Below are 57,162 nucleotides of genomic sequence, written 5' to 3'. Positions count from 1 at the left end.
TTTCGCAACCTTAGATTTATGTAAAAAATACCCCGAGGTTAAAAATGTAATGTGTGGGCTCAATAGTGCTTATTGTGAACGGGGAACGGTCAGTGATGCTTTTTTTGAATTAACAAATAAGTATTACCACAAATTGCAATGGGTCGATGACTTTGCCCAAGTAGAGGACACGATCCTGAAATTTGCCCCAACCGTTCCTGTCGAAAAAACGGCCTATTATTCGGAACTATTTCAAAAAGAACTAGCTGGTTTGCTAGTGCCAACAGGCAGTGGGCATGGTTCCGTGGATCTGATCGTGCCTAACTGCCACAAAGCATCAGGATTGGCACGCTTGGTAGAGCGATGGGGGATCACTCCTGAGCAATGTGTCGCTTTTGGCGATGGCGGCAATGATTTGGAAATGTTAGCCTATTGCCAGAGAGGCTATGCGATGGACAATGCGCCAGAAAACGTCAAAGCCGTTGCCACCGCTGTCTGTCCCTCAAATGATGAGGATGGAGTATTAGTCACATTGGATCAGCTGTTCCCGATAGTCTAGGCGTTCTTTAAGATTCTTAAAAATAGGTAAGTATTCCGATCAATTTTCACAATTTCAGAAGAAAACGCTGGCAATTTATGAGAAGATAAAAGAAATAAAAGATAACAGCGACGATCCGCACGGAACAATAGAGAGAAAAGCGCATCAATTTTTTTGAAAATCGAGACGGAAATGGGGAAGATCATGAAGAACGTGAAAATTATTTTTTTTGATGTTGACGGCACACTGATCGACATGAGCAAAAAGCAAATCTCTAAAAGAATGTTAGCCACATTAAAAGCCTTGAAGAAGCAAGGGATCCTGTTGTGCATTGCGACTGGCAGAAGTCCCATCGCGTTGCCGCAATTTGAAGGCGTGACCTTCGATGCGTTTTTGACCTTTAACGGATCGTATTGTTTTAATCAAGCCGAGGGGATCCACCAAAACCCCATTCCTAAAAAAGATGTTCAGCAAATCATAGAAAATGCGACGGCCCTCAAGCGTCCAGTAGCAATCGCAACGAAGGATCGTACCGTTGCCAATGGCAAAGATGCTGATTTAGTTGAGTATTTTTCCTTTGCTCACCAAGAAGTGATCGTGGCAGAAGATTTTGAAGAGTTGATCCAACAGCAAGACATTTTCCAAGTGATGTTAGGTTCAGGGAAAGAAGACTACGCCAAAGTGATGGCAAATACTACAGAGGCGAAAATCACCGCCTGGTGGGATCGGGCAGTCGATATTATTCCAGCCAGCAGCGGGAAAGGAAGCGGCATTGCCAAAATGCTGGCTTACTATGGCTTGGATAAATCCGAAGCCATTGCCTTTGGGGATGGCAACAATGATATTGAGATGCTGGAGGCAGTCGGCTGGGGTCTAGCAATGGCCAATGCTTCGGATGAGTTAAAAGCGATCGCCGACGAAGTGATTGGTCACGTAGCCGAGGAAGGCATTTATCAATACTGCTTAGAAAACGGGTTGCTGGGTGAAGCCGTGCAGTGATGGGCAATGCGTCAGTTGCTGTTGCCCGCTAATAACATGCGCAGCCAGGATCGCTACTGCGTGTCAGTTTGATCAAATAAAAAAACTGTTTCCGAAATGCATTAGGGAAACAGTTTTTTATTGATATAAAGTTGTTTAGCAATTTGTACGGTTTACAGCGCCTCTACTGCTTCGATCGCCTGATAGACTTTTTCGGGTGTGATCGCAGGATCGATCAAAATAAAGGTTTCTTCTTCCTTGACAGCATAGGTCAGAACCGAGGCGAAGTAATCCCGATCAAGGCGTGTCACGTGGAGATCCTTCAGCTTCATCGGCAAGTGCAAAGCTTCGTAAAACGGCCGTAATTCTTCAATCACATCAAAATCATTGGTATAGGCAAGCTGGACCCAAATGCAGTAGGCGACTTTATTGCCGTGCAAGACACTATGGGTCTCATTCAAATAAGACAAGCCGTCATGCAGCGCATGCGCACCGGACGTGCGGCCAAACTCTACTGCAAAACCGCCAACTTCGCCTGCCAAAGCAATGATCGCGTCGGTGATGCGGGCAAAGGCGGGTGTCAGCTGCCCAGCTTCTAGGTCTTTGACAGCTTGGATCGCATCGGCAATCAGCAAGTTTTTGATCAAAAGAGCGCTTTGGAAACCTAGCCGTACTAAGGCAGTCTTGTCGTCTTCTGCCATGTTGCGGACGATGGCTTCCATTTCATAATATTTGGCTAAGGTATCAGCGATCCCTGCGATAAAGTAATCAACAGGTGTGGCTAGTAAAAAACGGGTGTCGACGATCGTCATGTAGGCACCTTTTTTGGCATAGTCGATTTTACAAATCGTATGATCGGGGTAATAGGCGACGATCACCGGGGTAAAGGGCGCACAGTTGGAAACCAATGTAGGGATCACGATCAGCTCTGCGCCAAGGGTTTGGGCGGTGATTTTTGCTGTATCAGCGACCTTGCCGCCGCCGATTGCCACCACGGCATCTGCTTGCTGGATCGCTTCAGCTAAGGTTTGCGCATTTTCATAACTCGATGATCCATCGTAGCGGTAGATCGGGTAGTCAAATGAATGAGGGTAATAGTTCGAAAACACATCGAATGACTGCTCCCCAGTAATTACTGCTACCTCTTGGAACTCTCGTAAATACTCCGGCAAATCAGTTAAGACCCCATCGCCCGTAATATAACGGTTTGGACCTGGACGGACTTCATTAGCTAACATCAAACAAACACTCCTTTATAATCGTCAGAATTTTCTAATCAGTGTAGCGCGAAAATGCCCTAACTGTCAATTTCCTTTTTGGGAAAAAACAGAAAACAGCCGATCTGCTGACGAGGCAGATCGGCTGTTAGTGATGAATTGTAAGGAACGTTCCCCAAAATGTTAAGCCCAGTTTTGGCGAATAAAGCCGGCTCGACCGGAGCCTTCGCTATAAGCATTGTAATGGGCTGCATTTTTTTTGTAAAAATCTTGATGATAATCTTCTGCAGGATAAAAAGGTTCTGCTGGTTCGATCTTCGTTACGATCGGACGGTCAAAGCGGCCGCTAGCTTGCAACTGCGCCTTTGATTTTTCCGCAATCGCTTTTTGTTCTTCACTATTGTAAAAAATCACTGGACGATAGGAATCACCACGGTCGGCAAACTGACCAAACGCATCCGTGGGGTCTGTCTGCTGCCAATAGATGGCAACTAATTCTTCATAAGAGATGACTTCAGGATCAAAGGTGATTTCAACTGCTTCGGTGTGACCGGTGGTACCTGTCGTTACTTGTTGGTAGGTTGGGTTAGGGACATGGCCGCCAGTAAAGCCCGAAACCACTTTGAGGATGCCTGGCTGTGAATCAAAAGGCTTCACCATGCACCAAAAACAACCACCAGCAAAAATTGCCGTATCATTCATAGGTATTCCTCCTTTGCTTCTATGGTATGCTTCTAGTAGAGAAAAACAAGAGATATGCTTAGATAACTTACTAACGAAGAAAGGAACCGCCCATGGAAAGCATGTTAATTTTACTACGGGGGAATTCTGGCAGCGGAAAAACCACTATTGCCAAAGCTGTTCAGCACGTTTTTGGGGAAGAGGCAGTGCTGATTTCACAAGATGTTTTTCGGCGAGAAATTTTTTGTGTCAAAGATACCCCTAATAATTTAGCCAGCGGTTTGATGAAAGAAGCTGTCCTATATGCGAAGGGGAAAGTGCCGATGATACTTGTTGAGGGGATTTATTCTCGTGAAAAATACCAAGACTTTCTCGACTTTCTAATGAAACTCTTTCCCCAAAAAAAGCTAGTTTATTATTTTGATCTTTCTTTCGAGGAAACGGTCAAAAGACATCAGACCCGAATGCAGCGAGACTATTTTTCCGAGGAAGCGATGCGCAAATGGTGGCTTGAGCGAGACTTGCTTTTCCCAAAAGGATCTTCAGAGGAAAGACTGATCAAAGAAGGCCTAACGATAGCAGAAACGGTCGATCAGATCATCGCAGATTATCAAGAAACAAGAAGGAGTGATTGAATATGGCGCGAATCATTGAACAAGGAACAGACCAAGAATTGGCTGCGTTAGAAACAGCATTAACAGCATACACAAAGCATCAAAAACCATTTACACAAACAGAGACCTATCAGAACTTTAGCAGTGTAATCAAAAAAGAGGGTGTGGTGATTGCTGGCGGTATTGCCTACGCCTCGATGTATCATATCGGCTATCTTGACACCCTGTGGGTCAAAGCATCCGAGCGGGGAAAAGGGTATGGCAAGCAGATTCTTACGGATCTTGAACAGCAGTTGAAAGCATTTGGCTGTGAAAATTGCCAGACGGCGACTTTTGATTTCCAAGCACCAGATTTTTATCAGCGAGTGGGCTATGAAGAAATCGGGAGAATCGCCCATACGCAAAATCAGCTAACAGAAATTTTTCTAGTAAAGAAATTACGTGATTGAATCCCGAAGAAACCGTTGAACAAGGACGAAACCAAGGAAAGAGAGGCACAACCAATGTTAGATAAATCAATTCCATATGCAGAAATCTGGATGAAGCGAGCACACAAAAGCACACCGATCCAGCCCATTCAATCCGATAACTATTCGCTACGCAGCTACCAAGCAGGAGACGAAAGGCACTGGGCACGGATCGAAACATCCGTCGGAGAGTTTGACAATGAGGAAGAGGCATTGGCGTATTTTGAAAAAGAATTTATGCCCGAGCAAGCACAGCTAGGACAGCGAATGTTTTTTGCCCTTGATCAAACAGGTACACCGGTCGGCACGGCTACCGCTTGGAAAAAAGCCAAGCAAGACGGTACACCGGTTCCGCTAGTCCATTGGGTAGCAGTAATGCCGCAAGCTCAACGTCAAGGGATCGCTCGCGGCTTGGTCACGCAAGTCGTTTCTGTCTTAGAGGCAGCCAACGAGCCGATGTATCTTCATACGCAAACGTGGAGCCACGCAGCAATCAAGCTCTACCAGCAGCTCGGTTTTGTGATCATTGCAACGGATATCAATGGGAATGAAAATCCAGAATATCCACTGGCTTGTCAAGTATTGGCAGAAGTGGCCAGAAAAGCCAGAAATGATTAAGAAGTACCGGCAGCAAAAAATCCGTTAACTTTTCGTAAAACTCTTGCGTAAAAGGCGGCGTGTGTCGAATTTAAGTCTGTAAAAATTCTCCTTTTTCAAGTATAATACCAAAGGAGTATGAGGAAGGATGGGCGAGATGGCACAGCTTTTTTTTAAATATGGCGCAATGAATAGTGGGAAAACGATCGAGATACTGAAAGTTGCTCACAACTATGAAGAACAAGACAAACCAGTCGTGATCATGACAAGTGGATTGGACACGAGAAGCGGCGTGGGAAATGTTTCGAGTCGCATCGGCTTAGAGCGAGACGCGATCCCGATTTTTGATGAAACGGATCTATTTCATTTGATCAAAGACCTCGGTTATAAACCTTATTGTATTTTGATCGACGAAGCACAGTTCCTAAAGAAGCATCACGTGCTGGCTTTCACCAAAATCGTGGATGAGTTAGGTATTCCTGTAATGGCCTTTGGCTTGAAAAATGATTTCCGCAATGAATTATTTGAAGGCTCAAAATACTTGCTGCTTTACGCAGATAAAATCGAAGAGATGAAAACCATCTGCTGGTTCTGTCATAAAAAAGCAACCATGAACTTGCACTATATCGACGGAAAACCCGTTTACGAGGGCGATCAAGTACAAATCGGCGGCAATGAAGCGTATTATCCAGTTTGCCGCAAGCATTACTTTCACCCGGGAATGAAAAAAGAAGGAGAATAATCAATGTACGATCAGTTACAAGCAATCGAAGACCGTTACGAAGAATTAGGCGAATTACTAAGTGATCCAGCCGTGATCTCTGACACCAAACGCTTCATGCAGCTTTCAAAAGAAGAAGCCAATACACGGGAAACGGTGGAAGTCTACCGCCGTTACAAAGAAGTCGTTGAAGGAATCAAGGACACTGAAGAAATGCTTGGGGAAAACCTAGATGCAGAAATGGCTGAGATGGCCAAAGAAGAACTCTCTGACTTGAAAAAAGAAAAAGACGTTTTAGAAGAACGCATCAAGATTTTGTTATTGCCAAAAGACCCGAATGATGACAAAAACATCATCATGGAGATCCGTGGTGCAGCTGGCGGCGACGAAGCAGCCTTATTTGCTGGCGATCTTTTCAATATGTATCAAAAATATGCGGAAAACCAAGGCTGGAAAGTCGAAGTCATGGATGCCAACGTCACTGGGATCGGCGGCTACAAAGAAGTCATCATGATGATCACTGGCGACAACGTCTTTTCAAAATTGAAATATGAGAGCGGCGCCCACCGAGTGCAGCGGGTACCATCTACCGAATCACAAGGCCGAATCCATACGTCTACGGCAACGGTCGTGGTTATGCCCGAAGCTGAAGAAGTCGAAATCGATATCGCAGACAAAGATATTCGGACCGATATTTACCATGCCTCTGGTGCTGGTGGTCAGCACGTCAACAAAACAGCTTCTGCTGTTCGTTTGACTCACTTGCCAACAGGGATCGCTGTTGCGATGCAAGATGAGCGTTCACAGCTGAAAAACCGTGAGAAAGCGATGAAAGTCTTGCGGGCACGGGTCTATGACCAAATGCAGCAAGAAGCGCAAAGCGAATACGATGCAAACCGTAAATCAGCAGTGGGTACCGGCGATCGTTCTGAACGAATCCGGACCTATAATTTCCCGCAAAACCGCGTAACAGATCACCGTATCGGGTTGACTATTCAAAAATTGGATCAAATTTTAGCTGGAAAACTCGATGAAATTGTTGATGCACTGATCGTTTACGATCAAACATCAAAATTAGATGAGATGCAAAATGGCTAAAACCTATCGAGAAGTCCTTTCACGGGCTTCTTCTTTTTTAGAAACGAAAGGACTGGACGGGTATGCGATCCAATACCTGTTTTTACAGCGAAAAAACTGGCAGCAACTCGATTGGCTGCTGCAGATGGACCAACCCATCCTAAGGGAAGATGAGGCACAGATCGCAGCAGATCTTGAACAGTTGCTACAGCATGAACCCCCGCAATATTTATTGGGGTATGAAGAATTTTATGGTCATCGCTTAAAAGTGACCCCTGCAACCTTGATCCCGCGTCCAGAAACCGAAGAGCTGGTGGAAAACTGTCTGGCAAAACTACCAGCAGATCAGCCGCTACGAGTCGTTGACATTGGCACGGGTACAGGAGCGATCGCCATTGCCTTAAAATTGGCACGTCCCCAGTGGTCGGTAAGTGCCGTGGATCTTTCAGCAGAGGCGTTAGCCGTTGCTAAAGAAAATGCGACAGCCTTAGGTGCAGAGATCCGCTTTTTCCAAGGAGATACCTTGGAGCCTGTGGCAGATCAGCAATGGGATCTGATCGTTTCCAACCCGCCGTATATCAGCGCTGAAGAGTGGCCGCTGATGGATATCAGTGTACGGGAAAAAGAGCCTAAAATGGCGCTTTTTGCTCAAGAACAAGGATTGGCGATCTATAAGCAATTAGCACAGCAAGCACCGAAGTGTTTGGCACCAAGTGGGCAAATGGCGCTGGAAATCGGCTTCCAGCAAGGACAAGCTGTTCAACAGCTTTTTGCAGCCGCTTTTCCCAACAAAGAAGTTACCGTAGTAAAAGATCTTGCGGGTCAAGATCGGATGGTGTTTGTCAGTCATCCACAAGATGTGGATAAATAAATTTTTTTTGCTACAGAAAAAGTGCAAAAACCTTATGAAATGAACGACTTCTAAATAAACAGAGTTATAAACAGGGTTATCCACACTTGACAAACGATTTATCCACAAAATGTGGAAAAGAAACAAGAAAATGTTGATAAGTGTGGAAACTTCTCAAAAAAGGATGTGGATAAATTGTGGAAACAAAAATTTTTGATCAATCACAGTTAAACGAAGCAGCAGCTATTTTAGCTGAGGGGGGATTAGTGGCGTTCCCGACGGAAACCGTCTATGGACTAGGGGCTAGCGCGCTTTTGCCCAATGCTGTTGCGCAAGTATATCAAGTCAAAGGACGACCTAGTGACAACCCTTTGATCGTTCATATTGCCGAGCCAGAGCAGTTGGAACCGTTTGTGGATAACAAGCATCCCTTCGCTGATAAATTGATGGAAACTTTCTGGCCTGGGCCCTTAACCTTGATCTTTTCGATCAAAAAAGACAGTTTACCTAGTATCGTTACTGGCGGCTTATCCACAGCGGCTTTTCGGATGCCCAACAACACCAAGACGTTAGCGTTGATCAAACAAGCCCAACAGCCATTGGTTGGTCCTAGCGCGAATACATCTGGTAAACCAAGCCCAACATCAGCTGCGCATGTTCAGCATGATCTGGCAGGCAAAATCGCTGGCATCTTGGATGATGGCGTGACACAGATCGGTGTCGAATCAACGGTCTTAGATTTGAGTGACCCAACGGCGCCGCCGATCATCTTACGCCCTGGTGCGATCTCTAAAGAACAGCTTGAAGCAGTTTTACAAACAAAAGTCCTCGTCGATCAGCATTTAGTAACAGAAAGTGAAGCACCCAAAGCGCCGGGCATGAAATACAAGCACTATGCACCGAATACCAACGTCATGATGGTCAATGACCAAGATTGGTCGGCAGCCATGGCTTGGGCAAAAGAACAGCAGCTTAAGGTAGGTGTTTTAACTGGACCGACGATCGCCGAGCAGGTCCGCTTCGAAGCTGCAGCCATCTATTTATTTTTTGATGACAGTGTGGAAGCTGCGACAAAAGGGCTGTTTGCGGGGTTACGGGCGTTAGATGAATCGATTGCTGAGCTAGATGTCTTATTCGCACCCACGTTTCCAGAAAGCGGTTTAGGGGCTGCTTATATGAATCGGTTGAAAAAAGCTGCAAATCAAAGTTTCTTTCAAGAAAATTAGCAAAAAACCAGAATTCATTATAGGTAGCTTATGAAGAAATGTGATACAATGCTACCATTAAGGTAAAGGGGTGTTGTAAGCATGGATTATCAAACGTTTGATCCCGAATTGTGGCAAGCGATCGAAAAAGAAACGAATCGTCAACAAAACAATTTGGAATTGATTGCGTCTGAAAATATCGTTTCAGAAGGTGTAATGGCTGCGCAAGGTAGTATTTTGACAAATAAATATGCTGAAGGTTATCCAGGTCGTCGTTACTATGGCGGTTGTGAATTTGTTGATGTGGTAGAAAACTTAGCAATTGAACGGGCGAAAAGTATTTTCGGTGCGGCATATGCCAATGTTCAACCGCATTCTGGTTCTCAAGCCAACACAGCAGCTTATTTAGCGTTGATCGAAACAGGCGATACAGTATTAGGGATGGATCTTTCCGCAGGCGGTCATTTGACCCATGGCTCACCAGTGAATTTCAGCGGCAAGACCTATAATTTTGTTAGTTATGGTGTTGATCCTGCAACAGAAGTCATTGACTACAATGTCGTTCGTATTTTGGCGCGCAAGCATCAACCGAAACTGATCGTTGCCGGTGCCAGTGCTTACTCACGTACGATCGATTTTGCGAAGTTCCGTGAAATCGCTGATGAAGTTGGCGCAAAATTGATGGTGGATATGGCGCATATCGCTGGTTTAGTAGCGGCTGGTCTTCATCCAAACCCAGTTCCTTATGCGGATATCACGACTTCTACGACCCATAAAACATTACGCGGCCCTCGAGGCGGCTTGATTTTAACAAATGATGAAGATTTAGCGAAAAAAATCAATAGTGCCGTTTTCCCTGGTATTCAAGGCGGCCCATTAGAGCACGTGATTGCAGCGAAAGCTGTTGCATTTAAAGAAGCACAAGATGCGTCGTTCAAAGAGTACTCTGAACAAGTCATTCGCAATGCGCAAGCAATGGCGAAAGTCTTCAACCAAGCACCACAAGCCCGCTTAGTCTCTGGTGCAACAGACAATCACCTATTATTGATCGATGTGCGTGGCTTTGATTTGAACGGAAAAGAAGCAGAAGCATTGCTGGATCAAGTCAATATCACCGTCAATAAAAACTCGATTCCTTTCGAATCATTAAGTCCTTTCAAAACGAGTGGGATTCGCGTGGGGACACCAGCGATCACTAGTCGTGGCTTTAAAGAAGAAGATTGTGTCGAAGTGGCGAAATTGATCGTCAAAGTTTTAGAAAAACCAAATGATGAAGCCGTCTTGGCAGAAGTAGCGGCGCAAGTCAAAGAATTGACGGACAACTATCCACTTTACAAAAACAAATAAAATGGGACTGTGACAGAAGTTAAGGTCAGACAAGATGTCTCACGCGTTTTTCCTGCGCTCCAGCTCTTTGATCACCAAAAGTGAAAAAGGGGCTAGAATGAACGCAGAGGCGTGTTACATGCCGTCTTGTCTCCTTCCTTCTAACACAATCCTTTTTTTGAGGAAAAGCAGTATTGCCTGTGGCAGATGGTTGTAACAAGAGCCGATTTGCTTTAAAATAAGAGAAAAACCAAAGGAGATTTTTTTAAATGGGTAAATTTCAAGTAATCGATCACCCGCTGATCCAACACAAATTAACAATGATCCGCGACAAGAACTGTGGAACAAAGGTTTTCCGTGAAGTTGTTAATGAAATCGCAATGTTGATGGCGTATGAAGTGTCTCGCGACATGCCGCTTGAAGATCTAGTGATTGAAACACCAATTGAAGAATCAACACAAAAAACACTATCTGGTAAAAAGGTAGCGATCATTCCGATCCTGCGCGCAGGTCTAGGCATGGTTGATGGTATCCTTGAATTGATCCCAGCCGCAAAAGTTGGTCATATCGGGATGTACCGTGATGAAGAAACGCTAGAACCACACGAATACTTCGTAAAATTACCTGAAGATATCGATGAACGTCAATTATTTATCGTTGACCCAATGTTAGCTACGGGCGGTTCAGCGATCATGGCGATCGACGCACTGAAAAAACGCGGCGCTTCAAACATGAAATTCGTCTGCTTAGTTGCTGCACCAGAAGGCGTGAAAGCATTGCAAGATGCCCATCCAGATGTTGATATCTACACTGCAAATCTTGATGAACGCCTAAATGAACACGGCTATATCGTTCCTGGTTTGGGCGATGCCGGTGACCGTCTATTCGGTACAAAATAAATCAATACAAATAAGACAAAGGCAACTGAAGTTTTGCCTCGTCAATGATGCCATGGAAGAAGATCGACAGCCAAAACGGTTCGATCGGTTATCCATGGCTTTTTTTTGCGCTTTTCAAAAAATCAGACAATGAAAAAAGGAGAAAATCAACTGATTTTCTCCTTGCATTAAACGGGTTATAGTTTGGTTAATTGTTTGTAATTGATGATCAATACACCATTACTTTGCGAAACTAATTTCTGGTTTTCTGGGGTTTCGTTCAGCTCGACCACCGCAGAGTTTTTCAACTGCTTTGTGATGGTACCAGTTTGTTTCTTCCCATGGAACGTGAACATGACAGGAGTAGCGACCTCAAACGTTGAACCTTCTTGTGACGGGACAATTGTTGTTTCGAATTTACCAAATGTTGCCATGTAAAAACCTCCTTGATACCTCTATTATATCACAATTTTCGGAAAATTTCAGTAAGTAGATTTTTTTCAGCAGACCTCTTTACAAAACAACCGTTTTTGCATATAATTTTCTTTGTGCCATACAACGCCAGCTTAGCTCAGTTGGTAGAGCAACGCACTCGTAACGCGTAGGTCACAGGTTCGAATCCTGCAGCTGGCATAAGAAATGAAAAACCATGAATCTTCTTTTAGAGGATTCATGGTTTTTCTTTTGCAGGCGATAAGTAATCTCAATTTTTCCTGATTTACCCAATAACTTTTCTTATTCGCCCATTAGCATTACATGGCATGACCTATTTCGCACACGATTTTGATCGAAGTCAACAAAATAGATATAGCCTACGGAGCCGATCTCTAGCTTGCCATTACTTAAAATAAAGCTTTCGCTTGCACCGAAAAAACTCGAGCGAATATGCGCATCGCCGTTTAAAATCGTTGCTGGATCTGTTGGGTAGTTTGGATCGTCCAGACTCATCAAAAATTCTAAATGCTTTGGTCCAGGATAACGGTAATCGGTATTTTCTGATAACTCACGAGGGATAATTTTATCGAGAATTCGGTTTAAATCAACTTGAAGAAATTCATCTCCGTTAAAGTCTGTATCATGCATGTATTCTTCAAAGATAACAGAACAAGTCGTATGGGGAGACTGTACGAGACAGATTCCATTTGAAATTCCGCTTTTTTCAACCATTGCTTTCACTTCTTCTGTGATGTTGTGGTAAGACACTCGATTCCCGTTAGAAGTTAACGTCAGTTGCTCTTTTAAAAATTTCACAGTGTTAATCCTCCTTTTTATGCTTCACCGCTTGTTTGATCATTTCTGTAAGGGTTTGAACTGGATCATCTGCTTGCACAATACCGCTTGTCCCTCCGGTACCATCAGCACCTGACGACAAAGCTTTTTCAACATCGGCAGCACTAGATATACCAGCAGCCTGCAAAATCAGGATTTCTGGATCAATTTCCCGAACAACACGATTTGTTTCCGTCATGTATTGAAGATCACTGGTTTGTCCTGTCCCAATTAGTTCGGTTGGCTCGCAAACCATCACATCGGGTTTTAGGGAAGCCGCGGCTCTCGCTTCACTCAATGAATTCGCACAGACAATTGTTAAGAGACCCAATTCATTTGAGCGCTGAATCGCTTTAGTCAGTTCTTGCAATGTCATGGGGTGTTCAGCATGGTTTAAAAAGGTAGCTTCAGCTCCGGCTTCTGCCACTGCTTCGGGTAAAACATAGCCCATTCCACGACCAATTTCGATTCCGTCTAAATGTTGGACAGTGACGAATAAATGTGTTGTTGCCTGTTTAATTAAAGAAACGTCTGCATGCTGAACAGTAAATAGAATGTCGATGTCATACAAAGATGACAACTCATCAGCAGCTTTTGCCAATGCCAATGCTTGTTTTCCATAAAGATAGGCTTTGGGATTGATGACAAAGAATGGCGTTCTTAAAGTTCTTTTTTTCATTAGCTTTCTCCTTCACGATAAGATTTGGTATGAAAGACTGTAAAATAGTGCTCGAGTGTCTTGGACATTCCATTGCTTGCTGAATGAAGTAAATCGAAATAGTCATTTGGTTGATTTTTGTGAATTTCATTCATAGCAGCAGTGACAAAGTCAGTAAAAATATTTATTTTCCGGATACCTTCTAAGGCACATTTTTCAAGGTTTTCATCGCCAGAAGAGGATCCGCCATGCAGAACAAGAGGAACATTGACAGCATGGTGTATTTCCTTTAAAACGTCAAAATTTATTTTGGGTATCCCTTGATAATGTCCGTGAGAGGTGCCAATAGAAACTGCCAACGAATCAACCCCGGTTAATTTGGCAAATGCAACAGCCTCAGAAGGTTCTGTGTAAATAGATTGACTATTTACGGCTGATTCCAGACTATTTTCCGACCCAACGTGCCCGATTTCGGCTTCAACAACGACACCATTTTTATGAGCGTAATCGGCGATCTCCTTTGACCGACGGACATTTTCTTCAAATGGCTCCTCAGAAGCATCGATCATTACGGAAGTAAAACCTAAATGAATGGCTCTTTTGATGACCTCTTCATCGGTACCATGATCTAAGTGCAAAGCGATAGGTACAGTGCTTTTCTTTGCCAAAAATTTTCCAATCATGGCAGCCTCTTCTAAAGTCAACATGTTCATATGGGACTGAGCGAAGGCCAATATCAAAGGCTTGTTTAAACGTTCAGCAGTCTCCGCGTATGTTTTTGCACTAGTTAAGTCGAAAAAATTTGCTGCGGGTAATGCATAATTGTGTTTTTCTGCATGTGCGAATAGTTCTTTTGTTGTGACCAACATAGGGCATTCTCCTTATTCTTTGATTTTCTTTTCGATTTCCGCGTACATTTCTTCTGTACCAATCCCTGTTAAGAGTGGCAGCCCCATAATTACGCGATCTTTGATTGAGTCTGGAACAACCGTTGTACTCACCACGATGTCATAGTCATCAATTTTATTCATCTCATCTGCCACTTTGGATTGATACAGTTTCACTTGATCAGTCATCCCTTTTTCTTTCAGCCATTCTTTTACCTTATTTGTTACAATTGTTGAAGTTGCAACACCTGTGCCGCACATAATCAATAGTTTTTTCATTATCATTTCCTCCTATTATTTTGATAGTTGTTTCTTGGGACGAATTTTATTTACATAAATCAATCCAAACAAAACAGAGACACCAATTATGGCTAAACCGCCCCAGCTTAATATTTTGGTTAAGCCGACATAAAGGAATGTGGTCCATAAACCTCCTTCAGCCATAGCAGTGATCATAGAGTTTCCTTGTAGATCAAAGTTTGCGGATCGAGCAGCAGTAGTGACAAGCGGTGCTGCCCACGAAGTAATATAGAGAATGCTTACCATATAAATCGTTCCAGCAATTACCGTTCGAATGATGTTTCCTCCAAAAACAGCAGCCATCAAGCAAATCAGAAAGGGAATGGTTGCTAAATCCCCAAAAGGCAAGGTCGTATTGCCAGGTAGAACTACGGCTAACAAAATAGTGATCGGAACTAGCAGCAATGAGGAAGAAAGGACAGCTGGATGACCAACCGATAATGCTGCATCCATACCGATGTAAAGCTCTCTTCCAGGAAACCGTTTTTTGACGAATTCATTTGCAGATTCAGAAATAGGTGTTAGTCCTTCCATCAGTAAAGCAACCATTTTAGGCATCAAAACCATCACAGCGCCTGTTTGGACGGCTAATTGGCCGACACCTGCTGTGTCATATCCGGCAAGTATTCCCATGATGAGACCAATCAAAAAGCCCATAACAGTAGAGTCACCAAAGACACCAAATTTTTTCTGAATGGTTTCTGGATCTGCTTTCCAATCTTTTAGTCCCGGAATACGATCAAAGAGCCAATTCATCGGTAGTGCAAAGATGAATCCGGGTGCGGCGGTACCATGAGGAAAAGTGATATTAGGAAATCCGTAGAACTTATTAATGATCGGACCTAAAATATCTCCCATTAAAAGAATCATCATCAAATAGATGACGGTGGCCGCGATCCCCATTGCAAAGTCTCCAGTGAGGGCATAAATCAGAGAAGAGATGAAGGCTGCGTGCCAAATATTCCAAATATCTACATTCAATACTTTAGTCAGCCCTAAAATGATGAGTAGAACATTTAGGACCACACCAATCGGAATCGCAAGACTTCCTAAAATCGTCCCGTAAGAAATTGCTGCTGCGGCAGGCCATCCGACATCAATCGTTGTCAAATTTAATCCTAGACGTTCAACCATATGCTGGGCGGCAGGACCCAAGCTGCTGCTTAGAAGGTCAATCACCAAATTCAATCCAACAAACCCGACACCAACAGTTAAGGCTGAAGTAAAGGCTTTGCCAGGCTTGGTTCCCAAAATTATTCCAAAAATAAAAATTAAAATAGGCAAAACAACGATTGAACCTAGATCAACGAACCACTGTAATGCATTTAACATAATTGTTCCTCCTTTTTATTGCAGTCCATTTTTTTCAATAATCGAAAGATACGCTTCTTTAGTCGTTACTGAGGATAGGGCTTCCAAAACCCCTGGTGTTTGAAACATAGAGATAAGATTTTGTAGCATACCCAATTGCTCATGTGGTTCCTTCAATGCAAGCATGAACAACAGAGATACATCGATTTTCTTTTCTTGCGAACCCATTTCAATAAATGAAAGGGGAGAGGCAAGTGACATAAAAGCGACTTGGGATCGTAAAACAAATTTGCTGTCCGTATGTGGGATCGCTACCCCAATGCCGTTAATTTTTAAACCTGTAGGAAAGGTTTCTTCTCGCTGTACGATATTTTGATAGAACTGATCATTTACACAATGAGTTTTGATGAGTTCGTCTGCTAATAGACGAAAAGCTTCCTCTTTTGTTTTAGAATCTTTTTCAAGTAACACGATTTGGTGATCAAAAAACATGATCAATTTCCTCCTCTTAACAATCTTTGATACAGTTCTTCTTGCGTTTGACTATTAACGATCCATTGAATTTCTTCGGCTGAGTTAAACAATCCGTAGATCGAAGCGATCAACTCTTTTGCCTCGATCATGTTTTCTTCAGCAATCGCAAGCAAAACAATTAGTTGGATTTTTGTGTCTCCCCAAGTAATTGGCGCATCGAGGGTGAGAAAAGCAAGTTTTGTTTCTTTCACTGTATGTGGATCAGCATGTGGAATGGCTACTCCCGTCTTTAAGCCAGTGCTTCCTAGTTCCTCTCGTTCAAATAGAGAATGCTTAAATTTTGTTGTAACAAGCTTTTTTTTCAGATAATCATCTGCTAAAAAATCCAGTACATCTTTTTTTGTTCGAAACTTTTTTTTGACAAAAAGGAAAGTAGGATCTAAATATTTTTGTAATAAAGTCGTTTTCTGGTATTTTTTTGAGTAAAAATTTTTCTCATTCTCATTAAGATTAGATATCTTTGCTGAGATTCTTCCTATTTCTTCGGTAGTAGGAAGCGGCGAAATATAAATAACTGGCGGTGCTGTAATGTCCAATGGAATAGTTGATATGATCAGATCAACAGCTTCAAGAGATGTACTGGCCAGTTTACTCAAAGGAATGATCTCCAATACGGTATCAGCAGCGATCGTCTGTTTGATACGGTTAAAAATCAACTCCGATGTAGCAAAACCTGATTGGCAAACAATTAGTATATGGTTAGTAATTTTTATCTTTTCAAAGGCTAACTGAAAATGGATCGTCAGAAAAGAAACTTCGTCTTCTGTTAATAAGATTTGAAATCGCTCCTCTAAATCTCCAATTGCATATTTGGTCAATGTATACATTGTTGAGTATTGTTTTTTGATACTTTTTATCAGTGGGTTTTTCAATAAAATCCCTGTCTTTGATCGATGGATCATGGGAACGATATGAGCCAACAATGTTTGCAGCAATAATTTATCTTGTGTCAGATCTGCGTTTAACATATGTGACATTTTTTGAATGATTTGTTTCGTACAATTTGTGATAGTAGATTCGTGAGGCTCATCCATTTGACCAAAAGGCTCGATGCCGTGTGCTAATAACAAGGAACATACATATTGAATATCTGTATCACTAAATTGAACAGGTAGTTGCTGTTGGATCATTTCAGCAAAATCAACCGCGATCATATAGAATTTCATTCGTCTCAGTTCGTCAAATACTAGATGCTCTTGTTTTTCAATGTGTTTATCTATAAGGAGTCTTGAAAGAAAAATACGCAATGAAAGCTTCAAGGAGTCGATAGAATAATTGTTGACGGGGTGGCCGATTGTCTGGGTCATATCTGAGACAAATCTCTTCGTCAAATCGAGTACCTTAGAGTCAAAGAGATTGTTGACCAAAAGATTTTCACTGGCTTTGGCGTCGGTATACTTCTCTAAAAAAGATTTGAATACGTTTTGAGCAGCAGATTCAACTGAGGTTAGCTTGAGTCCGCTAGTAGTCATTTTTGTAGATACTTGATGGAATCGACAGAAAGCAACGATTTCATCAACATCTTTCTTTATTGACTGGTTACTAATATAAAAATATTCAGAGAATTCCTGATAGTGCATTGGCTTTACTGAAAACAGATAGTTAGCGAAAATAAAGATTTTACGATAATTAGGTGAAAATAGTTCGAGTTTAGTCTCTTTTTTTGCTAACAATCGATAACCATTCTGTTTTGCTGATTCAGAACCAGATAAAAAGATTCCTTTTCTTGGTACTTTTTTGAGAGCTAGTCCCGAATCTTTTAGTTTCTTTTCTAAAGTCGTTAAATTGTTATAAACCGTTTTTTGGGATACATTTAACTGCTTTTGAAAAAAAGAGGCAGGGCGAAACTCCGTTTGTTCTAATAGTAGTTGCAACAGTAGTTGTTCTCGATTATTTAAAATCATTGGTTCACCTCCGGAAGCGCTTCCTTAATTGTATTCTAGTGAAATTAGATGGTGGCGTAAATAACATTTCATTACCACATTAATGTGGTAAATTAGGCTCGTCGTGCATCAATTTATATTTTGAGCAGCTTAAGAGAAGTAGTCACGGGTTGCTATTTCTTTGAAATGAAAATAGGGTGGCAATTTTTGACTGAGTTAAAGTTGCTTTGTTCGGTTACTTCGGTTACATTGAGCAAAGAATAATCAAAATAAAGAAGAATAGTTGAAATGAAGTGATTTATTACTAATAAGATATAGACGTATTCAGCGAGTTTTAATAGAAAAATATGCTTCTGAACTTCCTGTCTAATAGATATACTGTAATTATACTCTGATTGATCAGATATGAATCAGAAGTTAGGTCCGCTCTCGTTGTAATTCTTATCAATTTGAATTATTTTTAACCCTCTTTTCCCGAAAATCATTAAAGTTTCTAAATTTTTTGTGAATGCTCATGGACAATCCTTTCTTTTCTCCTCAATTATCACTATAATGGATAAAGATTCTACAGAAGAGAGTGTGGACATGGAAAATTCACGAATAAAAACGAACGATAATCGAATTGACTACGGTGTGATTCTACCCGTATTTTTATTATGTCTGATTGGTGTGGCGTCCTTGTATGTGGCGTTGACGCATGATCCAAATAACCCGAATATGTGGCGAACCTTAGGGTTTCAAGCTTTATGGTATGTGTTAGGTATTATTGCGGTGATTATTATCATGCAGATCAAATCAAAATGGCTCTGGAAATTGACGCCCTATATTTATGGAGCTGGATTAGCCGTCATGTTGGCGCTGTTGAAATTTTATGACCGGACAATGGCTACCTCGACAGGGTCAAAAAACTGGTTCCGTTTTGGTCCCTTTACCCTCCAGCCTTCAGAGTTGATGAAGATCGCCTATATTATGATGTTGGCGTTAGTCGTCACGCAGCACAATGTCAAGCATCGGGAACGGGATCTGAAAACAGATGGGTTGCTGATAGCGAAAATGTTGGCCGTCACGATTCCAGTACTGATCCTGATTACCTTGCAAAACGACTTTGGTACGATGTTGGTCTTTCTGGCGATTTTCGGTGGGGTCTTCTTGATGTCGGGGATCTCTTGGCGAATCGTTGTGCCAGTGATTGCGGCATTCGTGATTCTCGGTGGCGGAACGATTTTCTTAGTGACCACCGATGTTGGTCGTGAGTTGCTGTACAATACAGGGATCTTTAAAGAGTACCAGTTTGCCCGTATCGATTCGTGGCTAGATCCTTTTCATGATACCCAAGGGCAATCCTTCCAATTGGCGTACGCTCTGATGGCGATCGCCTCTGGCGGGATGTTCGGGAAAGGATTTAATGTCAGCGATGTGTATGTACCAGTTCGAGAATCCGATATGATTTTTTCGGTGATCGGTGAGAATTTTGGGTTTATTGGCAGCGCGTTTGTCATTTTATTGTATTTTATTTTGATCTACCGAATGATCCGGGTATGTTTCGATACCAACAATGAATTTTATGCCTACTTGGCAACTGGGATCATTATGATGATTCTCTTCCATGTGTTTGAAAACATTGGCGCAAACATCGGTCTCTTACCGTTGACGGGGATTCCACTGCCGTTTATTAGCCAAGGAGGATCTGCCCTATTAAGCAATATGATTGGGATCGGTTTGATTTTATCGATGCGCTATCAAGCTGAGACCGCACCAAAAACACTTTAAGGAGTTCACATGATTACATTTTATTGGTACCCAAAATGCAGTACATGCCGAAATGCGAAGCGTTGGTTAGAAGAGCACGAGATTCCCTTTGAAGCGATCGATATGGTGGCCACACCGCCTCAACCGGAACAATTGTTGGCTTGGATCCAATCAAGCGAAGCACCGTTAACCCGTTTCTTTAACACAAGCGGCATGAAATACCGTGAATTGCAATTAAAAGAAAAAGTGCCGACCATGACTGCCCAAGACGCAGCCGATGTGCTGGCAACCGATGGTATGTTGATCAAGCGCCCACTACTCGTTAGCGGCGACCGCTTTTTGATTAATGGATTTAAAGAAAATGAATATGAAGGAGTCTTACAAGAATCATGGAAAAGAAATGCTTAAGAAAAAAAGATAATTTGTGGGTTTTGTTTAACGGGAAAGAATATTGTGTCGGTTTAACAAAAGAAGCGCAAGAAGAACTTGGTGCGGTCACGTTTGCTTCGATTCAAAAAGCAGGAACTGCTTTAAAACAAGGAGAGACCCTTGTTGAGCTGGAAGCGGAAAAAGCAGTCAGTGAATTTCCAAGTCCATTGACGGGCGTGATTTCTTCCGTAAATGAAAAAATCGATCAATCCATTGATACCTTAAATGATGAAGACGAAATGAACGCTTGGCTTGTCAGCTTCAAAGAGGTTGACCCAAGTCAATTTGAAGCTTTGTAAGTCAGATCTGTAAAAACGACTATTTTTTCAAAAAGAATTGACAGTCGGATAAGACGTTGCTATAATTTGCTCAATAAATGAATGCTTTGAAAAGAAGAGTACATGTTCTTAACGTACACAGAGAGCCCTGTTTGGTGCAAATGGGCAACGGAGAGAGGATGGAAGATGGTCTTTGAGCATGATAGGTGAGTGGAAACAAGCCTATCACGGGAGGCACCCGTTACAGTGCAGCAGTATGCGAAGCAATTCAAGTACTGAGCGAGGCTGTTGATGTGAATCGACAGTAAATCAAGGTGGTAACGCGGAAGTTGTGCTTTCGTCCTTTGTAACAGTATAATGTACAGAGGATGAAAGCTTTTTTTGTGTTTAACCAACCAAAGAGGAAAGATGGGAATAACATGGCATTAATCGAATTGTCGCATGTAAAAAAGTCATTCGGCAAAAAGCAAACGGCTGTCCACGCCGTCAATGATGTTTCACTGCAAGTGGAAAAAGGCGATATCTATGGAATCGTTGGCTACTCTGGTGCTGGGAAAAGTACATTAGTTCGTTTGTTGAACGGCTTAGAATTGCCGACAGCAGGAGATGTAGTCATTAACGGTCAAAATATTTTGGCATTGAAAAACAAAGAATTGAGAAACTTCCGTAAAAAAATCGGCATGATTTTTCAGCACTTTAATCTATTATGGTCTCGAACGGTGGCGGAGAACATCGAATTGCCATTGGAGTTGGCAGGCGTTGAAAAAGCAAAACGACGGCAACGGGCGCAAGAGCTGATCAAGTTAGTTGGGTTGGAAGGACGGGAAACTGCCTATCCGGCACAATTGTCTGGCGGACAAAAGCAAAGAGTCGGGATTGCTCGTGCATTAGCGAATGAACCAGAAATTTTGCTGTGTGATGAAGCAACGAGTGCGTTAGATCCACAAACAACAGAAGAAGTGTTGGATCTCTTGCTTTCCATCAATAAAAAATTGCATTTGACGATCGTGCTGATTACCCATGAAATGAACGTCATTCGCAAAATCTGCAACAAGGTCGCGGTGATGGAGCATGGGCAGATCGTGGAAGAAGGATCAGTACAATCGGTTTTCCGTAACCCACAGCAAGAAGTGACCAAACGTTTTGTTCAGCAAGATTTGGAACCAGAAGAAGATGTCGAAGAACTACGGCAAGCCTTCTTACGAGAAAATCCGCAAGGACATTTAGTGACCTTGACATTCACGCAAGACAACGCCAATGAACCAGTCATTTCACAAGCAATTCGCCGCTTCCAGATCGATGTCAATGTCGTTTATGGAAAGATCCAACAAACCAATGAAGGATCCTTTGGCGGCTTGACGGTCTTATTGACAGGTGAAGCAAATGAGATCGAAAAAGCGATCACCTTTTTCAAAGAGCAGCAAGTAGGCGTGGAGGTGATTGAACGTGGATAAGTCATTTGTAGAAACCTATTTTAATTTTGAAAAGGTCGACTGGGCCAATATGCAGCAAGCAACCCTAGACACCTTGTTTATGACTTTTTTCTCAATGGTTTTAGTGGTTGTGATCGGTTTGCTTCTAGGATTGGCGCTTTATTCACTAGGGCGTAAACAAACGGCGGGAGCCAACATTTTCTATAATGTGGTTTCCATCATCAGTAACGCCTTTCGCTCAACGCCATTCATGATTTTGATGGTCTTGATCATTCCCTTTACAACATTATTAGTCGGTTCGTTCCTAGGGGCAAAAGCAGCGATCCCAGCATTAGTTTTATCGGCTGCGCCGTTTTATGCTCGGATGGTGGAAATTGCTTTTCGTGAAGTCAATCCTGGTGTGATTGAAGCCGCCGAAGCGATGGGCGCCAGTTACTGGGAGATCATTTATAAGATCGTGATTCCAGAAAGTGTTCCGGCATTGATCTCAGGACTGACGGTCACAACGATCTCAATGATTGGTTATACCGCCATGGCAGGTGCGATTGGTGCCGGTGGGCTAGGCGCTTTGGCTTGGCAAGAAGGATTTCAACGTGGAAATTACACTGTTACGCTTGTTGCAACAGTGATTATTTTAATTATCGTTTTCATTATCCAAGGGGTCGGCGATTTCCTTGCGAAGGCCACCGATAAACGGTAAATGAAACGAAGAACAAAAAGTGGAAAATATGGGAGGAAATGGATATGAAAAAGATTTTTGGTATTGCAACAACCTTATTGTTAACTGCCGCTTTAGCTGCTTGTGGAACGGGCTCAAATTCAGGAAGCTCTGATTCATCTGCGGCTGAGGGAGAATCAACAAAATTAGTGATCGGTGCATCGGTTACGCCTCATGCGGAAATTTTAGAACAAGCCAAACCTTTACTAGCAGAAGAAGGCATTGATCTTGAAATCAAGACCTTCGATGATTATGTGTTGCCAAACAAAGCATTGGAAAATGGCGATATCGATGCCAATTACTTCCAACACATTCCTTACTTGAACAAACAAATCGCAGACAATGGCTATGACTTTGTTAATGCCGGTGCGATCCATATCGAGCCAATGGGTCTTTACTCAAAACGAATCTCTGATATTTCAGAACTAGAAGATGGTGCAACGGTTCTTACTTCCACTTCTGAATCTGACTGGGGCCGTATCCTAACGATTTTACAAGATGCTGACTTGATTACCTTAAAAGACGGCGTTGATACAGAAACGGCAACCTTTGATGATATTGCTGAAAATCCGAAAAACTTAGAATTTAAACATGACGTCGATCCATCTCTTTTGGCGACTGCTTATCAAAACGACGAAGCAGACCTAATTGCCATCAATGCGAACTTCGCATTCGGGATCGATTTGAACCCAGCGGATGATTCTGTTTTATTAGAAGCGGATAATTCTCCTTATGTCAACGTGATCGCTGTCCGCAGTGGTGACGAAGATAGCGACAAAATCAAGAAATTGATTGAAGTGCTTCATTCAGACGAAATCAAAGACTTTGTTGAAGAACAATGGCAAGGTTCAGTGAAAATCGTTGATGCTGACGCAAAATAATTCACTGATAGTAAAATGATTTTAAAAAGAGCGTACCACTATTCAAGTGGGCGCTCTTTTTGTTGCGGAAAGGCAATGATGGGTTGGAAGAAAGAGACGTCTTGCCAAATGCATTCATAGAGTAAGGGCAACTCGGGATGCTTCTTTAAAAGTTTTTCGTAGTGGGGAAGCTGTGTCAAGAAAGCACGGACCAAGCGTTGTGAACGTTCAGATAAGCGAGGATTTAATGGCGGGTAGACAAATAAATTGCCCTCCAATAATGCCCCCAGCAGATGGGCTTGGAAAATTTTCGGCAAAAGAACCTCTAACGGCTGCTCGATTGGATACTGTCTCAAAACTGGGGTGATGATTTGGCATAAGAGGCCAGATTCTTCTGCAGGTACATAGAAAGGCTCCAGTGTTAGAAGCTGTTTCCATAAAAACAAATAGCTGCGTTCGCCGACTAAGTAGAAACTTGGAACAAAGTGTTTGGGAAAAACTTGTTGAGTAAACGTGATTGATGTGTTGGGATAAAAAGCAGTTTTCCGTAACTGATGGATTTGTGTCAGCTCCTGAAACGCTTGATTGGGGGAGATAAGCGCTGGGTTTGCTAAGAGGGTAAGGCGAAAAAGCACATAGCGCAGTTGTCGTTCGTTGCCAGTGATTAAAGGATAACTGCGGCGATCGATAGCTAGTTGATAAGGTGCTAAAAAGTTAGAAAAGGATGAAAAGCGCCGATGCAAACTGGATGGGCTGAGATAATAGCGTTTGTAAAGATCTGCAAAGGAAATAGTCGGCATTTTTAACAAGAGCAAGAGTAGCTGATAATTTGCACTTTTAGTGAATAATGCAGCAATCATTTCCATATGGGGGAGGGAGCAACTGGCTGATTGCTGCAAATGACGGTCTGCACGAATGTGCCCTTGTTGTACATCATAGTGGAAGAATGGGTCCTCGTTTAAATAGCTTGACAGTAGCCGACGGATCGTTTTGACAGAGATTTTTTGGGCGGCAGCAGCTTTATTCAAAGGCAGGGGATTTTCGGTTAAAAGTGTTGTGGAGAGTCGCAGCATTTGCATAATATCTTTTTCAAGGATATTTTTCAACATCATGCACCTCTTTCAGCTAAATTTTGCAACTGTCCTTATTATAAGGGAACTTCATTCGTTATTTTCACTCGCAAAAAATAGTCAATAAAACGTAATAAAAAACGATGTTTTTGTCGAGTATTTATTTGAAATTGCTGCTAGACAGAATTAAATGAAAGGAGGTATGCAAAAAAAAACCACCTTCTAAAATAAAAAGGGTGGTTTTTTATATAGGTGTCGTTATAAAAAGAGAATGGCGAATGGGCGTTAACGAGTCTCGCTAGGCAATAAAATCGTTTGCCGCTGCCCATCATCATACACATAGACTTTTTGGGGATACAGGTCGGAATACCGGTAAGGTAGATCAACACCAAGTTCGATTTGACTTTGTGCTTGAGAAAAAAGCAGGGTGACACGACCATGATTGTTTTGGACTTCAAAGGTGAGCAGATTTGTCAACGGAATAAACCCTTTTAAATCAAGATCAATGATTAACCAGATACTATCGATCAGTTCGCTAGGTAGTGTTTGAACAATACCGCCAGAAGCGTAACGACTGCGGTGATCATCAAATGTTTCAAACATAATAAACCCCTCCTTCAAGTAGGCTTGCCATTAACATCAAATTTGTCTATTTATCATAATGAAGAACCGTCAAAAATGCAACTACTTCTGCTTTTCTTTTTGGTCAGCGACGCATTTTAACTATTTTCTTAAAAATTTGTTGGGTTGGCTGGACCAAGCTTTCCCAAAGACGTCTTTCAATGGGAAATAGTCAGTTGCAGCATACCAGCTCTTCGTAAGAATGAAAAGGACTCTTGAAGGGAAATCCCTTCAAGAGTCCTACATTTCTTAGAAGTGTCTGTTGATTGAAGACGTGGTCTTAAGAACGGTGTTCTATGATTACTCTTCGTCTTCACCGATAACTGCTGGTTCAGCAGCTTCGCCGGCTTCTTCATCTTCAGAGATTTCTTGTGGTTCAGTAACCGCAACGATTTGTTCTTCTGGATCGGTCACGATCGTGTACTCGTCGTTCTTAGGCAGATCAGCCACTGTTAATGAATCGCCGATCTCTAATGACGTCACATCGATCTCAACACGTTCAGGCAATTTGTCTGGTGTTGCTGATACAACGACTGTATACAAGTTTTGTGCTAGAACACCACCAGCTTTGACACCAGCAGATTCACCAATTAAGGTTACTTCTGCTTCTACTTCTGTTTCTTCATTCATATCGACAGATAGGAATTCAACGTGGGTTAAATTGCGTGTGAAGGTATCTGATTGATACTCTTTGATCAGTGTATTGACTTTTTTGCCTTCTAAACTGATCGTGATTACGGTATTCAATCCATTTTCACGCAAGATTTTTTCTAATTCTGCTGCATTGACAGCAATCGGTGTGCTTTCTACTTTGTACCCATTGACAATTGCAGGTACTTTTCCTTCGTGACGCAACTTGTTCCGTAAAGAACGTGGGCGAACTTCTCTTTTCGTAACTTCTAATGATACTGACATAACTCAATTCCTCCTAAAATTTTCTCGTTAGTAACGAGATTTTTTAAGCAAATTTTGTTAACTCTGCACATTAAGTGGTACGTGAGTGAAAACACGCAAAAGGGCAGTTGTGTACACAACTGCCCCAGAAAGTTTTGGTTCAACTTTTCTCCACCAGGTCATAACGCTGTGTATGAGAAACTATATTTACTTTACTCTTTAACCTTACGCAAAAAGACAAAGAAAGTCAAATCATTTGAAATCCTGGCAGTTTCCTTTCGCTAGATCCTAAGCTATAATAGCCACTATGGAGAAAAATTTATGCGTTTAGATAAAGTGATCGAGCAACAATTGAATACATCCCGGAAAGAGATGAAACGGTTGTTTCAGCAAGGAAAAGTCTTTGTGGATCATAGGATTGAGCGAAGGCCCGAGCGCAACGTCGATAGCAGCTTGCATCAAATCATGGTTGCGGGGCGGCAGTTGGAAACACAGGAACGCTATTATATCGTCAACAAACCCAAGGGTGTCGTTACAGCCAATCTGGATCAACAGCACCAGACAGTGATCGCTTTGATTGCACCCGAAGATCAACATCCTGATCTTTATGCCGTCGGTCGATTGGATCGGGACACGGAAGGGTTGGTATTAGTTACGACGAATGGTCAGTTAGGCTATGACTTGCTGCATCCCACCAAAAAGGTGACCAAGCGATATGAAGTGGTGGTCAATGACTTGGTGACTCCTGAGGATGTGGCGGCATTTGCTGCAGGGATCACCTTTCATGGTGGTGTCACTTGCAAACCAGCTGCCCTAACGATCATCGATGCCCGAGCGGATCATTCCTTTGTTTCGTTAGAAATTGCTGAAGGCAAGTTCCATCAAGTGAAAAAGATGTTTTTAGCCCGAGGGAAAAAAGTCATTCAGCTGAAACGAACAGCGATGGGTTCGCTGGTTCTACCAGATGATTTAGCAGTGGGCAGTTATCGCTCGCTGACGCAAGAAGAATTAAAAGGACTGGCGGCGCATTTCCGCTGAGAAAGAGGGAGAAAATGAAGTATAAAACATTATTATTTGATGTCGATGACACGATCCTCGACTTTCAAGATACCGAAGATCAAGCCTTAAAAGCACTGTTTGAAGCTCATGGCTTGGAAATGACTCCAGAGCGCAAACAAAGCTATCAAACGATCAATCATGATTTGTGGCAGCAGTTTGAGCAAGGGAAAATCACGAGAGACCAAGTCATCAATGAGCGTTTCGGCTTGTTTTTTGAAACGCAAGGCATTCAGGTCGATAGTCCAGCAGTTGAATTGGCGTACCGAGAATTTCTAAATGAAGGACATAAACTGTTAGACAACAGTGATGAGATCTTAGCGGAGTTGGCGCAGCATTTTGACCTATACGTGGTTACGAACGGGGTTTCTGAAACCCAGTACCGTCGCTTGGAAGATGCCAAATTGAAGCCCTATTTCCGTGATATTTTTGTTTCAGAAGACACGGGTTATCAAAAACCAATGAAAGAATATTTTGACTACGTGTTTGCCCGCATACCAAACGTTAAAAAACAAGAAACAGTCATTATTGGCGATTCACTGACTTCAGATATCTTAGGCGGACAATTGGCAGGGATCGACACGATTTGGTTTAATCCAAAGAAAAAAAACAGTGGTGAGATTCAGCCTACCTTTGAGATCGAACGTTTGCAGCAATTACTTCCTTTATTGCAGCACTGATTCTACAGAAACAGTAGTAATTTGCCGAATTTTCGCTATAATAGAACCAGTGTGAATTTTTTAAGATGAAAGAGGTTAATTGAATGACGAATGGCAAGCCCATTATTATTGGTGTGACAGGTGGATCAGGTAGTGGAAAAACAAGCGTGAGTCGGGCGATCTTTAATCATTTCCCCAACCATTCTATTATGATGCTTGAACAAGACTCCTACTATAAAGACCAAAGTGATCTGAGCTTTGAAGAACGGTTGAACACCAACTATGACCATCCTTTTGCATTTGATACTGATTTGTTGATCGATCACTTGCAGCAGCTGCTTGCATATCAAACGATCGAAAAACCTGTCTATGATTATGTCGCTCATACTCGCAGCGAAGCAACGATCATTCAAGAACCCAAAGAAGTCATTATCTTGGAAGGGATCTTGATTTTAGAAGATGAGCGATTACGTAATTTAATGGATATTAAACTTTATGTTGATACAGACGATGATATTCGGATTATTCGCCGAATCAAACGTGATATGGAAGAACGTGGCCGGACGTTGGATTCTGTGATCGAACAATACTTGACGGTCGTAAAACCGATGTATCATCAATTTATCGAACCGACAAAACGGTATGCTGATGTCATCGTACCAGAAGGCGGCGAAAACCACGTAGCCATTGATTTGATTACGACCAAAGTGGCAACCTTCTTATCCTAAGGTTTCTTGAATCCATCGATTTGAACGTTTCTTTTGAGAAGAAACAACTGGTTCATGTAAAACTGCTGATAAGTGCTCTTTCTTGAAAGATGTTTATCCGCAGTTTTTGATTTTATAAAAAAAAAAACAGTAGTATTCCGACTAATTTTATGGTAAAGTAATCCTCATGCGACGAGTCGAGAAGGTCTAGCATTAGCTGACCAGATTGATAGCAGAGGCACACCGCGTAAGCAACCTACCGGATTTGTAGGGTGTCGGAATATTCCTTTTGTGGAGATAGGGTATTCTACTAGCAATAGTACTGTGAGTGAAAAAAGCTGTGAACAATTTTGTTCACAGCTTTTTTTTGTTTATTTACGTGAGAGAACAGCGATAGATGGTGGAAGACTCTCCCCAAGGGTGGTAGCCAGTGCCGATCGGTTCGAAAGCAAACTGCTCATAAAAAGTAGAAAGATCCGTACATAGATACAGAGAATCAAAACCAGCTCCAGCAGCGCGCTGTTTAGCTGTTTCGATCAAAAGGCGGGCACCGCCTTGGCCACGCCACAAAGGGTCCACATACAAGGCGCAAAGCCAAGGCGTCAAATCCATCCGACTGATGAAGTCGTTGGGGATCAAGCCGCCGCAGCCGATGATTTGATAAGGTCCGTCGGATGCCATCTCATCATTGACCAGCAGTAGCCATTGCGGCAAAATGCTTGTTGAAAAACTATGGGTCAGGCTGTCTTCATAAACCATGAGGGAATCGGGGCCAGCCCACTGTTTTTGGAAGTAACGGATCGCTTCTGCTAAGTATTCAGGGTGTTCTTTAAGGGTGATGACCTGCATTTTTTTCTCCTTTATCCTTCTTTAGGTAAGCGAATCTGAAAAATAACCCCTCGTGGCTGCAGATCTTTGACCAGAATTTGTCCTTTGTGCTCTTCGACGATTTGCTTGGCGATCGCTAAGCCTAAACCATAGCCGCCGGTCTCCTTGGAGCGAGAACGATCCTCGCGGTAGAAGCGGTCAAAGATGCGAGCTTTCTCTTCATCGGAAATAGTTGGTCCCGTGTTTTTGACCTCGATCAGCCATTGCTTGTTAGAAATCTCCGATAAGAGCGTAATTTTATCACCACTGCTGGTATATTTTAAGGCATTATCTAGGAGAATCACGAGGACTTGATGAATTTTCTTTTGATCAAAGCAAGCGGTCGTTTTGGCAAAATTTTCGACAATAAAATGTTTTTGATCCAGTTCGGCAATTTCTTTGAAAGGTTTGACTAAGTCATCGATAAACGGAACTAATTCGACGGTTTCTTTCGTTAACAGCAGTTGATTGGAATCACTGCGGGCAATCGTTAGTAGATCAGCCGTTAATCCAGTTAGCCGTCGGGTTTCCGCTAACGCTTGTGCAATGCTTTCAGATTCTTCAATGATCGTATGATTGGGCTTGGTAAACAGGCGCTCCAGACTATTTTGAATGATCGTCAATGGTGTGCGCAGCTCGTGAGAAGCATTTTCGACAAATTCTTGTTGTTTCTTCCACGAGGCTAAAATTGGGCGCATGTTCAAGCTGGAAAGCAAGTAGCTGATCCCGATCGAGAGAATCCAGAAAAAAATCATCGATAAAATCAAGATGGTTTGGAAATTGTTCATGGCATTTTTGATTTGATTGGTGTTCGCTAAGACTTGGATATAGCCGACCCCGGCGTCATTGGTTGGGGCTTTGGTGGTGATTGAGCGAAACAAAAGTGTCTCTTCTTCCTCTGACAAGGACTGATCCACCACTGAAAAAGACGTGATACTGTCTAAATGGCTCGTATCTAAAGATAGACTTGCCAATTGTGAAAAACGGCCGCCTAAAGTCTGTTTGTTTAAAATCTCGCCGTCCTCAGACCAGAGGATCAACTGGGTGTTGAAGCGATTGGTACCAGGGATCTTCGGCATTGCACTATCTGGTGGCAATACCTCTAGATTGGATTGCGAAGCGCTGATCTCAGCTTGGATCAAGCGGGTATCTTTGACTGCTTGTTCCAAAGAAATATCGGTTTGACGATAAGCCGATTGGTTGAATAATTGGAGCACGATCGTTCCTAAAAGTAAGAAGACCAAAGCAAAGGCACTGACATTTAGGAGAAAGGAGTGCAGCCGTTGTCTCTTAGAGCGTTCTTTATTCATAGACTAGGCTCCTTGCATAATATAGCCGACATTTCGCAACGTACGGATCTCTTTGTCGATTCCTGTCTGGCGCAAGTGTTTTCGCAGATTGCTCATGTAGACTTCTACGACAGTCAGGGTCGTTTCTGAATCGAACCCCCAGATGCGATCAAAAATCTGTTCCTTGGTCAAAATAATGTTTCTATTTTGTAGAAAATAGAGCAGTAGCTCAAATTCTTTCCCTTGAATCGGTAAAAGCTCCCCTTGATAGCTGACCTCGTTGGTGCCAAGGTTACAGAGCAACCCATTATATTCCAGTGTATTTTCATTGAACAAACCTAAGGAGCGTTTTAGCAACGCTTTGATCCGCATCAATAATTCTTCCCGATAAAAAGGCTTAGTCAAATAATCATCAGCCCCTTTTTGAAAGCCGGTTACTTTGTCTTCTAAGCCGTCTTTGGCTGTTAAAATCAGGACGGGTGTTTGGAGTCCTTTTTTTCGTAATGCTGAAAGCACCTCATAGCCGTTCATCTCAGGCATCATCAAGTCAAGAATAATCAAGTCATAGATCCCCGTTTCCGCCTCGTACAAGCCTTCACTGCCATCATATGCTTGCGTGACTTCACCGATTTCGCTGACGATCTCTTTCATATTTTCAGATAATGTTTTGTCATCTTCGATTACTAATAATTTAATCATGTTCCCACCTCTTTAAGGATAAGAATAGCACGAATAGCATAAAAAATGCTTAAAAAAACTGTTTTGTCTTAAGCTGCATTTAAGATAGCTGCCGTAAATTCAGTGCATGGATTTCAAGGGAGGAACATTTTATGAAATTAAAAAAAGTCTTTCAAAGAAAAGAGACGAAATATCTATTGACTAAGGAACAATTTCCAGCATTTCTTGGCGAGTTGCAGCAAAAAATGGCGATCGATGAATATGGGCAACACACGATTATGTCCTTGTATTATGATACCCAGGATTACCGCTTTATTCGTCATTCGATGGACAAACCGAAATACAAAGAAAAATTTCGGGTCCGCAGCTATGGGGTACCGACAGAGCAACAGTTGATTTTTTTAGAGATCAAGAAGAAAGTCAGTGGCGTGGTCTACAAACGCCGCGTTCCGATGCCCTATGCTGACTATTGCCGCTGGTTGCAAACGGGGGTCTTGCCGTCAATGGAGGAAGCCCCGCAAATCGCCGCGGAGATCCACTGGTTATTTAAGAAAAACCCGGACCTGCTACCAAAAGTCTTGATTGCCTATGATCGCCTGTCGCTGTTTGTTGATGATGATAGTGAATTTCGCGTGACGTTCGATCAAAACATTCGCTTTCGCACCTGCGATCTCATGTTAGGTTCCGGTAGTGACGGTGCACTAGTAGCACCGGAAGTCGGAGTGTTGATGGAAGTCAAAGCCCTCGGCTCTTATCCAATATGGTTTGTGGAACTGCTGAACAAATACAGTGTGCGCAAAGGCAGCTTTTCAAAATATGCCCAAACCTATCAACGGCATTTATTCAAGAAGGAGGAACGGTTACATGTTATCTAGTCTATTTTCTGGCGATACGAGCACCCTTGAATGGAGTAGCTTATTGATCTGTATCGCCGCCTCATTGCTTTTAGGATTATTAGTGGCAGCGATCCATATGATCCGCAATGTCTATACGAAAAACTTCGTCATTACCTTGGCAGTCTTACCGATTCTCGTTCAATCGGTGATCATGCTAGTCAACGGCAATCTTGGTACAGGGGTGGCGATCTTAGGTGCCTTCAGTTTGATTCGTTTCCGCTCGGTTCCCGGGGGTTCTAGAGAGATTACCAGCGTCTTTTGGTCGATGGGGATCGGTCTGGCAACTGGGATGGGGTATGTCGGCTATGTTGTCATTTTTTCCATTATCGTGGCGCTTTTCTTGACCCTTTTATATACGATGCCCTTTGGCGATCGACAAGCCACGAGTGAACGGGAACTGAAGGTCACGATTCCGGAAGATTTGGATTATCCACAATTATTCGATGATCTCTTTGAAAAATATACGCATTCTGCCAAACTGACATCGGTTCGAACGACGACGATGGGAAGCTTGTATGAATTGCGCTATCAGTTGCTGTTAAAAGACCAAGCGCAAGAAAAGCAAATCATTGATGAAGTTCGGGTTCGTAATGGCAATTTACCTGTTGTTTTAGGCAAGCTCACCGCTAACCGCGATGAGCTGTAGAAGGAGGAACCTTTTATGAAAAAACTCATTTATCCACTCTTGCTCTCATCGCTGCTCTTAGGCGCTTGCGGGCAAACCGATAGTACTAGCACGAGCAGCAGTTCCAGTTCCGCAGCAGCAGTTTCCGGTTCTGCCGCAGTGACCAACGTTTCAACGACCCTTGATGATTCTGTGGACTATTACGGTAGTTACGAAGAAGAAGATGTTGATGCTTCCTACGATGAGGCAACTGCTACGCAACTTGAATTGAATGGCAGCGACACGACGGCTGTTGATGGCGTTTCAGTGGAAGACCAAACCGTGACGATCACCCAAGCCGGCACCTATGTCGTCAGCGGGTCGTTAAGTAATGGCCAACTGGTTGTCAACGTCAACAAAGAAGAAAAAGTCCATCTGATCTTTGCCGGTGTCACGATCACCAATGAAGACGGGGCGGCCGTCGTCATCGAACAAGCAGAAAAAGTCATCACGACCTTAGCCAGTGATACGACGAATACTCTGACGGATGGCAGCAGCTACACCTTGGCTGAAGGCGAGACAGAACCAGATGCTGCCTTTTATAGTAAAGAAGATTTGTCCATCAACGGCGATGGGACGTTGGTGATCACAGGAAATTACAGCAACGGATTGCGCAGCAAAGATGATTTGGTTTTAGCAGGTGGTACGATTGAAATCACAGCGAAAAACAACGCCATCAAAGGAAAAGATTCCGTATCGATCTTGGCGGGGAACTACACACTGAACACCACTGAAGGAGATGGTATCCAAGCGAATAATACGGAAGATGCGGAAAAAGGCTACGTTGCGATCGATGGTGGTACCTTTACGATCCAAAGTGGTCGTGACGGGATCCAAGCAGAAACAAATTTAAGCATCCAATCAGCTGATATCACGATCAAAACGGCTGACGGAGCCCAAAGTCAGTCGCTAGTGACGGATGAAAGTTACAAAGGATTGAAAGCTGGCGGTGTGATGACCATCAGCAGCGGCACCTTTACGATCGATAGTGCGGAGGATACCCTGCATGCCAATGATACGATCAACATTGCAGGTGGCACGATCACTGCCAGCAGTGGCGATGATGGGATCCACGCCGACAATGAATTGACGATCTCCGACGGAACGATTTCTATCGAAGAATCCTATGAAGGATTAGAAGCAAGTGTAATCACGATTGCAGGTGGCACGACACACGTCGTGGCTAGCGATGATGGGATCAATGCCGGTGGTGGCAGTGATACGGATGAAACAACGGGACAATTTGGTCAAGACAGTTTTGGCGGCGGCCCTGGCGGCGGCGATACCGCGGATGACAGTAAACAGATCACGATCACTGGTGGAACGTTGGTCATTGATGCCGAAGGGGATGGCCTGGATAGTAATGGCAATGTCACCATGAGTGATGGCGTCGTCATCGTAAATGGTCCAACGACCGGTGGCAATGGTGCTTTGGACTATAACGGCACATTTGAACTCACCGGCGGCGTCTTGTTAGCGGCAGGCACGACCGATATGGCCATGAACGTTAGCGGTGGTAGTCAACAGTCGATCGGAATCAGTTTCGATCAAACCCAATCAGCCGAGACCCTAGTGACCTTAAAGGACAGTCAAGGTCAGACGATCTTGTCCTATGCCCCAAGCAAAAGCTACCAACACGTGGTTCTTTCCAGCCCAGATTTGACCGATAGCAGCTATACGTTGGTCAGTGGTGGGACGAATGATGCACAAGCAGTCTCCGGTTATTATGCTGGCGGAACCCTCAGTGATGGGACAGAGTTAGGAACATTGTCCGTCACGGATACGATCGCTAACTTGACCCAATCAGGTGCAACAGCGACAACCAATCAGATGGGCGGTGGTTTTGGTCGTTAGTTGAAGTTTCACCGATCATCACCAAATGGTTATCAATAAATCGAACAGATCGCAGGCAGCCGTTGCGGTCTGTTTCTATGATTCAAAAAATCAGGAGACGGTTTAAGGTCAATTTAAGCTAGGATCCTTATAGTCGAAAGACAATAAATAGCTATTCAGGAGGAACAAAGATGAATTTTTTGAAACGAGGTCTCCAAAGTTTATGGGCGAAAAAAGGCCGGAGCCTGTTGCTGATCGCCGTATTTTCTGCAATCTTGATTTTTGTATTGGCGGGTCTGACGATTCGCAGTGCGGCACTAGTAGCGACTGAAAATGCCCAGAAAAGTGTTGGCGCAACTGTGACGTTGCAAGCAAACCGCGAGCAGGCTTTTCAGCAAAGGAGCTCTTCTTCTGACAGCGATGACCAAAGCACCCGACCAGATCCAGGGAGTTTTCAATCGACACCAGTAGCGATTACTGATGCCCAAGCGATCGCCGATTTAGACGGGGTTGCCTCATATAGTTTTGAAGTCAGCACCTCTGCTGATGCCGTCAGCGGGATCGAACCGATCTCCAGCAGTGACTCATCGACAGAGTCAGAAGCAACCGACAGCAGCGAATCGGGGCAAATGGGCGGTATGCCAGGAGGAATGCCTGGTGGGAATATGAGTACGGGTGATTTCCAAATCACTGGTGTATCAACTAGTGCGGCGTATACGACTTTTTCGGAAGGAACAGCGACGATCACGGATGGAGAAGGCATTACTTCTGAGGATGAAGGCACGAACCAAGTACTGATCGAATCCTCGTTGGCTGAAGCAAATGATTTGGCAGTCGGAGATACGTTTTCGATCACTGATGCAGAGGACAATGAAGTCGAAGTGACGATCAAGGGAATCTATGAAACGAGTGAAGTAGGCAACAGCATGAGCCAAATGTTCAACTTTCTCAATCCAGCCAACACGATCTTTGCTTCTTATACCCTTGCCAATACGTTGAGCGGCAATGAGGACACCGTTGACTCGGCAACCTATACCTTGAGTGATCCGTCTGAGATGACAGCATTCGTGGAAGAAGCGGAAGGGTTGATCGATACAGAAACCTACAGCATTCAAACCAACGATCAAATGTATCAGTCGATGCTGACACCATTGAATAATGTCGCTAGCTTTGCAAAAAATATTATTGTGTTAGTTGCTGCTGCCGGTATCATTATTTTGACGTTGATCGTGATGATGTCGATTCGGGAACGTCGCTATGAGATTGGCGTATTGCTCTCTTTAGGCGAGTCACGGGCCAAAGTGATCCTACAATTTTTCACAGAGATTTTTGTCTGTATGGTGTTTGCTTTAGGGATCGCGGCCGCTAGCGGCAATCTTGTCGGTAATGCCGTCGGAGAGCAATTATTGGCACAACAAACAGAGACAACGACTGATCAAGCAGCCACTGAAAACGCTGGTCCTGGAGGCGGGGAGATGCCGCAAATGGGCGGAAATCGTGGGGGTTCTTTCCCATCCTTCACCCAATCAGCAGAAGTGGAGTCCTTAGAAATCACCGTTTCCCCTCAACAAATTGGTCTATTGGCATTACTCGGTCTAGGGATCAGTTTTGGCTCGATCTTACTCTCTTCCGCGGGCATTTTGCGGTTGAATCCGAAAAAAATCTTGGTTTCTTAGGAGGAACGACATGACATTACGAACAGAACAATTAGGATATTGGTATCAAAGCGAAGCAGAAGCGCTGTTTCGTGACGTTGATTTGACCTTTGAACCTGGCAAGATGTATGCGATCTTAGGTTCCAGCGGATCGGGGAAAACAACCTTCCTGTCGCTGATCACGGGCCTAGATACCCCGAAAGAAGGAAAGATCCTTTACAACGAAGAAACGTTAGCAAAAATCGGATTGCGAGAATACCGCCGCAAAGATGTTTCCATCGTGTTCCAAGCGTATAATCTATTGCCTTATATGTCGGCACTGGACAATGTGATCACAGCCATGGCGATCGCGAAGTCGCAGCAAGCCGATAAAAAGGCCTATGCTTTAGCTAACTTAGCCAAAGTTGGTATCACGGAAGAGCTGGCACTGAAAAAAGTGACCCAATTATCGGGTGGGCAACAGCAACGGGTCGCTATCGTTCGCGCGTTGTGCTGTGAACATGAGCTGATCGTAGCCGATGAACCGACTGGAAACTTGGATGAAACGACATCTAAAGAAATCGTCAAACTATTTCAAGAAATTGCCCATGAGCAAAAAAAATGTATCATCTTAGTGACCCATGAACAAGAAGTAGCAAAGGCTTGCGATGTCGTTTATGAGTTGAAGGAACGAGCATTTTCTAAAATTGAAAGGTGAGCTTTGCATATGGTAACTGCTAGTTAGTGAGACAAAGATCGTCATTCTTATTCCCTCATTGAGCAAGACTGAAATGAAAATACCGCAAAGTCTGCTTGCATCTTCTAGGTGCTCCTCTTACAATAGAAGTAATTGTAAAAGAAGGAACTTTTGAGAGGAGCAAGCAGATGCGGCTTTTTATTGACGGCGACGGTTCGCCGGTGAAAAATGAAGTGATTGAACTGGCTCAGCAGTATCAGCTGCCGGTAGTGATCGTGACCAGTGTCGATCATTATACGACCAAAGACTATCCCGCCCATGTCCACTTTGTCTATGTCGACAAAGGCTCGGATCGCGCGGATTATGAAATCGTGAAGGAGATAGAACCCGGCGATTTTCTCGTCACCCAAGATTATGGCTTAGCCTCGTTAGTCTTGCCCAAAAAAGCACGAGTTTTTCACCATAACGGTACAGAGTATTTGCCAGAAACAATCGATTTTTTATTAGGTCAACGCTATTTAGGTGCGCAGATGCGTAAAGCAGGCAAGCGCACAAAAGGACCGAAGCCCTTTACGAAAGAGGATCGGGAAGCCTTCAAACGAATCTTTGAAAACGAATTGCGACAGACCCTTGCAAAATAAGCACCCTCAAGACCCAGCTTCTGCATGAAACACGGGAATTGAAGGTGCTTATTTATTTCTTACGAAAACGATCATAAAAGTATTTGCCGACTAAAGCTACGATCGCGAAAAATGCCAAGGTATATCCGAAGATCCCCATCTGATGGACGAAGGCTCCTTGTTGCGGGCTGGCGACCACCAATAAGGAAGAGCCAAGGATGACCGCAGCTAGAATAATACCGATTACCAGTCGATTGACCATCTGATCAAAGCGGTCCAATAGCTGTTTTTGTTCGCGGATCTCTAAATTTAACCGGTGTTTACCAGTGGCAAAAGTGTCTAAGACAGCCAAGGTCCGATCAGGAAGATGGCTAAGTGCCCGCAAGCTTTTTGCGGTTGCCAAGGCGCTTTTTTTCACCTCGTCTTCAATACTCAGCTGCTGTAAGAAATATTTTTGTGCAAAAGGCTGAGTGACTTCCATCATTGATAATTCGGGGTCTAAGGCTTTGATCACACCTTCCAAGGTGCCAAAAGCCTTAATCAGCAAGGTGATGTCTCGATGCATCTGCAGTTGGTTATCATGGCAGATCGTGATGACTTCCCCCATCACTTTTTGCAAGTCGATATCCTTTAGCGGCATATTATAGTAGTTTTCAACAAATTTTTGAAGATCCTGATAGAAGGCGACTTCATCAAAGGAACTGCCGCTGCTGTTGCACAAACGCAAGACAGCTTTGCCGACTTCTTGGGTGTCTTGGGTATACAAAGCAATCAATGCATCAGCTAAGCGACTGCGTAATGACTGATCCAAATGTCCCATCATCCCAAAATCTAAGAAAATCACTTGGTAAGGCGGCATAATCGCTTCTTCTTGCCACTTCAATGAATAATCAACACCGCCGAGGACACCGACGCGCTGTTTGACTTGGAATGGTTTTGGTCGGTTGGTTTGATCTGTGAAGACATGTAAAAAAAGATTGCCAGGATGCGGATCAGCGTGAAAGAAGCCATCTTCAAAGACTTGCTTCATAAAGTTTTCGACTAATAGCGTTCCCACTTGTTTTTTCACTGCTTTCACGGACTGATTGTCATAAACGATATCTTGATTGCTGCGGGTCAGCAAGCAGTTCAAACTTTCACCGGCCATGTAATCCATGACTAATACTTTTTGGGTGCACCATTCGGGATAAACTTTTGGCAATGCCAATTGCGGGTTTTGGTGATTGTTACGGTAGAATTCCTGCGCATTTTTCATCTCTTGTAAAAAATTTGTTTCATTGGCAAGGGATCGTCTGACTTCGCTTAACACGCTTTTTAAATCCACCACATTGGCTTCTGGAATTGCACGAACCAACGGTAGAGCCTTTTCAAAAAGATCGAGATCCACTTGAATCGCCGCAATGATTCCCGGATGCTGCACTTTGACGATCACTTCTTTGCCGCTGATCAAGTTTGCTCGGTGGGCTTGTCCGATGGAAGCTGAGGCGACTGGGATTTCATCAAAAGCGGAAAAAACTTCCGTTAGTGGCTGCTGTAGTTCTGCTTCCAGCAGTGCTTTGACCTTGGGAAATGGATCACTTTTGACATTGTCTTGTAACTGCTTGAAGGCATCAACGAAAGTGCTGGAAAGCAGGTCATTGCGGACCGAAAGCATCTGCCCGATTTTGATAAATGTTGGTCCTAATTCTTCAAACGCTTGACGCACCATTTCGGGATGCTGCTGTTTGCTGATATTTTGAACGACTTTGTATTTCAAAAAGACTTGAAGGATTTGTTTTAATCGTCCTTTTCTAGAAGGAGCAGTTTGTTCTGTCATAGGTCCCACCTCTTTAAACGTGCCGTGATATATTCATAGTACTGACAAAATGAAAAACATTCAACTAACGACTGTGTAAGCTTAAAGAAATTTCTGCAAGATTTAATGCCGGTTGGTCGATTTTGTGCTAAAATGTGGAAGACTTAGTTTGGTAGAATCAATGAATACAGGAGGAAATTCTTTTGAAAATCATTTTATTATACGGGGGACGCAGTGCAGAGCATGAGGTATCACTGTTATCCGCTTTTTCAGTTGTTAATGCTGTATATTATAATTACTACCAAGTTCAATTAGTAATGATCACTAAAGAAGGACGCTGGTTAAAAGGCCCATTATTGTCTGAGGCGCCAACGTCACCAGATACTTTGGCATTGACCAACGAAGAGACCAAAGGGGAAGAAATTTCACCTGGGGCCATCTATGAAGAAGACGCGATCGTCTTTCCATTGCTCCATGGACCAAACGGCGAAGACGGCACGATCCAAGGGTTTTTAGAAACCATCGGAATGCCTTATGTCGGAGCCGGTGTCTTGACTAGTGCCTGCGGGATGGACAAAATCATGACCAAGTACATCTTGCAAGCTGCGGGAATTCCGCAAGTTCCCTATGTACCAGTCTTGAAAAATGCGTGGAAAGAAAATCCGAAAAAGATTTTCGATCAATGCGAAGGCAGTCTCCTTTATCCGATGTTTGTCAAACCAGCCAACATGGGATCAAGTGTCGGTATCTCGAAAGCCGAGAACCGCGAAGAACTGCAAAATGCGTTGCAAGAAGCGTATCGCTACGATACCCGAGCGATCGTTGAACAAGGAATCGAAGCCCGTGAGATCGAAGTCGCTGTTCTTGGAAACGAAGACGTGCGGACCACCATGCCGGGAGAAATCGTAAAAGATGTTGCGTTTTATGATTACAATTCCAAATACATTGACAACCGAATCGAGATGCAGATTCCTGCGCAAATTCCCGAAGAAACACAAGCCAAAGCCCAAGAGTTTGCGAAAAAAGCCTATACGATGTTAGGCGGCAGTGGATTGAGCCGTTGTGATTTCTTTTTGACCAATAAAAACGAGCTCTTTTTAAATGAGCTAAACACGATGCCGGGATTCACTGAATTCAGCATGTACCCATTGCTATGGGAAAAGACCGGATTGCCGTATGGTGATTTGATTGAAGAATTGATCCAATTAGGGATGAATCGTTTCAACCAAAGACGTTCTTTCTTGACGAATGTGGAAGAAGCAGAAGTTGAAGCAGAGAATGAAAAAGAAGCAGAATAAATAGCAGGAAGAAAGCCAGCTCAACTCAAGGAAAATACTTGAAGCGATCTTGTGCTTTCTTTTTTTGTAAAAAAGGAGCGAAACTGATGAATTTTACTGTAAAAGAAGCCGCTGCCGTATTTGGTCAGCCAATTGAAAATGAGACACCACTTGCCTCTGTGGAGTTTGACAGCCGTCTAATCAAAGAAAACAGTCTTTTTGTTCCCTTGGCGGGGACTCGGGATGGACATGAATTTGCCCAACAAGCCAAAGACAATGGTGCGATCGCGACATTGTGGAGTCATCCCACCATCCAACCACCGCAAGGCATCCTTGTGATACCCGTCAAGGATACTGTCAAAGCGTTCCAACAGTTAGCACGAGCCTACAAAGAAAAACTTGCGCCAAAAATCATCGCTATTACCGGAAGTAATGGGAAAACAACCACAAAAGATATGGTAGACGCGGTTATGGCACAAAAATACCAGACCTACAAAACTCAAGGTAACCATAACAATGAACTAGGCGTGCCTTTGACTATCTTGCATGCACCAGAAGATACGCAAGTGTTGATTTTAGAAATGGGAATGGACCATGCAGGAGAGATCGAAGTCCTTTCGCGCTTAGCAGAACCTGATGCAGCGGCGATCACGTTGATTGGCGAAGCCCACATTGAAAACTTAGGGTCCAGAGAAGGGATCGCCAAAGCCAAAATGGAGATCACCGCAGGATTGAAAAAAGACGGCTTCTTTATGATGCCGGCGGATGAACCATTGTTAGACCCCTTTGTTCCTAACTTGACGCAGCCCATTGAAACTTTTGGCTTAACAGAGGGAGATCTGCAAGGAGACATCGTAGAGGAATCGCAAGATCAAACGATTTTTACGGTAGCAGGTAAGACTTTTACCTTACCGGTATTAGGCGGTTATAATGTCAAAAATGCCTTGATCGCGATTGGTTTAGGACGTCATTTTGGTGTATCAAATGAAGCCATCAAGGAGGGCTTGGCGCATTTTCAATTAACGAAAAATCGGACCCAATGGGTGACTGCCGGTAATGGAGCAGCGATTTTGAGCGATATTTACAATGCCAATCCGACTGCCATGGGTCTCGTATTGGATAGTTTCCGCAAATTGCCGTTAGAAGGAAGACGGATCGCCGTATTGGCAGATATGCTTGAATTAGGACCAGATTCTGCACAAATGCACGAGCAGATGGCCGCACATTTAGATGGCTCGTTCCAACTAGTTTTTCTTTATGGCAAAGAAATGCAAGCATTGCAAAAACGACTAGCTCAGTCACCACTTGCTGACAAGGTGCGCTATTTTGCGACAGATGAAAAACTACAACTGATCGCCTCCTTAAAGGAAACTTTAGAACCTTCCGACAGCTTGGTAATCAAAGGGAGCAATGGCATGGGCTTGAGCGAAGTCGTTGATGCACTAAAAGGAATGTAAAGCGGAGTTGAAATCTTGCTGAAACTTTCAAAACGTGTTATACTTATCTAACGCCGAAAGATGAAGCACAGAATGATTACTGTAAAAAACATTGACGTTTTGAGATAAAATGATGGCTGAGACAAACAACACTTGTTTTAGCCTTTTATAATGCCTTCGTGAAGCGGTTTTTCGGTACCGAGAGAAAGATAAGAGTAAATGGGACTACTCTTGTGTTTCTGAAGAACTAACCTACGCTTCGATGATAGAAAAACAGGCATCGAAAAGATGACCAGCCTAGGAGGATCCATTTGAAATTTAAAGATCTAGAATTATCCAACGAATTATTGACTTCTGTTGAGCGTGCCGGCTTTGAAGAAGCAACACCCATCCAAGAAGCAACGATTCCATTAGCCTTAGCAGGCAAAGACGTGATCGGTCAAGCACAGACCGGTACTGGTAAAACCGCCGCATTTGGTTTGCCAATGTTAGAAAAAATCGACCCAGCGAACCATCAACTACAAGGATTAGTGATTGCCCCAACCCGTGAATTAGCGATCCAAACCCAAGAAGAATTGTATCGTCTTGGTAAAGACAAAAAAATTCGCGTTCAAGCAGTTTACGGTGGAGCCGATATCGGCCGTCAAATCCGTCAATTAAAAGATCGTCCCCATATCGTAGTTGGTACGCCAGGACGTATGTTAGACCATATCAACCGCCACACCTTAAAATTAGGTACGGTTGAAACGCTTGTATTAGATGAAGCAGACGAAATGTTGAACATGGGCTTCTTGGAAGATATTGAAAAAATCATCAGCCAAGTGCCAGATGTTCGTCAAACGTTGCTATTTTCAGCAACAATGCCGCCAGCAATCAAAAATATCGGCGTGAAATTCATGAAAGAGCCTGAACATGTTCAAATCAAAGCCAAAGAAATGACCGCTGATTTGATTGATCAATACTATGTTCGCTCAAAAGATTACGAAAAATTCGATGTCATGACTCGTTTGTTGGATGTGCAATCACCAGAATTGACGATCGTTTTCGGTCGTACGAAACGTCGTGTTGATGAATTGGCACGTGGTTTAGAAGCCCGTGGCTACAAAGCTGAAGGCATTCATGGGGACCTTTCTCAACAAAAACGGATGAGCGTTTTACGTTCATTTAAGAGTGGTCAATTAGATATCTTAGTTGCCACAGACGTAGCAGCTCGCGGATTAGATATTTCTGGTGTTACACACGTTTACAACTACGATATCCCTCAAGATCCTGAAAGCTATGTTCACCGGATCGGACGTACAGGTCGTGCCGGAAAAGGCGGAATGTCAGTGACTTTCGTTACACCAAACGAAATGAGCTACTTGCATGTCATTGAAAACTTAACGAAAAAACGGATGACACCAATGCGCCCACCAACCGAAAAAGAAGCTTTTAAAGGTCAATTAGGTGCCGCAATCGAATCTGTTGAAACAAAATTGGATGAAAATGGTTTGGATAAATACTTGCAAGCAGCCGACGATCTTTTGGAACGTTATTCTGCACAAGATTTAGCAGCACTGCTTCTAAAAACAATGGCGAAAGATCCAGCTGATTTAGAACCAGTCAAAATCACACCAGAACGCCCATTACCTCAAGGAAAAAAATCATTCAATAAAAACGGACGTCGCAGCAATAACAGCAATGGCGGCAATCGTAACCGCAAAGAAAACGGTGGGAACCGTGGCGGCGGCAACGGCAATAAAGCCCGTGGTAACTATTCAAAAGATGGTGCCCGTAAAAACAATCGCCGTAGCAACGACAAAAAACGCGGTTTCGTTATCAGAAATAACCAAGACTAATTGAGTTTGTGGACCTTGTAAGGAAACTTGCAAGGTCTTTTTTATATAAAAAACAAATACGAGTGATTGAAAATCTTAATCTCCGTATAAACTCGTCAGATTTGAATGGTAATTCGCCATTTTTTTGGTAGAATGGTAACTAGCTAAACAAGGGCCAATTCCAATTTGGAAACCCCTATCTTAAGTAAAGGTAGCGAGAAGAATGATTAAAGGAATCGGGATCGATGCAGTCGAGCTGCTTCGAATGAAAGAATTAATTGAAAAAAAACCTCAGTTTATAACGCGTATTTTAACGGAGAAGGAAGCAAAATTATTTGCCCGTTTGCCCCTGAAACGTCAGGTAGAGTTCCTCGGGGGGCGCTATGCCTGCAAAGAAGCGTTCTCGAAAGCTTGGGGGACGGGGATCGGCAAAGTTTCTTTTCATGATATTGAAGTCTTGACCAATGAATTCGGTGCACCGATCGTTACCAAAGCACCGCACCCTTTAGAAAAAACGTTTGTCAGTATCACCCATACAAATGATACTGCCTTTGCACAAATTATCTTAGAAGTATCGGATAGTGAGTAACCTGAGTGGAAGTCGTCACTTGGTGAAAAAACTACGATACTTTATGGACGAACAGCCGACTACATAAAACCAACTTAATTTGTTTGTCTGATCAAGCATTAGTAGAAAGAAGGAACTGGAAATGGTGGTTGCTTACCATAGACCAACGAAAGCGATTATTGATACGACCGCGATTACCGAAAACATCAAAAATGAGATTGCTCACTTACCAAGCGAGACGTTTCTTTTTGCGGTGGTAAAAGCCAATGGGTACGGGCACGGAGCGGTACAAACTGCTCAAGCAGCCAAAGAAGGCGGTGCAGCCGGTTTTTGCGTTGCGACGATCGATGAGGCAATCGAATTGCGAGAAGCAGGAATCACTGACCCACTGCTGATTTTAGGGGTTGTGAACGTGCAAGATATTCCCTTACTTGCAGAATACGATTTTTCTTTTCCAGTCGCTTCGATGGACTGGTTGGTAGAAGCCGGTACTTATTTGGAGGAGAATCCTATAAAGACACCGCTTAAAGTACATGTCAAAGTGGATACCGGCATGGGGAGAATCGGTTTTTTGACCCCAGAAGAAGTGCTTCAAGCCGTTCTTTGGTTGGAAACTCATCCCACATTTGATTGGGAAGGAATCTTTACCCATTTCTCCACAGCCGATCAAGCTGATACAACTTATTGGGAAACACAGCACCAGCGGTTTAAAGAAGTCTTAACTGTTTTGCCTTATTTGCCGACATATATACATACAGGCAATAGCGCGACCTCCTTGTGGCACAAAGAGGCCGTTGGGAATATGGTCCGTTTTGGGATCGCGATGTATGGATTGAATCCGTCAGGTCATGCATTGAAGGAACCATTTTCCTTAAAACCAGCCCTTTCACTTGTTTCTGAACTGATCCAAGTGAAATTACTTGAAAAAGGAGCGGGGATTGGCTATGGTGAGACATATATCACGCCCCATCAGGAATGGATCGGCACTGTGCCTATCGGTTATGCGGATGGCTGGTTACGAAAAATGCAAGGCTTCTCACTCTTAGTAGAAGGTGAACCTTGTGAAATCGTCGGTCGGGTGTGTATGGATCAACTGATGATTCGTTTGCCGCGAGCCTTTGCTGTCGGTACAACGGTCACGTTGATTGGTGAGAATCATGGGAAACGAATTACGATGCAGGATGTTGCAGACCAGTTAGAAACGATTCACTATGAAGTAGCGTGCACCCTCTCAGCAAGGGTTCCGCGAGAATATAAAAGTTAGGGTGGTCCTATGGTAAAAAGGGGAGATATTTATTTTGCCGATCTTTCACCAGTCGTTGGATCGGAGCAAGGCGGAATACGACCGGTCTTGATCATTCAAAATGACTTGGGCAATCACTTCAGTCCCACCGTGATCATTGCGGCGATCACGGCAAAAATGGCGAAGCCGAAATTACCAACCCACATTGGGATTTCCGCTTCTTGCACAGGGATTGGCAAAGACTCCGTCATTTTGATGGAACAGATCCGCACGATCGACAAAAGTCGGTTGAAAGAAAAAGTTTGTCATTTAGACGATAAAGTGATGTGTGAAGTCGATGCTGCTTTGATGATCAGTATTGGTGTGGAGCCGACCTTTGCTACATCAACGATCGAGGTGTAAAACAAGCAATGGGGTATGTAGTATTAATAGTAGTTGTCATTTTATTGATTCTCTTTACTTATAAACATATTCGCCGTTTTCTTTCAGAAACCAAAAAGCGCAACGAAACCATGGAACAAGGGTATTACCTTGTCAGTCATACATATGAAGAGAAACGGGAACAGACCCATTATTACGGCGTTTTTCAACAAGGAGACAAAGAACTGATATTAGAAATGTCACTCCAGCTTTATTTACAGCTACAGCCACCGCAACGGGGGATGTTGACCGCCAAAGAAGGCCGAGTCCTTTCTTTTGAAGGGTGATCATGTGAAGAAAGCAGTGCCCATGAGAGAGTATCTCTTCAAGGAAAAGCAAACAAGCAGGAAAGAGCTGCTCCATTTATTTCACAGGAGTTGGTTCATTCACTGCTTGTTTTTTATGACTAAAATGTTTGTGAGAGCTATTTCAAGTAAGATGGCGTGATGGATGGGAACATTGAGCATCGAAAAAATGATCAACCAGCGCAGTAGAGCAACGGTTTTGCTTTGACAAACAACCAAGGTACGGTTGCTTTTCACAAAGAATTCAGTTATAGTATGTAGCGACTAGTTTGAAAAGAGGGAAAAAAGTGAACCCATCGATTTATGGACTTACCAAATCAGATCTATCTTTGTGGATAACTGAACAAAATGAAAAGAAATTTCGAGCCAACCAAGTGTGGGAGTGGCTCTATGAAAAACGAGTAACCAGCTTTGAAGAAATGACCAATTTACCGAAACCTTTGATTGAGAAACTGACGGCAGCCTTTGTGATCAATCCCCTGAAACAGATGGTGGTACAAGAAGCCAGTGACGGGACCGTCAAGTATTTATTCCAATTGCCGGACAACCACATGATTGAAACGGTCTTGATGCGTCAAGAATATGGCATGTCGGTTTGTGTGACGACCCAAGTCGGCTGCAACATCGGCTGTACCTTTTGTGCTAGTGGGTTATTAAAGAAACAACGAGACTTAACGGCAGGCGAGATCGTGGCTCAAATCATGTTAGTGCAACACTATTTTGATGAACGCAACGAGGGAGAACGAGTCTCTCACGTAGTCGTCATGGGGATCGGCGAACCCTTTGATAACTATGACAATGTGATGCATTTCTTACAGATCATCAATGACCCGAAAGGCTTAGCGATCGGCGCGCGGCATATTACCGTGTCAACCAGCGGCTTAGCGCATAAAATCAGAGAGTTTGCGGAAAACGGCTTGCAAGTGAACCTAGCGATTTCGCTGCATGCCCCAAATAACGAAGTCAGAACCTCCATGATGCGGATCAATCGGAGCTTTCCGATTGAAAAACTGATGGCAGCGGTCGATTATTATTTAGAAAAAACCAATCGTCGCATCACGTTTGAGTATATCATGCTGGATCATGTCAACGACCGACCGGAACATGCCCGTCAGTTGGCAGCATTATTGAAGGATAAAAAGAAATTGTCTTACGTCAACTTGATTCCTTATAACCCAGTGAGTGAGCATGACCAATATGCTCGAAGTAAAAAAGCCGATGTGTTAGCTTTTTATGACATTTTAAAGAAAAACGGCATCAACTGTGTGATTCGTAAAGAACATGGGACAGATATCGACGCAGCATGCGGACAGCTGCGAAGCAAACAAATGAAAAAAGAAGCTTCTGCTTCTTAAACACAAAAAACCAAAAGAAGGACTGCACAAGCGCAGTTCTTCTTTTGGTTTTTTATTATCTAAGCAATTAAAAAACGCCTTAAAGAAAGCGTATTCCTGTAAAGAAAATTCAAAAAACATTGTTTTACAAGAAAAAAATAGATTATACTAAAAGCTGGTATTCATTAAAAATAACTTACTGTGAAAGGATGATTTGATGGAATGGATTAAATTAATTGGTATTCTAGTTATTTTAGTCGGCTTTTTGCTGAAGCTAGATACTATTGCTGTCGTAATCGTTGCTGGTTTTGTCACCGCGCTTGTATCGGGAATTTCTGTTGTTGATTTTTTAACAATGTTAGGAGAAGCGTTTGTCAATAATCGACTCGTTACACTGTTCTTGTTGACATTACCAATGGTCGGCTTGTCGGAACGTTTTGGCTTGAAACAGCAGGCCGTCATATTGATTGAAAAAATCAAAGGCTTGACACCAGGGAAGTTTTTGAGTTTGTACTTATTTATTCGGGAACTTGCTGGCTTTTTCTCTATTCGGATCCAAGGACATACGCAATTTATCCGCCCAATCGTTAACCCGATGGCGCAAGCTGCTGGGGAAAATAAATTTGGGGAACTGGATGAAAAAGATCAGGAAAAAATCAAAGCTCGGGCTGCCGCTAATGAAAATTTCGGGAATTTCTTTGCGCAAAATACCTTCGTGGCTGCTTCTGGTGTGCTGTTGATCGTAGGAACGTTGCAATCACTTGGATATGATGTGGCAGCTAGTTCGATCGCTCAAGCATCATTGCCGATCGCATTGATCGTCTTAGTTATTGCCACGTTATCGAACTTGCTCTTTGATCGCAAATTAGCAAAAAAATATGGCAAGAAGGAGGAGAAATAGATGGAAGGAATCGTTAACGGATTACTAGAATTCTTTTATATCTTGATTGGGCTGCTGTCGATCATGACGGCTGTCCGGGTTTTTCGTGAAGCAGACCATCCTACACGATTAGGCACCTCTGCCTTTTGGTTACTGCTAGGGGTCGTCTTTGCTTTCGGAAATTTTTTGCCGTATCTTGTGGACGGAATTTTGATCGTTTTGATGGGCTGTTTGACCTTCTTCAAACAAGTACAGATCGGTAAAATCGTCGATGTTGATGATGAAAAAGCCGAAGCGTCAGCAAAACGGATCGGTAGTACGATCTTCGTACCATGTATCAGCTTGGCATTGATCGCTGTGGTGATTTCTTATACACCATTAGGGGGCCAAGTGGGGATCGGGATCGCGTCGATCTTAGCACTCTTGTTGGCAGTCGTGCTAACTTCCGCTAAACCAAAAACAGTGTTAGACGATTCCGACCGGATGCTTCGCCAAGTCGGAACTGCCGGTATCTTGCCGCAGTTATTAGCAGCACTAGGTGTCATTTTTAACGCTGCTGGTGTTGGTGATGTGATTTCTCAAGGAATCTCTGGCGTCGTGCCAGAAGGCAATCGTTTTATCGGTGTCGTGGCTTACTGTTTAGGAATGATGATCTTTACTATGATCATGGGAAATGGCTTTGCAGCATTTACCGTTATAACTGCCGGTATTGGCGTACCTTTCGTAATGGCGCAAGGCGGCGATCCAGTTGTTGCTGGTGCTTTAGCAATGACCGCTGGTTTTTGCGGCACGTTGCTGACCCCGATGGCAGCCAATTTCAATGCACTGCCAGTGGCTTTGTTAGAGATGAAAGACCCTAATGGTGTCATTAAAGCACAAGCCCCAATTGCTTTATTATTGTTAGTGATCCACATCGCTTTAATGTACTTTTGGGCATTTTAGTGGTAAAACAGAGATGGAAGGATGATGGAAATGAAACTATTAATTACCGGATTTGATCCATTTGGCGGAGAAGCAATCAATCCTGCCTTAGAAGCAGTGAAATTACTGCCAGATACAATTCATGGTGCACAGATCGTGAAAGCAGAGATCCCCACTGTATTTGGGAAATCAGCGGCGATCGTCGAAGAGAAAATTGAAGAGGTCCACCCAGATGTCGTCTTAAACATCGGTCAAGCGGGCGGCCGGTTTGCCATCTCACCAGAACGAGTGGCAATCAATGTGGATGATGCCCGGATTCCTGATAATGAAGGCAATCAACCCGTCGATGAAGCGATCCAAACAGAAGGAAAGCCTGCCTACTTCACACAACTGCCAATCAAAGCAATGGTAGAAAATATGAAAAAAGCAGGAATACCTGCAGCCGTTTCTAATACTGCTGGAACCTTCGTCTGCAACCACATCATGTATCAAGTACAATACATGATCGATACAAAATACCCTGAAATGAAAGGCGGTTTTATTCACGTGCCATTTATTCCTCAGCAAGTCGTCGATAAAGTAGGACAGCCTGCAATGAGCATCGAAGACATCGCCAAAGGATTAACTGCAGCAGTGGAAGCTATCGTTGATTATGCCGACAAAGAAGATTTAAAAGCGATTGGCGGCGCGATCCATTAATCATTGAAGGACATCCTTTCGAGGACAAAACAAAAGTTCTTAAAATGAAAAGACCTGATCAGTAAGCATGCGATCAGGTCTTTTTTGTCTGAATTTGATAAGAAATCATCCTTGTTTTCTGCATGTTTGCTTTTCTATCAGACATTTCTCATTTTGATGACTGAAATGAAAAAAGCAGACAGAAAATGAATGTAAGTTACATTTAACCATGTTTTTTTATTATTTTTTTCGCTTTATTTCTTATAAATAAAGAAAGGAAAAATAGCATTTAACGAATGTTTGATGAGAGTAAGGTAAGTAAATACCAAGAAAACTTTCTTCCAAAGGTGTTTTTTATCGAAAAAGGGATTGCTTTTTTAATAATTATTAATTAAAATCTTATCTAACTTCAGAAATCGAATGATTATTCTGAAAATTAATTCAATTAAGGGGTAGGACAGGATGAAAAATAAATGGGCCTATGGTTTAGTAGCTGTGTGTGGCGTGGTGTTAGCCGGCTGTACAACAGGCGGAACAAATAGTTCAAGCAATGACACAGCAACTAGCGGCGATAGCAACGCAGAACAAGTATTTAACGTAGTGGTTTCACAAGAAATGCCAAGTGCGGATCTTTCATTAGCAACCGATACGATCAGCTTCAGTGCATTGAACAATGTATATGAAGGACTGTATCGTTTGGATGCTGACAGCACACCACAACCTGCTGGTGCAGCTGAAGCAGCTGAAGTCAGCGAGGATGGACTAACTTACAAGATCAAATTGCGTGAAGATGCGAAATGGTCAAATGGTGACCCTGTTACAGCAGCGGATTATGTTTATGGCTGGCAACGGACGGTCAAACCTGAAACTGCATCAGAATACGCGTATCTATTTTCACCAGTCAAAAATGCGGATGCCATCACAGCTGGCGATACGGATCCATCAGAGCTAGGCATCAAAGCAGTGGGGGATTATGAATTAGAAATCACCCTAGAAAAAGCAACACCTTACTTTGATTACTTATTAGCATTCCCATCATTCTTCCCACAAAATCAAAAAGTAGTGGAAGAAAATGGCGATCAATATGCATCAACAAGCGACAATGCCGTTTATAATGGACCATTTGTCCTGACTGGTTTTGATGGGCCAGGAACGGATACAGAATGGGCTTATGAAAAGAACGATCAGTATTGGGACAAAGACACTGTTAAATTACAAACGATCAACGTAAGCGTCGTGAAAGAATCCTCAACTGCCTTGAATCTTTTCCAAGATGGTCAAGCAGATGATGTCATCCTAACAGGTGAACTGGCGCAACAGATGGCTAACGACGAAGCATTCGTTTCTCAACCAGAAGCAACGACTTCTTACTTAGAATTGAATCAACGTGATGAAGATTCACCTTTCCGTAACGAAAACTTGCGTAAAGCAATCTCTTATGCGATCGACCGTGATGCCTTAGTAACATCAATCTTAGGTGATGGTTCAATTGCTTCAAGTGGTTTGGTTCCGGAAGGCATGACTTTCAGTCCTGGCGATCATACAGACTTCACAGAAGCAGCTGGCAGCGTCATTAGCTACGATCAAGAGAAAGCAAAAGAATATTGGGAAAAAGCCAAAGAAGAATTAGGAATCGATTCATTAGAATTTGATATCTTAGCTTCTGATACAGACTCAACCAAGAAAATCATTGAGTACTTGCAAGACACGATCGAAAAAACATTGGACGGTGTGAAAGTCACGTTAAGTCCAGTTCCATTCTCTGTTCGTTTGGATCGTTCAAATGCGGGTGATTTTGATACAGTAATGGGCGGTTGGGGTGCTGACTATGCCGATGCAAGTAGCTTTACTGACTTGTTTACGACAGGTAACTCATACAACCGTGGTCAATGGAGCAGTGAAGAATACGATGCAGCTGTAAAAGCAGCAGGTACGACCAATGCCAATGACCCTGACAAACGTTGGGAAGATTTAGTCAATGCAGAAAAAATCATTATGAATGAACAAGGTGTCATTCCAGTTTATCAAAAAGCGGAAGCACATTTACGTGCAACAAAAGTCAAAGGTGTTGTTGCTCACGCAGCGGGCGCACAATACGACTACAAGTGGACATCAATCGAATAATCACGAGTAGTTGACTTGAAATGCCGAAGAAAAGGCTGAGACAATTTCTTGTCTCAGCCTTTTGCTTCTCATTTCAATGAGTAAAAATATAAGAGTGAAATTAACTAGTAGCAATCATTAAAAAGAGCAATGAAAGGAATAACAAGAAGACACCAGGCCATAACCAAAAGGCGTAACTCTGTTTGCCGACTTGGGATAATTTCAGATAATCTGTTTTATTTTTGGAAAAAGCTTTCTTCATGGAATATTGAAAATGGTCAAAGAAACCAGAAGCAAATACCCATAAAAAACCGCCAATGATCAAAAAGAACAGCGCCCACAAGAAAAGGGCATCTGAAAGAGCTGCTATGGAAAATTCATTTTTTATGGCTAACCATCCGCCAGAAATTGCGAGGCATAGGAGGGGTATGAGCCCACTACTTTTTTTTATTTTCATGATTTGACTCCTTTTTAATGATTCGTACTATGTTAATTTACATAATTATTGAATAGAAGTCAAAATACTTAAGGGGGAAACTGCGTGAACAGCTTTTTGAAATATTTATTGAAACGAGTGTTCTACATGGTCTTAACATTATGGCTGATTGCCACGATCACCTTTTTCTTGATGCAATTTTTGCCAGGAACACCATATACGAATGCTGAAAAATTAAGTCCAGAACAAATTGCCTTGCTAAATGAGCAAGCAGGATTGGACAAACCGATCATTACCCAATATTGGCTTTATTTGACCAATCTACTAAAAGGTGACTTTGGGATCTCTTTCCAATTTAAAAACCAGCCAGTAGCGAATTTATTATCAGGAAGAATCGGACCTTCACTGCAACTAGGACTACAAGCGATCATCTTTGGTACCTTCTTTGGGATCATTTTAGGAACGATCTCTGCAATGAAACAAAATACTTGGGTCGACACAACGTCTACCTTAGTGGCGATCTTAGGGCGTTCGATCCCTAACTTTGTCTTTGCCGTTTTGCTGCAATATATTTTTGCCATCAAACTAGGGATCTTGCCGATTGCAAAGTGGGAGACCTTTGCCAGCACGATCTTACCGACCGTCGCCTTAGCGATGTCGCCGTTAGCGGATTCCGCTAGGTTTATTCGAACCGAGATGGTGGAAGTGCTGCATAGTGATTATGTCGAGTTGGCACGAGCAAAAGGGTTGAGCCGCTGGGAAATTGCCTTCAAGCACGGTTTGCGGAATAGTTTGATTCCGTTATTGACGTTGTTAGGACCGCTAGCTGTCGGTTTGATGACTGGTTCCCTTGTCGTAGAAAATATTTTTGCGATCCCGGGTATCGGTGAACAGTTCGTAAAATCAATCATGACCAATGACTATCCGACGATCATGGCGGTAACGATCCTTTATTCCGCAATGTTGGTCTTTGTGATTCTTGTTGTTGATATTTTATATGGAATCGTTGATCCGCGGATCCGAGTTTCAGAAGGGAGTCGTGGCTAATGGCAGAGAAACCTTACACAGCAAATGATGTTGCTGCCATCGATGCAGCCAAATTTCAACCGTTACAAAAAAATACCAATGAAGAGCGTGAAGCGATCGCAACCCCCTCATTAACCTTTTTCCAAGATTCGTGGCGTCGTTTGAAAAAGAACAAAGCCGCTGTTTTCTCAATCGTTTTGTTGCTGATCATTATTACGATCTCAATCATTACCATTTTTGTCTCGCCACATGATCCGACCGCGCAAAATGTGACCTTTACAAATCTGCCGCCGAAAATTCCCGGTATCAACATCAATGGCTTAAACGGCTATGCGATGGTGGGAGGCGAGCTAGTAGATAAGTATGCAGCTGCCAATGTACCTGACGGGACATATTTCCTTTTAGGAACGGATGGATTAGGTCGTGACTTATTGAGTCGTCTATTTGTAGGGACACGTATCTCCTTATTGATTGCGTTTATCGCAGCGATGCTAGATATCATCTTTGGTGTAACCTATGGTTTGATCTCTGGTCTTTTAGGTGGACGAATCGATAATGTGATGCAACGTTTCCTAGAAATCTTATCAGGTATTCCCAACTTAGTGGTAATGATCTTAATGCTGGTAGTTTTCGAACCTGGGATCTTCTCGATCGTGGCAGCAATGGCGATCACTAACTGGATTCCAATGGCGCGGATCGTACGGGCCCAAACAATGAAACTAAAAGATCAGGAATTCGTTTTAGCCGCAACAACGCTGGGGGAAAGCCGTCTCAAGATTGCGATGAAACACGTATTACCAAATATTTCCAGCGTGATCATCGTACAAATGATGTTCAGTATTCCCTCGGCGATTTTCTTCGAGGCCTTCCTAAGCTTTATTGGGCTAGGATTAAAACCACCTTCAGCATCTTTAGGGATGCTACTAAGCGATGGCTACAAAACCTTCTTGTTCCTGCCTTACCAAATGTGGGTACCGGCTGTGACCTTGTCTGTGATTATGATTGGGTTCAATTTGCTGGCAGACGGTTTGCGTGATGCCTTTGATCCGAAAATGAAAGAGTGATTGCTATGAAAAAAGTCTTAGAAGTGAAAAACTTAGAAATTTCTTTTGACACCTTTGCTGGGAAAGTCCAAGCAATCCGCGATGTCAGTTTCGATCTATACAAAGGAGAAACCTTGGCGATCGTGGGCGAATCCGGGAGCGGCAAGTCCGTGACAACCCGCAGTATCATGGGGTTGTTAGCCAGCAATGCCAATGTCGATAATGGCCAGATCCTCTTCAATGGGACGGACATTTTGAAAAAATCCGAAAAAGAACTGCAAAAAATCCGTGGCAAGGAAATCGCCATGATTTTCCAAGATCCAATGACTTCACTAGACCCAACGATGCCGATTGGCAAGCAAGTGGCAGAGTCATTGATGAAGCACAACAAAATCAGTAAAAAAGAGGGCTTGCGACAAGCGTTGGAATTACTGAACCTTGTCGGCATCCCGAATGCTGAGAAACGCTTGAAAAATTATCCGCATCAATTTTCGGGTGGTCAGCGGCAGCGGATCGTTATTGCGATCGCGCTGATCTGTTACCCACAGATCTTAATTGCAGATGAACCGACGACTGCATTGGATGTAACGATCCAAGCACAGATCTTAGAGTTATTAAAAGATATTCAGAAGAAAATCAATTCGTCCATCGTCTTTATCACCCATGACTTGGGTGTCGTTGCCAATGTGGCTGACCGAGTAGCCGTGATGTATGGTGGGAAAATCGTCGAAGTGGGCACCGCAGAAGAAATCTTCTACAACCCGCAACATCCATACACCTGGGGCTTGTTGGGTTCGATGCCAACGTTAGAAGGGACAGGCGATCGTTTGTACGCGATTCCTGGTTCACCGCCGGATCTGTTGGACCCGCCAACCGGGGACGCTTTTTATCCACGAAACGAATTTGCTTTGCAGATCGATGCAGAACAGCAACCGCCGTTCTTTGATGTTTCACCGACCCACAAAGCAGCAACTTGGCTGTTAGCGCCGCAAGCACCGAAGGTAACTCCGCCGGATGAGATCTTGATTCGCTGGAAAAAATTCCAAGAAAAAAATACTCAGGCATCTGTCTAAAGGAGGAGAAACGGTTGGAAAAAGTTTTACTTGAAGTAAAGAATCTCAAACAATATTTTAACGTTGGCCGCAAAGACGAAGTCAAAGCCGTCGATGATATCTCCTTCCAAATCTATGAAGGAGAAACCTTTGGTCTAGTAGGTGAATCCGGAAGCGGAAAATCGACCACTGGACGGACGGTGATTCGTTTGAATAATCCTACCGGAGGCGAAGTTCTTTTTGATGGACAAGATGTTATGAAAATCAAAGGCAAGAAACCGCTGGCTGATTTTCGCCGGGAAGTTCAAATGGTCTTCCAAGATCCTTATGCCTCCTTGAATCCACGGATGAAAGTTCGCGACATTATTGCCGAAGGGATCGATATCAACGGATTAGCTAAAAATGAAAAAGAACGCAATGATCGGGTGGATGAACTCTTGCGAACCGTCGGACTAAACCCAAGTCATGGAACCCGTTATCCTCATGAATTTTCAGGGGGACAACGTCAGCGGATCGGAATCGCCCGAGCATTAGCCGTCGATCCAAAATTCATCATTTGTGATGAACCGATCTCGGCATTGGATGTTTCGATCCAAGCCCAAGTTGTCAACTTGCTGCAAGATCTGCAAGAAGAACATAAATTGACGTACTTGTTTATCGCCCATGATTTATCGATGGTCAAACACATCAGCGATCGGATCGGCGTGATGCACAACGGCAAACTGCTAGAAGTAGGAACCAGTGATGAAATCTATCATTACGGGGTCCATCCGTATACTGAAAGTCTTTTATCAGCGATTCCGCTGCCAGATCCTGACCATGAGCGTCAACGCAAACGGATCAAATACGTCAGCGAACCAAACGATAACCAAGAACGAGCAATGGAAGAGATCGCACCAGGACATTTCGTTTATGCCACGAAACAAGAAGCCAAGATCTACCAAGAAAAGTTAGCACAAAAAAAGGGGAACTAGCGTCAAAGGTATAGGGAGTGTTAGGAGGAGATGAAACTGGGTGTTTTAAAAGCATACAAATTTCGGATCTATCCTAATGGACAGCAAAAACAGTTTTTCATCGAAACCTTCGGCTGTGTTCGGTTTACGTACAATCAACTGCTGGAGGCGAAGATGGAGGAGCTGGCCAACAATGAAGCAAAGCAAGGGTTGACGCCAGCCAAACTAAAAAAGGAGTATCCTTTTTTGAAGG

The 57,162-nt window shown here is 43.2% G+C and carries 61 protein-coding genes, 1 tRNA gene and 1 other annotated feature (2 of these 63 cut by a window edge); of the genes, 44 read left to right on the top strand and 18 right to left on the bottom strand.

The genetic code is table 11. The annotated features are described in order from the left end of the window. A protein-coding gene (locus IGJ26_RS14450; protein ID WP_016612950.1) for a Cof-type HAD-IIB family hydrolase crosses the window boundary here: on the top strand, positions 1–538 show its 3' portion. The gene continues 281 nt to the left of window position 1, outside the view; the window shows 538 of its 819 coding nt (coding positions 282–819); its start codon lies off the left edge, out of view; the stop codon is at positions 536–538. A 183-nt stretch (positions 539–721) separates the two neighbouring features. Further along, entirely contained in the window at positions 722–1,516 is a 795-nt protein-coding gene (locus tag IGJ26_RS14445; RefSeq protein ID WP_369076018.1) for an HAD family hydrolase, read from the top strand. A 152-nt stretch (positions 1,517–1,668) separates the two neighbouring features. Here IGJ26_RS14445 and IGJ26_RS14440 read toward each other — a convergent pair whose 3' ends face one another. Both IGJ26_RS14440 and msrA read right to left on the bottom strand, forming a co-directional pair. Continuing rightward, positions 1,669–2,733, bottom strand: coding sequence for an iron-containing alcohol dehydrogenase family protein (locus tag IGJ26_RS14440; RefSeq protein WP_005233563.1), 1,065 nt, complete (start codon positions 2,731–2,733; stop codon positions 1,669–1,671). 162 nt (positions 2,734–2,895) lie between these two features. Beyond that, positions 2,896–3,414, bottom strand: a complete 519-nt coding sequence (msrA, locus tag IGJ26_RS14435) for a peptide-methionine (S)-S-oxide reductase MsrA (protein WP_008379347.1) — start codon at positions 3,412–3,414, stop codon at positions 2,896–2,898. A gap of 92 nt (positions 3,415–3,506) precedes the next feature. Between msrA and IGJ26_RS14430 the strand changes: the two genes are divergently transcribed. The 9 genes from IGJ26_RS14430 (at position 3,507) to upp (ending at position 11,149) form a co-directional block, all read left to right on the top strand. Next, the gene (locus IGJ26_RS14430) at positions 3,507–4,028 is read left to right on the top strand and encodes an AAA family ATPase (protein ID WP_008379349.1); all 522 of its coding nucleotides are present in this window, start codon (positions 3,507–3,509) and stop codon (positions 4,026–4,028) included. A 2-nt stretch (positions 4,029–4,030) separates the two neighbouring features. Further along, a complete protein-coding gene (locus IGJ26_RS14425; RefSeq protein ID WP_005233566.1) occupies positions 4,031–4,456 on the top strand; it encodes a GNAT family N-acetyltransferase in 426 nt (141 codons plus the stop codon). 54 nt (positions 4,457–4,510) lie between these two features. After that, positions 4,511–5,092 (top strand): GNAT family N-acetyltransferase, encoded by a 582-nt coding sequence (locus tag IGJ26_RS14420; RefSeq protein WP_008379353.1) that lies wholly within the window; start codon positions 4,511–4,513, stop codon positions 5,090–5,092. A gap of 136 nt (positions 5,093–5,228) precedes the next feature. Next, positions 5,229–5,813, top strand: a complete 585-nt coding sequence (locus IGJ26_RS14415) for a thymidine kinase (RefSeq protein ID WP_005227882.1) — start codon at positions 5,229–5,231, stop codon at positions 5,811–5,813. A gap of 3 nt (positions 5,814–5,816) precedes the next feature. Then, the gene (gene prfA / locus IGJ26_RS14410) at positions 5,817–6,890 is read left to right on the top strand and encodes a peptide chain release factor 1 (protein WP_005227884.1); all 1,074 of its coding nucleotides are present in this window, start codon (positions 5,817–5,819) and stop codon (positions 6,888–6,890) included. Continuing rightward, the gene (gene prmC, locus IGJ26_RS14405) at positions 6,883–7,740 is read left to right on the top strand and encodes a peptide chain release factor N(5)-glutamine methyltransferase (RefSeq protein ID WP_005233577.1); all 858 of its coding nucleotides are present in this window, start codon (positions 6,883–6,885) and stop codon (positions 7,738–7,740) included. The genes prfA and prmC overlap by 8 nt, the downstream gene beginning before the upstream one ends. A 176-nt stretch (positions 7,741–7,916) precedes the next feature. Beyond that, a complete protein-coding gene (locus tag IGJ26_RS14400; RefSeq protein WP_430599702.1) occupies positions 7,917–8,945 on the top strand; it encodes an L-threonylcarbamoyladenylate synthase in 1,029 nt (342 codons plus the stop codon). An 81-nt stretch (positions 8,946–9,026) separates the two neighbouring features. Further along, positions 9,027–10,271, top strand: a complete 1,245-nt coding sequence (gene glyA / locus IGJ26_RS14395; RefSeq protein ID WP_008379359.1) for a serine hydroxymethyltransferase — start codon at positions 9,027–9,029, stop codon at positions 10,269–10,271. Positions 10,272–10,519: 248 nt separating this feature from the next. Further along, complete coding sequence (gene upp / locus IGJ26_RS14390) at positions 10,520–11,149, top strand: uracil phosphoribosyltransferase (protein WP_005227894.1); 630 nt, start codon at positions 10,520–10,522, stop codon at positions 11,147–11,149. Positions 11,150–11,325: 176 nt separating this feature from the next. Here upp and IGJ26_RS14385 read toward each other — a convergent pair whose 3' ends face one another. Next, positions 11,326–11,562 carry a hypothetical protein gene (locus IGJ26_RS14385; RefSeq protein ID WP_005227896.1) on the bottom strand — a complete coding sequence of 79 codons (237 nt, stop codon included), beginning with the start codon at positions 11,560–11,562 and terminating at the stop codon, positions 11,326–11,328. A gap of 126 nt (positions 11,563–11,688) precedes the next feature. On the opposite strand from IGJ26_RS14385, the gene IGJ26_RS14380 reads away from it, so the two are divergent. After that, positions 11,689–11,761, top strand: a tRNA-Thr gene (locus tag IGJ26_RS14380). A gap of 102 nt (positions 11,762–11,863) precedes the next feature. Here IGJ26_RS14380 and IGJ26_RS14375 read toward each other — a convergent pair. The 7 genes from IGJ26_RS14375 to IGJ26_RS14345 are packed head-to-tail and all read right to left on the bottom strand — an operon-like array spanning position 11,864 to position 17,991. Further along, on the bottom strand, positions 11,864–12,379 hold the full coding sequence (locus tag IGJ26_RS14375; RefSeq protein WP_016612944.1) for a YjbQ family protein: 516 nt from the start codon (positions 12,377–12,379) through the stop codon (positions 11,864–11,866). 4 nt (positions 12,380–12,383) lie between these two features. Continuing rightward, a complete protein-coding gene (locus IGJ26_RS14370) occupies positions 12,384–13,076 on the bottom strand; it encodes a triose-phosphate isomerase (RefSeq protein ID WP_008379366.1) in 693 nt (230 codons plus the stop codon). Further along, positions 13,076–13,924, bottom strand: a complete 849-nt coding sequence (locus tag IGJ26_RS14365) for a class II fructose-bisphosphate aldolase (RefSeq protein WP_313151093.1) — start codon at positions 13,922–13,924, stop codon at positions 13,076–13,078. Before IGJ26_RS14365 ends, IGJ26_RS14370 begins: the two co-directional genes overlap by 1 nt. A gap of 12 nt (positions 13,925–13,936) precedes the next feature. Further along, entirely contained in the window at positions 13,937–14,221 is a 285-nt protein-coding gene (locus tag IGJ26_RS14360; RefSeq protein WP_008379369.1) for a PTS sugar transporter subunit IIB, read from the bottom strand. Positions 14,222–14,236: 15 nt separating this feature from the next. After that, positions 14,237–15,574, bottom strand: coding sequence for a PTS galactitol transporter subunit IIC (locus IGJ26_RS14355; protein WP_005233598.1), 1,338 nt, complete (start codon positions 15,572–15,574; stop codon positions 14,237–14,239). Positions 15,575–15,589: 15 nt separating this feature from the next. After that, positions 15,590–16,045 carry a PTS sugar transporter subunit IIA gene (locus tag IGJ26_RS14350; protein WP_005233600.1) on the bottom strand — a complete coding sequence of 152 codons (456 nt, stop codon included), beginning with the start codon at positions 16,043–16,045 and terminating at the stop codon, positions 15,590–15,592. A gap of 2 nt (positions 16,046–16,047) precedes the next feature. Further along, a complete protein-coding gene (locus IGJ26_RS14345) occupies positions 16,048–17,991 on the bottom strand; it encodes a BglG family transcription antiterminator (protein ID WP_430599701.1) in 1,944 nt (647 codons plus the stop codon). A 564-nt stretch (positions 17,992–18,555) separates the two neighbouring features. On the opposite strand from IGJ26_RS14345, the gene IGJ26_RS14340 reads away from it, so the two are divergent. The 6 genes from IGJ26_RS14340 to IGJ26_RS14315 all read left to right on the top strand — a co-directional run bounded on the left by IGJ26_RS14340 (position 18,556) and on the right by IGJ26_RS14315 (position 23,458). Next, the gene (locus tag IGJ26_RS14340) at positions 18,556–19,740 is read left to right on the top strand and encodes an FtsW/RodA/SpoVE family cell cycle protein (protein ID WP_008379376.1); all 1,185 of its coding nucleotides are present in this window, start codon (positions 18,556–18,558) and stop codon (positions 19,738–19,740) included. Between the two features lie 9 nt (positions 19,741–19,749). Next, positions 19,750–20,127 (top strand): arsenate reductase family protein, encoded by a 378-nt coding sequence (locus IGJ26_RS14335; protein WP_008379379.1) that lies wholly within the window; start codon positions 19,750–19,752, stop codon positions 20,125–20,127. Next, entirely contained in the window at positions 20,109–20,447 is a 339-nt protein-coding gene (locus IGJ26_RS14330) for a glycine cleavage system protein H (RefSeq protein ID WP_010749086.1), read from the top strand. Before IGJ26_RS14335 ends, IGJ26_RS14330 begins: the two co-directional genes overlap by 19 nt. A gap of 77 nt (positions 20,448–20,524) precedes the next feature. Further along, positions 20,525–20,774, top strand: a binding site (T-box leader). A gap of 71 nt (positions 20,775–20,845) precedes the next feature. Further along, on the top strand, positions 20,846–21,880 hold the full coding sequence (locus IGJ26_RS14325) for a methionine ABC transporter ATP-binding protein (protein WP_077452289.1): 1,035 nt from the start codon (positions 20,846–20,848) through the stop codon (positions 21,878–21,880). Beyond that, positions 21,873–22,559, top strand: coding sequence for a methionine ABC transporter permease (locus tag IGJ26_RS14320; RefSeq protein WP_060791558.1), 687 nt, complete (start codon positions 21,873–21,875; stop codon positions 22,557–22,559). Before IGJ26_RS14325 ends, IGJ26_RS14320 begins: the two co-directional genes overlap by 8 nt. A gap of 44 nt (positions 22,560–22,603) precedes the next feature. Next, the gene (locus IGJ26_RS14315) at positions 22,604–23,458 is read left to right on the top strand and encodes a MetQ/NlpA family ABC transporter substrate-binding protein (protein ID WP_010749087.1); all 855 of its coding nucleotides are present in this window, start codon (positions 22,604–22,606) and stop codon (positions 23,456–23,458) included. A 38-nt stretch (positions 23,459–23,496) separates the two neighbouring features. On the opposite strand, the gene IGJ26_RS14310 is transcribed toward IGJ26_RS14315, so the two are convergent. The 3 genes from IGJ26_RS14310 to IGJ26_RS14300 form a co-directional block, all read right to left on the bottom strand. Beyond that, a complete protein-coding gene (locus IGJ26_RS14310; protein WP_086316606.1) occupies positions 23,497–24,549 on the bottom strand; it encodes a helix-turn-helix domain-containing protein in 1,053 nt (350 codons plus the stop codon). 243 nt (positions 24,550–24,792) lie between these two features. Further along, complete coding sequence (locus tag IGJ26_RS14305) at positions 24,793–25,110, bottom strand: DUF960 domain-containing protein (protein WP_005233624.1); 318 nt, start codon at positions 25,108–25,110, stop codon at positions 24,793–24,795. A 318-nt stretch (positions 25,111–25,428) separates the two neighbouring features. Then, positions 25,429–26,043: a 50S ribosomal protein L25/general stress protein Ctc gene (locus tag IGJ26_RS14300; RefSeq protein WP_005227923.1), complete on the bottom strand. Its 615-nt coding sequence runs from the start codon at positions 26,041–26,043 to the stop codon at positions 25,429–25,431. A gap of 300 nt (positions 26,044–26,343) precedes the next feature. Here IGJ26_RS14300 and IGJ26_RS14295 point away from each other — a divergent pair, with 300 nt between their 5' ends. The 3 genes from IGJ26_RS14295 (at position 26,344) to udk (ending at position 28,465) form a co-directional block, all read left to right on the top strand. After that, positions 26,344–27,060: a 16S rRNA pseudouridine(516) synthase gene (locus IGJ26_RS14295; RefSeq protein ID WP_008379390.1), complete on the top strand. Its 717-nt coding sequence runs from the start codon at positions 26,344–26,346 to the stop codon at positions 27,058–27,060. Positions 27,061–27,074: 14 nt separating this feature from the next. Further along, a complete protein-coding gene (locus IGJ26_RS14290) occupies positions 27,075–27,758 on the top strand; it encodes a YjjG family noncanonical pyrimidine nucleotidase (RefSeq protein WP_016612934.1) in 684 nt (227 codons plus the stop codon). 83 nt (positions 27,759–27,841) lie between these two features. Beyond that, positions 27,842–28,465, top strand: a complete 624-nt coding sequence (gene udk / locus IGJ26_RS14285) for a uridine kinase (protein ID WP_005227927.1) — start codon at positions 27,842–27,844, stop codon at positions 28,463–28,465. 354 nt (positions 28,466–28,819) lie between these two features. Here udk and IGJ26_RS14280 read toward each other — a convergent pair whose 3' ends face one another. Genes IGJ26_RS14280 through IGJ26_RS14270 form a run of 3 tightly spaced genes read right to left on the bottom strand, consistent with a single transcriptional unit; the run spans position 28,820 to position 31,299 of the window. Beyond that, positions 28,820–29,293: a GNAT family N-acetyltransferase gene (locus tag IGJ26_RS14280; protein ID WP_196043802.1), complete on the bottom strand. Its 474-nt coding sequence runs from the start codon at positions 29,291–29,293 to the stop codon at positions 28,820–28,822. A gap of 11 nt (positions 29,294–29,304) precedes the next feature. Next, positions 29,305–30,621: a sensor histidine kinase gene (locus tag IGJ26_RS14275; RefSeq protein ID WP_005233642.1), complete on the bottom strand. Its 1,317-nt coding sequence runs from the start codon at positions 30,619–30,621 to the stop codon at positions 29,305–29,307. A gap of 3 nt (positions 30,622–30,624) precedes the next feature. After that, on the bottom strand, positions 30,625–31,299 hold the full coding sequence (locus IGJ26_RS14270) for a response regulator transcription factor (protein WP_005233644.1): 675 nt from the start codon (positions 31,297–31,299) through the stop codon (positions 30,625–30,627). A gap of 131 nt (positions 31,300–31,430) precedes the next feature. On the opposite strand from IGJ26_RS14270, the gene IGJ26_RS14265 reads away from it, so the two are divergent. The 6 genes from IGJ26_RS14265 (at position 31,431) to IGJ26_RS14240 (ending at position 37,643) form a co-directional block, all read left to right on the top strand. After that, entirely contained in the window at positions 31,431–32,153 is a 723-nt protein-coding gene (locus tag IGJ26_RS14265; protein ID WP_005233646.1) for a polyphosphate polymerase domain-containing protein, read from the top strand. Further along, positions 32,143–32,820 (top strand): DUF4956 domain-containing protein, encoded by a 678-nt coding sequence (locus IGJ26_RS14260; protein WP_005233649.1) that lies wholly within the window; start codon positions 32,143–32,145, stop codon positions 32,818–32,820. The genes IGJ26_RS14265 and IGJ26_RS14260 overlap by 11 nt, the downstream gene beginning before the upstream one ends. A gap of 15 nt (positions 32,821–32,835) precedes the next feature. Beyond that, positions 32,836–34,692, top strand: a complete 1,857-nt coding sequence (locus IGJ26_RS14255) for a carbohydrate-binding domain-containing protein (protein ID WP_429966539.1) — start codon at positions 32,836–32,838, stop codon at positions 34,690–34,692. A 170-nt stretch (positions 34,693–34,862) separates the two neighbouring features. Next, a complete protein-coding gene (locus tag IGJ26_RS14250; RefSeq protein ID WP_429966540.1) occupies positions 34,863–36,347 on the top strand; it encodes an ABC transporter permease in 1,485 nt (494 codons plus the stop codon). A gap of 10 nt (positions 36,348–36,357) precedes the next feature. Then, complete coding sequence (locus IGJ26_RS14245) at positions 36,358–37,023, top strand: ABC transporter ATP-binding protein (RefSeq protein WP_008379404.1); 666 nt, start codon at positions 36,358–36,360, stop codon at positions 37,021–37,023. A 167-nt stretch (positions 37,024–37,190) separates the two neighbouring features. Next, complete coding sequence (locus tag IGJ26_RS14240; protein WP_015510428.1) at positions 37,191–37,643, top strand: YaiI/YqxD family protein; 453 nt, start codon at positions 37,191–37,193, stop codon at positions 37,641–37,643. 52 nt (positions 37,644–37,695) lie between these two features. Here the strand turns inward: IGJ26_RS14240 and IGJ26_RS14235 are convergent, their stop codons facing one another. Further along, a complete protein-coding gene (locus IGJ26_RS14235; RefSeq protein WP_016612930.1) occupies positions 37,696–39,438 on the bottom strand; it encodes an ABC1 kinase family protein in 1,743 nt (580 codons plus the stop codon). A gap of 182 nt (positions 39,439–39,620) precedes the next feature. On the opposite strand from IGJ26_RS14235, the gene IGJ26_RS14230 reads away from it, so the two are divergent. The 12 genes from IGJ26_RS14230 to IGJ26_RS14175 all read left to right on the top strand — a co-directional run bounded on the left by IGJ26_RS14230 (position 39,621) and on the right by IGJ26_RS14175 (position 52,420). Continuing rightward, positions 39,621–40,715: a D-alanine--D-alanine ligase gene (locus IGJ26_RS14230; protein ID WP_005233659.1), complete on the top strand. Its 1,095-nt coding sequence runs from the start codon at positions 39,621–39,623 to the stop codon at positions 40,713–40,715. An 86-nt stretch (positions 40,716–40,801) separates the two neighbouring features. Then, positions 40,802–42,151 carry a UDP-N-acetylmuramoyl-tripeptide--D-alanyl-D-alanine ligase gene (locus IGJ26_RS14225; RefSeq protein ID WP_244732480.1) on the top strand — a complete coding sequence of 450 codons (1,350 nt, stop codon included), beginning with the start codon at positions 40,802–40,804 and terminating at the stop codon, positions 42,149–42,151. A 290-nt stretch (positions 42,152–42,441) separates the two neighbouring features. Further along, positions 42,442–43,968, top strand: a complete 1,527-nt coding sequence (gene cshA / locus IGJ26_RS14220) for a degradosome RNA helicase CshA (protein ID WP_010749100.1) — start codon at positions 42,442–42,444, stop codon at positions 43,966–43,968. Positions 43,969–44,170: 202 nt separating this feature from the next. After that, positions 44,171–44,536, top strand: coding sequence for a holo-ACP synthase (gene acpS, locus IGJ26_RS14215; RefSeq protein ID WP_016621912.1), 366 nt, complete (start codon positions 44,171–44,173; stop codon positions 44,534–44,536). A gap of 121 nt (positions 44,537–44,657) precedes the next feature. Continuing rightward, positions 44,658–45,779, top strand: coding sequence for an alanine racemase (gene alr / locus IGJ26_RS14210; RefSeq protein ID WP_008379416.1), 1,122 nt, complete (start codon positions 44,658–44,660; stop codon positions 45,777–45,779). A 9-nt stretch (positions 45,780–45,788) separates the two neighbouring features. Next, on the top strand, positions 45,789–46,160 hold the full coding sequence (locus IGJ26_RS14205) for a type II toxin-antitoxin system PemK/MazF family toxin (protein WP_005227961.1): 372 nt from the start codon (positions 45,789–45,791) through the stop codon (positions 46,158–46,160). A gap of 8 nt (positions 46,161–46,168) precedes the next feature. Further along, complete coding sequence (locus tag IGJ26_RS14200) at positions 46,169–46,465, top strand: hypothetical protein (RefSeq protein WP_016612926.1); 297 nt, start codon at positions 46,169–46,171, stop codon at positions 46,463–46,465. A gap of 305 nt (positions 46,466–46,770) precedes the next feature. Then, positions 46,771–47,838 (top strand): 23S rRNA (adenine(2503)-C(2))-methyltransferase RlmN, encoded by a 1,068-nt coding sequence (gene rlmN, locus IGJ26_RS14195; RefSeq protein WP_254904884.1) that lies wholly within the window; start codon positions 46,771–46,773, stop codon positions 47,836–47,838. 196 nt (positions 47,839–48,034) lie between these two features. Next, positions 48,035–48,718, top strand: coding sequence for a DUF969 domain-containing protein (locus IGJ26_RS14190; protein WP_005233676.1), 684 nt, complete (start codon positions 48,035–48,037; stop codon positions 48,716–48,718). Next, positions 48,719–49,639, top strand: a complete 921-nt coding sequence (locus tag IGJ26_RS14185; protein WP_005233677.1) for a DUF979 domain-containing protein — start codon at positions 48,719–48,721, stop codon at positions 49,637–49,639. Positions 49,640–49,669: 30 nt separating this feature from the next. After that, entirely contained in the window at positions 49,670–50,317 is a 648-nt protein-coding gene (pcp, locus tag IGJ26_RS14180) for a pyroglutamyl-peptidase I (protein ID WP_430599700.1), read from the top strand. Between the two features lie 441 nt (positions 50,318–50,758). After that, positions 50,759–52,420, top strand: a complete 1,662-nt coding sequence (locus IGJ26_RS14175) for a peptide ABC transporter substrate-binding protein (protein WP_005233679.1) — start codon at positions 50,759–50,761, stop codon at positions 52,418–52,420. Between the two features lie 100 nt (positions 52,421–52,520). Here IGJ26_RS14175 and IGJ26_RS14170 read toward each other — a convergent pair whose 3' ends face one another. Further along, positions 52,521–52,856, bottom strand: a complete 336-nt coding sequence (locus IGJ26_RS14170) for a DUF3899 domain-containing protein (protein ID WP_005227990.1) — start codon at positions 52,854–52,856, stop codon at positions 52,521–52,523. 84 nt (positions 52,857–52,940) lie between these two features. Between IGJ26_RS14170 and opp3b the strand changes: the two genes are divergently transcribed. The 5 genes in view from opp3b to IGJ26_RS14145 are tightly spaced (at most 30 nt apart) and all read left to right on the top strand, a layout consistent with a single transcriptional unit that may run on beyond the window. Next, a complete protein-coding gene (gene opp3b / locus IGJ26_RS14165; protein WP_005233681.1) occupies positions 52,941–53,882 on the top strand; it encodes an oligopeptide ABC transporter permease in 942 nt (313 codons plus the stop codon). Continuing rightward, complete coding sequence (locus IGJ26_RS14160) at positions 53,882–54,925, top strand: ABC transporter permease (protein ID WP_005233683.1); 1,044 nt, start codon at positions 53,882–53,884, stop codon at positions 54,923–54,925. Before opp3b ends, IGJ26_RS14160 begins: the two co-directional genes overlap by 1 nt. Further along, positions 54,925–55,977 (top strand): ABC transporter ATP-binding protein, encoded by a 1,053-nt coding sequence (locus tag IGJ26_RS14155; protein WP_216593164.1) that lies wholly within the window; start codon positions 54,925–54,927, stop codon positions 55,975–55,977. Before IGJ26_RS14160 ends, IGJ26_RS14155 begins: the two co-directional genes overlap by 1 nt. A 14-nt stretch (positions 55,978–55,991) precedes the next feature. Further along, on the top strand, positions 55,992–56,930 hold the full coding sequence (locus tag IGJ26_RS14150; RefSeq protein ID WP_005233685.1) for an ABC transporter ATP-binding protein: 939 nt from the start codon (positions 55,992–55,994) through the stop codon (positions 56,928–56,930). 30 nt (positions 56,931–56,960) lie between these two features. Next, positions 56,961–57,162, top strand: partial view of an RNA-guided endonuclease TnpB family protein gene (locus IGJ26_RS14145; RefSeq protein ID WP_008379437.1) — the start only. It continues 797 nt past the right edge of the window; 202 of the gene's 999 nt are visible here — the first part of the coding sequence; it begins with the start codon at positions 56,961–56,963; its stop codon lies off the right edge, out of view.

The sequence above is a fragment of the Enterococcus sp. AZ095a genome, assembly GCF_050546735.1.
GTDB lineage: Bacteria > Bacillota > Bacilli > Lactobacillales > Enterococcaceae > Enterococcus_D > Enterococcus_D entomosocium.
The sequence above is the reverse complement of the archived record's forward strand: the minus strand, read 5'-3'. Positions and strand labels throughout refer to the sequence as shown.

Excerpts from the sequence above, each read along its gene's own strand:
- IGJ26_RS14445 (WP_369076018.1), top strand. The coding sequence starts at position 722 with ATGAAGAACGTGAAAATTATTTTTTTTGATGTTGACGGCACACTGATC.
- IGJ26_RS14440 (WP_005233563.1), bottom strand. The coding sequence starts at position 2,733 with ATGTTAGCTAATGAAGTCCGTCCAGGTCCAAACCGTTATATTACGGGC.
- msrA (WP_008379347.1), bottom strand. The coding sequence starts at position 3,414 with ATGAATGATACGGCAATTTTTGCTGGTGGTTGTTTTTGGTGCATGGTG.
- IGJ26_RS14430 (WP_008379349.1), top strand. The coding sequence starts at position 3,507 with ATGGAAAGCATGTTAATTTTACTACGGGGGAATTCTGGCAGCGGAAAA.
- IGJ26_RS14425 (WP_005233566.1), top strand. The coding sequence starts at position 4,031 with ATGGCGCGAATCATTGAACAAGGAACAGACCAAGAATTGGCTGCGTTA.
- IGJ26_RS14420 (WP_008379353.1), top strand. The coding sequence starts at position 4,511 with ATGTTAGATAAATCAATTCCATATGCAGAAATCTGGATGAAGCGAGCA.
- IGJ26_RS14415 (WP_005227882.1), top strand. The coding sequence starts at position 5,229 with ATGGCACAGCTTTTTTTTAAATATGGCGCAATGAATAGTGGGAAAACG.
- prfA (WP_005227884.1), top strand. The coding sequence starts at position 5,817 with ATGTACGATCAGTTACAAGCAATCGAAGACCGTTACGAAGAATTAGGC.
- prmC (WP_005233577.1), top strand. The coding sequence starts at position 6,883 with ATGGCTAAAACCTATCGAGAAGTCCTTTCACGGGCTTCTTCTTTTTTA.
- glyA (WP_008379359.1), top strand. The coding sequence starts at position 9,027 with ATGGATTATCAAACGTTTGATCCCGAATTGTGGCAAGCGATCGAAAAA.
- upp (WP_005227894.1), top strand. The coding sequence starts at position 10,520 with ATGGGTAAATTTCAAGTAATCGATCACCCGCTGATCCAACACAAATTA.
- IGJ26_RS14385 (WP_005227896.1), bottom strand. The coding sequence starts at position 11,562 with ATGGCAACATTTGGTAAATTCGAAACAACAATTGTCCCGTCACAAGAA.
- IGJ26_RS14370 (WP_008379366.1), bottom strand. The coding sequence starts at position 13,076 with ATGAAAAAAAGAACTTTAAGAACGCCATTCTTTGTCATCAATCCCAAA.
- IGJ26_RS14365 (WP_313151093.1), bottom strand. The coding sequence starts at position 13,924 with ATGTTGGTCACAACAAAAGAACTATTCGCACATGCAGAAAAACACAAT.
- IGJ26_RS14360 (WP_008379369.1), bottom strand. The coding sequence starts at position 14,221 with ATGAAAAAACTATTGATTATGTGCGGCACAGGTGTTGCAACTTCAACA.
- IGJ26_RS14355 (WP_005233598.1), bottom strand. The coding sequence starts at position 15,574 with ATGTTAAATGCATTACAGTGGTTCGTTGATCTAGGTTCAATCGTTGTT.
- IGJ26_RS14350 (WP_005233600.1), bottom strand. The coding sequence starts at position 16,045 with ATGTTTTTTGATCACCAAATCGTGTTACTTGAAAAAGATTCTAAAACA.
- IGJ26_RS14345 (WP_430599701.1), bottom strand. The coding sequence starts at position 17,991 with ATGATTTTAAATAATCGAGAACAACTACTGTTGCAACTACTATTAGAA.
- IGJ26_RS14340 (WP_008379376.1), top strand. The coding sequence starts at position 18,556 with ATGGAAAATTCACGAATAAAAACGAACGATAATCGAATTGACTACGGT.
- IGJ26_RS14335 (WP_008379379.1), top strand. The coding sequence starts at position 19,750 with ATGATTACATTTTATTGGTACCCAAAATGCAGTACATGCCGAAATGCG.
- IGJ26_RS14330 (WP_010749086.1), top strand. The coding sequence starts at position 20,109 with ATGGAAAAGAAATGCTTAAGAAAAAAAGATAATTTGTGGGTTTTGTTT.
- IGJ26_RS14325 (WP_077452289.1), top strand. The coding sequence starts at position 20,846 with ATGGCATTAATCGAATTGTCGCATGTAAAAAAGTCATTCGGCAAAAAG.
- IGJ26_RS14315 (WP_010749087.1), top strand. The coding sequence starts at position 22,604 with ATGAAAAAGATTTTTGGTATTGCAACAACCTTATTGTTAACTGCCGCT.
- IGJ26_RS14310 (WP_086316606.1), bottom strand. The coding sequence starts at position 24,549 with ATGATGTTGAAAAATATCCTTGAAAAAGATATTATGCAAATGCTGCGA.
- IGJ26_RS14305 (WP_005233624.1), bottom strand. The coding sequence starts at position 25,110 with ATGTTTGAAACATTTGATGATCACCGCAGTCGTTACGCTTCTGGCGGT.
- IGJ26_RS14300 (WP_005227923.1), bottom strand. The coding sequence starts at position 26,043 with ATGTCAGTATCATTAGAAGTTACGAAAAGAGAAGTTCGCCCACGTTCT.
- IGJ26_RS14295 (WP_008379390.1), top strand. The coding sequence starts at position 26,344 with ATGCGTTTAGATAAAGTGATCGAGCAACAATTGAATACATCCCGGAAA.
- IGJ26_RS14290 (WP_016612934.1), top strand. The coding sequence starts at position 27,075 with ATGAAGTATAAAACATTATTATTTGATGTCGATGACACGATCCTCGAC.
- udk (WP_005227927.1), top strand. The coding sequence starts at position 27,842 with ATGACGAATGGCAAGCCCATTATTATTGGTGTGACAGGTGGATCAGGT.
- IGJ26_RS14280 (WP_196043802.1), bottom strand. The coding sequence starts at position 29,293 with ATGCAGGTCATCACCCTTAAAGAACACCCTGAATACTTAGCAGAAGCG.
- IGJ26_RS14275 (WP_005233642.1), bottom strand. The coding sequence starts at position 30,621 with ATGAATAAAGAACGCTCTAAGAGACAACGGCTGCACTCCTTTCTCCTA.
- IGJ26_RS14270 (WP_005233644.1), bottom strand. The coding sequence starts at position 31,299 with ATGATTAAATTATTAGTAATCGAAGATGACAAAACATTATCTGAAAAT.
- IGJ26_RS14265 (WP_005233646.1), top strand. The coding sequence starts at position 31,431 with ATGAAATTAAAAAAAGTCTTTCAAAGAAAAGAGACGAAATATCTATTG.
- IGJ26_RS14260 (WP_005233649.1), top strand. The coding sequence starts at position 32,143 with ATGTTATCTAGTCTATTTTCTGGCGATACGAGCACCCTTGAATGGAGT.
- IGJ26_RS14255 (WP_429966539.1), top strand. The coding sequence starts at position 32,836 with ATGAAAAAACTCATTTATCCACTCTTGCTCTCATCGCTGCTCTTAGGC.
- IGJ26_RS14250 (WP_429966540.1), top strand. The coding sequence starts at position 34,863 with ATGAATTTTTTGAAACGAGGTCTCCAAAGTTTATGGGCGAAAAAAGGC.
- IGJ26_RS14245 (WP_008379404.1), top strand. The coding sequence starts at position 36,358 with ATGACATTACGAACAGAACAATTAGGATATTGGTATCAAAGCGAAGCA.
- IGJ26_RS14240 (WP_015510428.1), top strand. The coding sequence starts at position 37,191 with ATGCGGCTTTTTATTGACGGCGACGGTTCGCCGGTGAAAAATGAAGTG.
- IGJ26_RS14235 (WP_016612930.1), bottom strand. The coding sequence starts at position 39,438 with ATGACAGAACAAACTGCTCCTTCTAGAAAAGGACGATTAAAACAAATC.
- IGJ26_RS14225 (WP_244732480.1), top strand. The coding sequence starts at position 40,802 with ATGAATTTTACTGTAAAAGAAGCCGCTGCCGTATTTGGTCAGCCAATT.
- acpS (WP_016621912.1), top strand. The coding sequence starts at position 44,171 with ATGATTAAAGGAATCGGGATCGATGCAGTCGAGCTGCTTCGAATGAAA.
- alr (WP_008379416.1), top strand. The coding sequence starts at position 44,658 with ATGGTGGTTGCTTACCATAGACCAACGAAAGCGATTATTGATACGACC.
- IGJ26_RS14205 (WP_005227961.1), top strand. The coding sequence starts at position 45,789 with ATGGTAAAAAGGGGAGATATTTATTTTGCCGATCTTTCACCAGTCGTT.
- IGJ26_RS14200 (WP_016612926.1), top strand. The coding sequence starts at position 46,169 with ATGGGGTATGTAGTATTAATAGTAGTTGTCATTTTATTGATTCTCTTT.
- IGJ26_RS14190 (WP_005233676.1), top strand. The coding sequence starts at position 48,035 with ATGGAATGGATTAAATTAATTGGTATTCTAGTTATTTTAGTCGGCTTT.
- IGJ26_RS14185 (WP_005233677.1), top strand. The coding sequence starts at position 48,719 with ATGGAAGGAATCGTTAACGGATTACTAGAATTCTTTTATATCTTGATT.
- pcp (WP_430599700.1), top strand. The coding sequence starts at position 49,670 with ATGAAACTATTAATTACCGGATTTGATCCATTTGGCGGAGAAGCAATC.
- IGJ26_RS14175 (WP_005233679.1), top strand. The coding sequence starts at position 50,759 with ATGAAAAATAAATGGGCCTATGGTTTAGTAGCTGTGTGTGGCGTGGTG.
- IGJ26_RS14170 (WP_005227990.1), bottom strand. The coding sequence starts at position 52,856 with ATGAAAATAAAAAAAAGTAGTGGGCTCATACCCCTCCTATGCCTCGCA.
- IGJ26_RS14160 (WP_005233683.1), top strand. The coding sequence starts at position 53,882 with ATGGCAGAGAAACCTTACACAGCAAATGATGTTGCTGCCATCGATGCA.